This is a genomic window from Magnetospirillum sp. WYHS-4, from assembly GCA_039908345.1.
GTDB lineage: Bacteria > Pseudomonadota > Alphaproteobacteria > Rhodospirillales > GLO-3 > JAMOBD01.
This window is the reverse complement of sequence record JAMOBD010000012.1, coordinates 1-52,995: the sequence shown is the minus strand read 5'-3', so window position 1 is coordinate 52,995 and position 52,995 is coordinate 1. Positions and strand designations below refer to the sequence as shown.

General features: G+C 66.9%; 53 protein-coding genes, 1 other RNA gene and 1 pseudogene. 27 read left to right on the top strand and 28 right to left on the bottom strand.

Annotation, left to right across the window (positions count from 1 at the left end; genetic code table 11):
* From H7841_05900 to H7841_05885, 4 genes are all read right to left on the bottom strand, one after another.
* The coding region (locus H7841_05900; protein ID MEO5336409.1) for a TetR/AcrR family transcriptional regulator at positions 1-250 on the bottom strand (250 nt) is incomplete at its 3' end.
* Entirely contained in the window at positions 237-938 is a 702-nt protein-coding gene (locus H7841_05895) for an ABC transporter ATP-binding protein (GenBank protein ID MEO5336408.1), read from the bottom strand. The genes H7841_05895 and H7841_05900, both read right to left, overlap by 14 nt.
* A gap of 2 nt (positions 939-940) precedes the next feature.
* Entirely contained in the window at positions 941-2,071 is a 1,131-nt protein-coding gene (locus H7841_05890) for an ABC transporter permease (protein MEO5336407.1), read from the bottom strand.
* Complete coding sequence (locus H7841_05885) at positions 2,068-3,213, bottom strand: efflux RND transporter periplasmic adaptor subunit (protein ID MEO5336406.1); 1,146 nt, start codon at positions 3,211-3,213, stop codon at positions 2,068-2,070. The genes H7841_05890 and H7841_05885 overlap by 4 nt, the downstream gene beginning before the upstream one ends.
* A gap of 140 nt (positions 3,214-3,353) precedes the next feature.
* Here H7841_05885 and H7841_05880 point away from each other — a divergent pair, with 140 nt between their 5' ends.
* A complete protein-coding gene (locus H7841_05880) occupies positions 3,354-3,650 on the top strand; it encodes a hypothetical protein (protein ID MEO5336405.1) in 297 nt (98 codons plus the stop codon).
* Positions 3,640-3,894 (top strand): hypothetical protein, encoded by a 255-nt coding sequence (locus H7841_05875; GenBank protein MEO5336404.1) that lies wholly within the window; start codon positions 3,640-3,642, stop codon positions 3,892-3,894. Before H7841_05880 ends, H7841_05875 begins: the two co-directional genes overlap by 11 nt.
* 2 nt (positions 3,895-3,896) lie before the next feature.
* Here H7841_05875 and rlmH read toward each other — a convergent pair whose 3' ends face one another.
* The 4 genes from rlmH to H7841_05855 are packed head-to-tail and all read right to left on the bottom strand — an operon-like array spanning position 3,897 to position 6,650.
* A complete protein-coding gene (rlmH, locus tag H7841_05870; GenBank protein ID MEO5336403.1) occupies positions 3,897-4,355 on the bottom strand; it encodes a 23S rRNA (pseudouridine(1915)-N(3))-methyltransferase RlmH in 459 nt (152 codons plus the stop codon).
* A gap of 5 nt (positions 4,356-4,360) precedes the next feature.
* Positions 4,361-4,741 (bottom strand): ribosome silencing factor, encoded by a 381-nt coding sequence (gene rsfS, locus H7841_05865; GenBank protein ID MEO5336402.1) that lies wholly within the window; start codon positions 4,739-4,741, stop codon positions 4,361-4,363.
* A gap of 47 nt (positions 4,742-4,788) precedes the next feature.
* Positions 4,789-5,382 carry a nicotinate-nucleotide adenylyltransferase gene (locus H7841_05860; protein MEO5336401.1) on the bottom strand — a complete coding sequence of 198 codons (594 nt, stop codon included), beginning with the start codon at positions 5,380-5,382 and terminating at the stop codon, positions 4,789-4,791.
* Complete coding sequence (locus H7841_05855; protein MEO5336400.1) at positions 5,379-6,650, bottom strand: glutamate-5-semialdehyde dehydrogenase; 1,272 nt, start codon at positions 6,648-6,650, stop codon at positions 5,379-5,381. Before H7841_05855 ends, H7841_05860 begins: the two co-directional genes overlap by 4 nt.
* Positions 6,651-6,754: 104 nt before the next feature.
* On the opposite strand from H7841_05855, the gene hypE reads away from it, so the two are divergent.
* The 3 genes from hypE to cbiM all read left to right on the top strand — a co-directional run bounded on the left by hypE (position 6,755) and on the right by cbiM (position 9,272).
* Positions 6,755-7,795, top strand: coding sequence for a hydrogenase expression/formation protein HypE (hypE, locus tag H7841_05850; protein ID MEO5336399.1), 1,041 nt, complete (start codon positions 6,755-6,757; stop codon positions 7,793-7,795).
* 69 nt (positions 7,796-7,864) lie between these two features.
* Complete coding sequence (locus tag H7841_05845) at positions 7,865-8,629, top strand: DUF4198 domain-containing protein (GenBank protein ID MEO5336398.1); 765 nt, start codon at positions 7,865-7,867, stop codon at positions 8,627-8,629.
* A gap of 16 nt (positions 8,630-8,645) precedes the next feature.
* A complete protein-coding gene (gene cbiM, locus H7841_05840) occupies positions 8,646-9,272 on the top strand; it encodes a cobalt transporter CbiM (protein MEO5336397.1) in 627 nt (208 codons plus the stop codon).
* Here cbiM and H7841_05835 read toward each other — a convergent pair.
* Positions 9,238-10,305 (bottom strand): response regulator, encoded by a 1,068-nt coding sequence (locus tag H7841_05835; protein MEO5336396.1) that lies wholly within the window; start codon positions 10,303-10,305, stop codon positions 9,238-9,240. The genes cbiM and H7841_05835 overlap by 35 nt on opposite strands.
* 161 nt (positions 10,306-10,466) lie before the next feature.
* Here H7841_05835 and H7841_05830 point away from each other — a divergent pair, with 161 nt between their 5' ends.
* Positions 10,467-12,269, top strand: coding sequence for an ABC transporter ATP-binding protein/permease (locus H7841_05830; protein ID MEO5336395.1), 1,803 nt, complete (start codon positions 10,467-10,469; stop codon positions 12,267-12,269).
* 4 nt (positions 12,270-12,273) lie between these two features.
* Here the strand turns inward: H7841_05830 and H7841_05825 are convergent, their stop codons facing one another.
* Both H7841_05825 and H7841_05820 read right to left on the bottom strand, forming a co-directional pair.
* Positions 12,274-13,140 carry an alpha/beta hydrolase gene (locus tag H7841_05825; GenBank protein ID MEO5336394.1) on the bottom strand — a complete coding sequence of 289 codons (867 nt, stop codon included), beginning with the start codon at positions 13,138-13,140 and terminating at the stop codon, positions 12,274-12,276.
* A 25-nt stretch (positions 13,141-13,165) separates the two neighbouring features.
* Entirely contained in the window at positions 13,166-14,416 is a 1,251-nt protein-coding gene (locus H7841_05820) for an autotransporter outer membrane beta-barrel domain-containing protein (protein ID MEO5336393.1), read from the bottom strand.
* Between the two features lie 304 nt (positions 14,417-14,720).
* Here H7841_05820 and H7841_05815 point away from each other — a divergent pair, with 304 nt between their 5' ends.
* Complete coding sequence (locus H7841_05815) at positions 14,721-16,760, top strand: hypothetical protein (GenBank protein MEO5336392.1); 2,040 nt, start codon at positions 14,721-14,723, stop codon at positions 16,758-16,760.
* A complete protein-coding gene (locus tag H7841_05810; protein ID MEO5336391.1) occupies positions 16,757-17,872 on the top strand; it encodes a glycosyltransferase family 4 protein in 1,116 nt (371 codons plus the stop codon). The genes H7841_05815 and H7841_05810 overlap by 4 nt, the downstream gene beginning before the upstream one ends.
* Before the next feature lie 170 nt (positions 17,873-18,042).
* On the opposite strand, the gene H7841_05805 is transcribed toward H7841_05810, so the two are convergent.
* The 3 genes from H7841_05805 to H7841_05795 form a co-directional block, all read right to left on the bottom strand.
* Positions 18,043-20,145, bottom strand: a complete 2,103-nt coding sequence (locus tag H7841_05805; GenBank protein MEO5336390.1) for a flagellar hook-basal body complex protein — start codon at positions 20,143-20,145, stop codon at positions 18,043-18,045.
* 70 nt (positions 20,146-20,215) lie between these two features.
* Positions 20,216-20,905, bottom strand: a complete 690-nt coding sequence (locus H7841_05800; protein ID MEO5336389.1) for a flagellar hook assembly protein FlgD — start codon at positions 20,903-20,905, stop codon at positions 20,216-20,218.
* Between the two features lie 12 nt (positions 20,906-20,917).
* Positions 20,918-22,720, bottom strand: a complete 1,803-nt coding sequence (locus tag H7841_05795) for a flagellar hook-length control protein FliK (GenBank protein MEO5336388.1) — start codon at positions 22,718-22,720, stop codon at positions 20,918-20,920.
* A gap of 212 nt (positions 22,721-22,932) precedes the next feature.
* Here H7841_05795 and H7841_05790 point away from each other — a divergent pair, with 212 nt between their 5' ends.
* Genes H7841_05790 through H7841_05775 form a run of 4 tightly spaced genes read left to right on the top strand, consistent with a single transcriptional unit; the run spans position 22,933 to position 27,408 of the window.
* Positions 22,933-23,922: a Gfo/Idh/MocA family oxidoreductase gene (locus tag H7841_05790; GenBank protein MEO5336387.1), complete on the top strand. Its 990-nt coding sequence runs from the start codon at positions 22,933-22,935 to the stop codon at positions 23,920-23,922.
* Entirely contained in the window at positions 23,919-24,623 is a 705-nt protein-coding gene (locus tag H7841_05785; GenBank protein ID MEO5336386.1) for an acylneuraminate cytidylyltransferase family protein, read from the top strand. The genes H7841_05790 and H7841_05785 overlap by 4 nt, the downstream gene beginning before the upstream one ends.
* Complete coding sequence (locus H7841_05780; GenBank protein ID MEO5336385.1) at positions 24,620-25,414, top strand: SDR family oxidoreductase; 795 nt, start codon at positions 24,620-24,622, stop codon at positions 25,412-25,414. Before H7841_05785 ends, H7841_05780 begins: the two co-directional genes overlap by 4 nt.
* Positions 25,411-27,408, top strand: a complete 1,998-nt coding sequence (locus H7841_05775; protein ID MEO5336384.1) for a tetratricopeptide repeat protein — start codon at positions 25,411-25,413, stop codon at positions 27,406-27,408. Before H7841_05780 ends, H7841_05775 begins: the two co-directional genes overlap by 4 nt.
* On the opposite strand, the gene H7841_05770 is transcribed toward H7841_05775, so the two are convergent.
* Positions 27,392-28,363 carry a hypothetical protein gene (locus H7841_05770; GenBank protein MEO5336383.1) on the bottom strand — a complete coding sequence of 324 codons (972 nt, stop codon included), beginning with the start codon at positions 28,361-28,363 and terminating at the stop codon, positions 27,392-27,394. The genes H7841_05775 and H7841_05770 overlap by 17 nt on opposite strands.
* Positions 28,364-28,474: 111 nt before the next feature.
* Between H7841_05770 and H7841_05765 the strand changes: the two are divergent.
* Both H7841_05765 and H7841_05760 read left to right on the top strand, forming a co-directional pair.
* Positions 28,475-28,677, top strand: a pseudogene (locus tag H7841_05765) (transposase).
* A gap of 208 nt (positions 28,678-28,885) precedes the next feature.
* Positions 28,886-29,497, top strand: coding sequence for a hypothetical protein (locus tag H7841_05760; protein MEO5336382.1), 612 nt, complete (start codon positions 28,886-28,888; stop codon positions 29,495-29,497).
* A gap of 29 nt (positions 29,498-29,526) precedes the next feature.
* On the opposite strand, the gene H7841_05755 is transcribed toward H7841_05760, so the two are convergent.
* From H7841_05755 to gap, 3 genes are all read right to left on the bottom strand, one after another.
* A complete protein-coding gene (locus H7841_05755) occupies positions 29,527-30,366 on the bottom strand; it encodes a hypothetical protein (protein ID MEO5336381.1) in 840 nt (279 codons plus the stop codon).
* A 97-nt stretch (positions 30,367-30,463) separates the two neighbouring features.
* Positions 30,464-31,942 carry a cell division protein FtsZ gene (gene ftsZ, locus H7841_05750; protein MEO5336380.1) on the bottom strand — a complete coding sequence of 493 codons (1,479 nt, stop codon included), beginning with the start codon at positions 31,940-31,942 and terminating at the stop codon, positions 30,464-30,466.
* A 194-nt stretch (positions 31,943-32,136) separates the two neighbouring features.
* Positions 32,137-33,138: a type I glyceraldehyde-3-phosphate dehydrogenase gene (gap, locus tag H7841_05745; GenBank protein MEO5336379.1), complete on the bottom strand. Its 1,002-nt coding sequence runs from the start codon at positions 33,136-33,138 to the stop codon at positions 32,137-32,139.
* Positions 33,139-33,463: 325 nt separating this feature from the next.
* On the opposite strand from gap, the gene H7841_05740 reads away from it, so the two are divergent.
* From H7841_05740 to H7841_05720, 5 genes are all read left to right on the top strand, one after another.
* Positions 33,464-33,709 carry a hypothetical protein gene (locus H7841_05740; protein ID MEO5336378.1) on the top strand — a complete coding sequence of 82 codons (246 nt, stop codon included), beginning with the start codon at positions 33,464-33,466 and terminating at the stop codon, positions 33,707-33,709.
* Between the two features lie 12 nt (positions 33,710-33,721).
* A complete protein-coding gene (locus H7841_05735; protein ID MEO5336377.1) occupies positions 33,722-34,057 on the top strand; it encodes a cell division protein ZapA in 336 nt (111 codons plus the stop codon).
* Between the two features lie 13 nt (positions 34,058-34,070).
* A non-coding RNA gene (ssrS, locus tag H7841_05730) (6S RNA) lies at positions 34,071-34,229 on the top strand.
* Positions 34,230-34,259: 30 nt separating this feature from the next.
* A complete protein-coding gene (locus tag H7841_05725) occupies positions 34,260-34,835 on the top strand; it encodes a 5-formyltetrahydrofolate cyclo-ligase (protein ID MEO5336376.1) in 576 nt (191 codons plus the stop codon).
* Complete coding sequence (locus H7841_05720) at positions 34,832-35,644, top strand: YmdB family metallophosphoesterase (protein ID MEO5336375.1); 813 nt, start codon at positions 34,832-34,834, stop codon at positions 35,642-35,644. The genes H7841_05725 and H7841_05720 overlap by 4 nt, the downstream gene beginning before the upstream one ends.
* Here H7841_05720 and H7841_05715 read toward each other — a convergent pair.
* On the bottom strand, positions 35,641-36,432 hold the full coding sequence (locus H7841_05715; GenBank protein MEO5336374.1) for a sigma-70 family RNA polymerase sigma factor: 792 nt from the start codon (positions 36,430-36,432) through the stop codon (positions 35,641-35,643). The genes H7841_05720 and H7841_05715 overlap by 4 nt on opposite strands.
* Before the next feature lie 102 nt (positions 36,433-36,534).
* Between H7841_05715 and H7841_05710 the strand changes: the two genes are divergently transcribed.
* From H7841_05710 to H7841_05685, 6 genes are all read left to right on the top strand, one after another.
* The gene (locus H7841_05710; protein MEO5336373.1) at positions 36,535-37,146 is read left to right on the top strand and encodes a TetR family transcriptional regulator; all 612 of its coding nucleotides are present in this window, start codon (positions 36,535-36,537) and stop codon (positions 37,144-37,146) included.
* 117 nt (positions 37,147-37,263) lie between these two features.
* The gene (locus tag H7841_05705; GenBank protein ID MEO5336372.1) at positions 37,264-37,749 is read left to right on the top strand and encodes a phasin family protein; all 486 of its coding nucleotides are present in this window, start codon (positions 37,264-37,266) and stop codon (positions 37,747-37,749) included.
* A gap of 116 nt (positions 37,750-37,865) precedes the next feature.
* Positions 37,866-39,518 carry a hypothetical protein gene (locus H7841_05700; GenBank protein MEO5336371.1) on the top strand — a complete coding sequence of 551 codons (1,653 nt, stop codon included), beginning with the start codon at positions 37,866-37,868 and terminating at the stop codon, positions 39,516-39,518.
* 47 nt (positions 39,519-39,565) lie between these two features.
* Complete coding sequence (fliN, locus tag H7841_05695) at positions 39,566-39,844, top strand: flagellar motor switch protein FliN (GenBank protein MEO5336370.1); 279 nt, start codon at positions 39,566-39,568, stop codon at positions 39,842-39,844.
* Between the two features lie 104 nt (positions 39,845-39,948).
* The gene (locus tag H7841_05690) at positions 39,949-40,293 is read left to right on the top strand and encodes a PilZ domain-containing protein (protein ID MEO5336369.1); all 345 of its coding nucleotides are present in this window, start codon (positions 39,949-39,951) and stop codon (positions 40,291-40,293) included.
* A gap of 75 nt (positions 40,294-40,368) precedes the next feature.
* Positions 40,369-40,584, top strand: a complete 216-nt coding sequence (locus H7841_05685) for a hypothetical protein (GenBank protein MEO5336368.1) — start codon at positions 40,369-40,371, stop codon at positions 40,582-40,584.
* Positions 40,585-40,587: 3 nt separating this feature from the next.
* Here the strand turns inward: H7841_05685 and H7841_05680 are convergent, their stop codons facing one another.
* Positions 40,588-40,833, bottom strand: a complete 246-nt coding sequence (locus tag H7841_05680) for a hypothetical protein (protein ID MEO5336367.1) — start codon at positions 40,831-40,833, stop codon at positions 40,588-40,590.
* A gap of 498 nt (positions 40,834-41,331) precedes the next feature.
* On the opposite strand from H7841_05680, the gene H7841_05675 reads away from it, so the two are divergent.
* Together H7841_05675 and H7841_05670 are read left to right on the top strand one after the other, a co-directional pair.
* Positions 41,332-41,727, top strand: coding sequence for a hypothetical protein (locus H7841_05675; protein MEO5336366.1), 396 nt, complete (start codon positions 41,332-41,334; stop codon positions 41,725-41,727).
* A complete protein-coding gene (locus tag H7841_05670) occupies positions 41,727-42,374 on the top strand; it encodes a CREG family protein (GenBank protein MEO5336365.1) in 648 nt (215 codons plus the stop codon). Before H7841_05675 ends, H7841_05670 begins: the two co-directional genes overlap by 1 nt.
* On the opposite strand, the gene H7841_05665 is transcribed toward H7841_05670, so the two are convergent.
* From H7841_05665 to H7841_05630, 8 genes are all read right to left on the bottom strand, one after another.
* Positions 42,358-43,956, bottom strand: coding sequence for a glycosyltransferase family 39 protein (locus tag H7841_05665; GenBank protein ID MEO5336364.1), 1,599 nt, complete (start codon positions 43,954-43,956; stop codon positions 42,358-42,360). The two genes, H7841_05670 and H7841_05665, sit on opposite strands and share 17 nt — an antisense overlap.
* Positions 43,953-44,648 carry a VTT domain-containing protein gene (locus H7841_05660; protein MEO5336363.1) on the bottom strand — a complete coding sequence of 232 codons (696 nt, stop codon included), beginning with the start codon at positions 44,646-44,648 and terminating at the stop codon, positions 43,953-43,955. The genes H7841_05665 and H7841_05660 overlap by 4 nt, the downstream gene beginning before the upstream one ends.
* Complete coding sequence (locus H7841_05655) at positions 44,645-45,385, bottom strand: glycosyltransferase family 2 protein (protein MEO5336362.1); 741 nt, start codon at positions 45,383-45,385, stop codon at positions 44,645-44,647. Before H7841_05655 ends, H7841_05660 begins: the two co-directional genes overlap by 4 nt.
* Before the next feature lie 50 nt (positions 45,386-45,435).
* Entirely contained in the window at positions 45,436-47,088 is a 1,653-nt protein-coding gene (locus tag H7841_05650) for a hypothetical protein (protein ID MEO5336361.1), read from the bottom strand.
* 81 nt (positions 47,089-47,169) lie between these two features.
* Positions 47,170-48,633 (bottom strand): NADH-quinone oxidoreductase subunit M, encoded by a 1,464-nt coding sequence (locus H7841_05645; GenBank protein ID MEO5336360.1) that lies wholly within the window; start codon positions 48,631-48,633, stop codon positions 47,170-47,172.
* Positions 48,630-50,159, bottom strand: a complete 1,530-nt coding sequence (locus H7841_05640) for an NADH-quinone oxidoreductase subunit M (protein ID MEO5336359.1) — start codon at positions 50,157-50,159, stop codon at positions 48,630-48,632. Before H7841_05640 ends, H7841_05645 begins: the two co-directional genes overlap by 4 nt.
* Before the next feature lie 7 nt (positions 50,160-50,166).
* Positions 50,167-51,723, bottom strand: a complete 1,557-nt coding sequence (locus H7841_05635; GenBank protein ID MEO5336358.1) for a hypothetical protein — start codon at positions 51,721-51,723, stop codon at positions 50,167-50,169.
* Positions 51,720-52,995 (bottom strand): DUF2309 domain-containing protein (locus tag H7841_05630; protein MEO5336357.1); only part of this gene is annotated, 1,276 nt, incomplete at its 5' end. The genes H7841_05635 and H7841_05630, both read right to left, overlap by 4 nt.

Genomic DNA, 52,995 nt, shown 5'->3' with positions numbered 1-52,995 from the left:
CCGGCGGCGACGCGGGGCCGGCCGCCGCTTCGCGCCAGCGACAGGGCGCCGTCTCCGCCAGCCACGCCGCGACCGCCACCCATATCCCCGACTTGGAGGAGAAGTGGCGAAAGACGGCCGCCTGGGTAATTCCGACGGCGCGGGCGATGGCTTCGGTGGTGACCCGCTCGGGGCTCTCCTCGGAAGCCAGGCGAAGGGTGGCGGCGACGATCTCGTCCCGGCGCTCTTCCGCGCTCTTACGCCGGCGCATGGCCAGTCTCCAGGACACCTTCGCGCAGCGCGTGAATGGCGTCGAAGCGCCCGAATATCTTCTCGTCGTGAGTGACCACCACCACGGCCGCGTCCTGCTCCACCGCCACCCGGCGGAACAAGTCCATGGCGATGCCTGCCCGGACCGAATCCAACGCCGCCGTCGGCTCGTCGGCCAGGATGACCCGTGGTCGGTTGGCCAAGGCGCGGGCGATGGCGACCCGTTGCGCCTGGCCGCCGGAAAGCTGGGAGGGGTAGCTGTGGCCGCGTTCCCCGATCTCCAGGTAATCCAGCAGTTCCTGGGCACGGCGACGCGCCGCCGGCTTGTCCCATCCTGCCAGGTCCAATACCACCAGCACGTTCTCCAGCGCCGTCAGAAAGGGAATGAGATTATGGAACTGGAAGATGAAACCGATCTTTTCCAGACGCAGGCGGCGCAAATCCTTGCGCAGCCACCGTCCGTCGTAGACCGGATCGCCGTCCAGACGAATGCTTCCGGCGCTGGGTTCCACGATGGCGCCGATGACGTTGAGCAGGGTGCTCTTGCCCGACCCGCTGGGCCCCAACAATCCCACCACCGTGCCGGCGTGGATATCGAGGTCCAGGTCGCGCAACGCATCGACGCGGGTCGAGCCTTCGCCGTAATGCTTGGCGATCCCGCGCAGTTCGATCAGGGGACAGCCGGACATGGTCACCCTCCCAGCGCCTGGGCCGGGTCGATGCGCAACGCGTAGCGCACCCCGGCCAGACTGGCCAGCACGCAGACCGCCAGCACGATCCCGGCCAGGATCAAATCGTCGCCAACCAGCAGCACGATGCGGCGGGGGAAGTGTTCGTGTACCGAATAGACCAGAGCGGCCCCGGTGGAAAAGCCGATGACCCCCATGGCGAGCGCCTGCTGCAGGATCAGGCCGACGATGGCGCGGTCGGGGGCGCCGATCAGCTTCAGGGTGGCGATCTCGCGGGTCTTGTCCAGGGTCATGGTATAGACGATGAGGGCGATCACCACCGCCGAGACGATCAGCAGCAGGATGGTGAACAGGCCGATCTGCTTGCGCGCCTTGTCGACCAGGGAGGACAGCAGAAGTTCCTCCTGTTCCGCCTGGGTCAGCGCCGTCAGGTGCTTCCAGCGCGACACGCCCGCCGCCACTTCCCTGGGCGAAACGCCGGGCTTGACGCGGGCGATCACCGCATTGACCTGATTGGAATTGGCGGTCTCGCCCCGCGCCGCCTGGTTGCGCGCCGCCGCCCCGTCCAAGGTGAATTGCAGGGTCTGGGCATCCTTGAGGGTGAGATAGGCGACCGGATTGCCCACGGAATCCACCTGTCCGGCCGTATGGCCGACCACGGTGAAGACGTCCTTGCCCAGCTTGATCTCGGCCCCCAGGGGAATGCCGGCGCGGCGGTCGATGACCATCTCGAAGTGGCTACGCCCGATCGGCCGCCCGGCGATCACCGCCAACGGGCCGCCCGGATGGCCCGGTTCGTAGCCGATGACGAACATCCGCACCTTGCGGGCGTCGACCGGCGCCTCGACCACCTGATAGGTGATGACCCCGGCCTCGGCCACCCCGGCCAGGCGAGCGACCGTGTCGCGGGCATCGCGGGGAATGCGCGATGTCTCGGCGAAGGGCCCGCGCCGGCCCGGCTCCACCACCCAGAGATCTGTGCCCGCCGCCCGCGCCAGGGTCAGCGCGTCGCTCTCCAGGCCGCGGAAGATGCCGACCATGGACATCACCACGCCCAGCAGCAGGGCAAGGCCCAGGCACGTCAGCAGGAAGCGGCCGCGATGGTGGCGGATATCGCGGAGCGCCAAGTTCACGACGTCTTCTCCCGCGCCTTCCGGCCCTCGGCGAAGCCTGGCTGCGGGCGGGCGACGACGGCATCCCGGATGGCCAAGCCCTCGACCTCGAGACGTCCGTCGCTCAGGCGTTTGAGGACGCGGACCGGCCGGCGGCGCAGCATGCCGTCCTGAATCAACCAGACGGCGCCCTCGGCAACCGCGACGGCTGGAATCACCGTTCCCTCGGCAGCGCGACCGACGGCGACCAGTACCTCGGCCTGCTCTCCCAGATGGAAGCGGGCGGGAATGGTGTCGAAAGCCGCATGGACGCGTCGTTCCTCGGCGATACGATCGCTCTCGATGTCGATGCGGGCGACGCGGCCGGCGAAAACCTGGCCGGGCAGCGAACGCAGGCGGATTTCCGCCCCCTGCCCTTCCGCCAGGCTGCCGGCGAGCGCTTCGTCCACATAAGCCCGTGCCCAAACCGTGGCCGGATCGATGACGGTGAAGACCGAGGTCCCCGGCGCCACCGCCGCGCCCAACTCCTTGGACCGTTCGACCACCAGGCCGTCGTAGGGCGCCGCCAGGATGTACTTGGCGAGCAGAGCCTCCTCGCGCTGCATTTGCGCGCGGGCGGCCTCCAGGGCACCTCGCGCCACTTCCAGGTCGGCGGCGGAGACCGCTACGTCGGCCACCGCCACATCGGCCGCCGAATTGGCGTCCTCGGCCGCTTCCTTGGAAACGGCGCCGTCGCGCACCAAGCTCTGACGCCGCTGGTTGACGTTGCGCTTCTGGCCCAGGGTGGCGCGCGCCCGGTCTAGCCGCGCCTGGGCCTGGGCGAGGCCGGCCTGGCCCTGGCGGAACTGTGCCTCCGCCTGGGCCAGCTTGGCCCGCTGTTCACGGTCGTCGAGCCGGGCGAGTAACTGCCCGGCCTTGACGCTCTGGCCGTGGTCGGCAGCCAGTTCGATAAGGGTCCCTGTCACCTCGAAGCCCAACTTGGACAGGATGCGCGCCTCGACGGTGCCCAGGCCATAGACGGTCACCGGCGCGTCGGTGGCGGGATGGAGGATTTCGACTTCGAGCGGCTGCCCCGTCCTGAACCAGACTCCGCCCCCGCCGACGGCCAGCACGGCCACAACGACGAGAAAACCCCGCGACCGGAAAACCCTGGAAATCGCCATCGCACCCTGCCGTTAATCTTTAGTGAGCATTGACTAACATGGCATGACGAACACGAGGGATCAAGAGGCGCCTTGCATTGGCACCGGCTTCAAGGCACCTTTAACCCTGGAAGTCGGCCTGGGCATTATTCGGATACTCCATGGAAAGGCTCATCGGAATCACAGCCGATCAACTCAGGGAGGCCATGGATAAAGGGCCTTTGAAAGACCTGCGGTGCCTCGTATGCAAAGGCGAGGACATGCAGGCCTTCGTAAGGCCGGCCTACGATCCTCGCGACGCGACGGACATGGCTGCCCAGGGGACATTGTGCTTCCCGGCAGATCTAAGTCAGCGCAACGTCGGACCTTGGCTGGTGCCGATCACCTGCCTGCGTTGCGGTTACGTCATGATGTTCGACAGCGCCATCCTGGCAAGGCAAGAGCCTCATGAGCCTTAACTTGGTCCATAGCAGCCCGCCGCCCGATGGGGGCGGTGGCGGCGGGGATATCGTCGCCCGCGTCGGCGCCTTGGAAGCCGAGGTGAAGCTTGTGCGCGGCGATTTGGCGGGCATCAAGGAAAGACTGGCCAATATCGAGGGCCGGCTCGCCAACCTGCCGACGACATTCCAGATGCTGACATGGTTCGTCGGCGTCGCCATGGGCCTCACCGGCTTGGTCTTCGCCATCGCACGGACCGTCTGATCTCAATCCCGGTGATAGGGATGCCCCGCCAGGATACACTGGGCGCGGAATATCTGTTCCGCCAGCAGGCCGCGCACCAGCATGTGCGGCCAAGTCTGGGGGCCGAAGGACAGCACCAGGTCGCCTTGGCGGCGGACCGTCTCGTCCAGGCCTTCGGCGCCGCCGATCAGGAAAGCGACGTCGCGCCGGCCTTCGTCCCGCCAGACGCGCAACCGGTCGGCGAAGCCGTCGCTCGACAGCGGCTTGCCGCGGGAATCCAGCACCACCAGGGCCGCGCCTTCGGGTACCGCGCCCAGCAGCAGGTCAGCCTCGCGCTTTTTGAGTTCGGGGGCGGGAAGGCGGCGCTTTTCCTCCACCTCGCGGAGCGTGAGCGGGAACGCGACGCGCCCGGCATAATGCTCGTAGAGCGCCTTCTCCGGGCCGGACTTGGCCCGTCCCACGGCGGCGATCAGCAGGCGCAAGGGCGTCAGGCCGTCGCGCCCGGGGCTTCCTCGGCGGCCCCGGCCTTGGGCTTGCGGACCGTCTTGCGGACGGGCTTTTCCTTGGCGTCGGGCAAGGTCGCCCACATCTTCTCCAGGCCGTAGAACTCGCGCACCTCGGCGCGGAACAGATGGACGATCACGTCGCCCGCATCCAACAGAGCCCAATCGCCCTGGGGCACGCCTTCCAGCGACGGGTTCCTCACCCCGGCTTCCTTGATCTTTTCCTGGAGACGTTCGGCCATGGCGCAGACGTGGCGCTGCGAGGTACCGGTCACGATGACCAGATAGTCGGCAAGGGACGACTTGCCTGCGAGATCGATGACGACCATGTCCTGGGCCTTGTCGTCATCCAGGGATTTCTGCACCAGCTTCAGCAGGGTCGCCGGAGCCGATGCCTTGCGCGTTCGAGGTGTTATCGTCTTTTCCTTTCTTTTCCAGCGGTCCCGGCCGCCCGGATACGCGTCGAGGACTCGGGATGCGGGGGAATCCCCAGGAACGCCCAGGCGGGCGGTATGCGATCCGCCAGGGCGCCCCTTCCCGGCCCGTCGATGCGGAATCCGGCGAAATGCCGCGCCGCCGTTCCCGACAGCGCTCTTAGAGAATAGGATGGCCGGGCGAAGACCGCAACCGGCACGGTATGGAAGATCGCCATCCAGCGCCGCCAGCGGGGCATCTGCACCAGATTGTCTGCCCCCATCAGCCAGATGAAGCGTAGGCCGGGAAAGCGGTTCCGCAGGGCCTTCAGGGTATCGGCCGTGTAGCGGGTGCCCAGTTCGGTCTCGATGGCGGTGGGACGGATGCGGGGGTGGGCGGCGATGCGCGCCGCTTCCGCCAGCCGCTCGCCGAGGGGCGCCATGCCGTCCGCCGGCTTCAGGGGATTCTGCGGCGAGACCAGCCACCAGACTTCGTCCAGGCGCAGGCGCCGCAGGGCATGCAGGCTGACGTGGCGGTGCCCGGCATGGGCCGGGTTGAACGAACCGCCCAGAAGGCCGACGCGCCGCGTCATCCCGGCCGGCACTGGCCCGAGCCGCGCACCTTGTACTTGAAGGTGGTGAGCTGTTCCACGCCCACGGGACCCCGGGCATGCATGCGGCCGGTGGAGATGCCGATTTCCGCCCCCATGCCGAACTCGCCGCCGTCGGCGAACTGGGTGGAGGCGTTGACCATGACGATGGCGCTGTCCACTTCGGCCAGGAACTTCTCGGCCGCTTCCTCGTCTTCCGTCAGGATGGATTCGGTATGCTGGGACCCGTGGGCGGCGATATGGGAGATAGCCTCGTCCAGGCCGCCCACCACCTTCACCGACAAGATGGCGTCCAGGTATTCGGTGTCCCAGTCCTCGGGTGTCGCCGCCTTGGCCCGGGCCTCGATGGCGCAGGTTTCGGCGTCGCCCCGGATCTCGCAACCCTTGGCGATCAGGTCGTCCAGGATGGGCGGCAACAGGCGGGCTGCCACGGCGCGGTCGACCAGCAAGGTCTCGGTGGCGCCGCAGATGCCGGTGCGGCGCATCTTGGCGTTCAGCACCACCTTGCGGGCCAGTTCAGGATCGGCCTTTTCGTGCAGATAGGTATGGCAGATGCCTTCCAGGTGCATGAACAAGGGAATGCGGCTTTCCGTCATCACCCGTTCCACCAGCGACTTGCCGCCGCGCGGCACGATGACGTCGATGACCCCCACCATTTTCAGCATCTCGCCCACCGCCGCCCGGTCGCGAGTGGGAACCAGTTGGATCGCCGCCTCGGGCAGGCCCGCGGACCGCAGGCCCGCTTCCAGGCATTCGACGATGGCGACCGAGGAATGGAAGCTTTCCGACCCGCCGCGCAGAATCGCCGCGTTGCCCGCCTTCAGGCAAAGCCCGCCGGCATCGGCCGTCACGTTGGGCCGGGATTCGTAGATCACCCCGATGACGCCCAGCGGCACCCGCACGCGGGCGATGTCGAGCCCGTTGGGCCGGGTCCAGCGGGCCATTTCCTGGCCCACCGGGTCGGGCAGGGCGGCGATGTCCTCCAGTCCTTTGGCCATCGCCTCGATGCGCGCCTCGTTGAGCATCAGGCGATCCAGCAAGGCCTTCGTAAGGCCCTTGGCCTCGCCGTCCGCCAAGTCCTTGGCGTTTGCTGCCAAGATGGCGTCCCGGCGCGCACGCATGCCGTCCGCCATGGCGCGGAGGGCCGCATCCTTCCGGGCGGAGGAGGCAAGCCCCAGTTGGCGGGCGGCGGTCCGGGCGGCCTCCCCCAGGCCCCGCATGATGGCGGGAATGTCGTCGGTGGCGGTCATCGGCGAATCCTTTCGGTCACGAGCGCCCATCATAGCAACCCCCAGTCCGTCGCCAAGGGGGAAGGACGCATGACAGGTCCCGGCGATCCGGCTAGGATGTCGGCATGCGCAAGGCTCATGTCACGCCCCTCGATTTCAAGAACGGCCGCATCGACCTGTCCCACGGGGCGGGCGGGCGGGCCATGGCCCAGTTGATCGCCGAGATTTTCGCCGCCGCGCTGGACAACGAGTTCCTGCGCCAGCAGAACGACCAAGCCCTTTTCCCGGTGCCCGGCGGCCGCATGGCCATGACCACCGACGGCTACGTCATCTCGCCCTTGTTCTTCCCCGGCGGCGACATCGGCTCGCTGGCCGTGCACGGCACGGTCAACGACCTGGCCATGGGCGGGGCGCGGCCGCTCTACCTGTCGGCCGGCTTCGTCATCGAGGAAGGTTTCCCGCTAGGCGACCTGAAGCGCATCGCCGAATCCATGGCCCGCGCCGCCCGCGAGGCCGGCGTGCAGGTAGTCACCGGCGACACCAAGGTGGTGCAAAGGGGCAAGGGCGACGGGGTTTTCATCACCACCACCGGCATCGGCCTGGTGCCCGACGGCGTCCAGATTTCCGGTGATCGCGCCCGGCCGGGCGATGCGGTGCTTGTTTCGGGAACCATCGGCGACCACGGGGTCGCCATCATGTCCAAGCGCGAGAACCTGACCTTCGAGACCGAGATCCTCTCCGATTCCGCGGCCCTGCATGGCCTGGTGGCCGACATGCTGGCGGCGGCGCCCGGCATCCATGTGCTGCGCGATCCTACCCGTGGGGGGCTTGCGGCCACCCTGAATGAGATCGCCCACCAGTCGGGAGTCGGCATGCGCCTGAAGGAAGCCGCGATCCCGATCCTTCCGGCGGTGCAGGGCGCCTGCGAGCTGCTGGGGCTCGATCCCCTCAACGTCGCCAACGAGGGCAAGCTGATCTGCATCTGCCCGGCCGTCGACGCCCCCGCCGTCCTGGCCGCCATGCGGGCCCATCCCTTGGGGCGCGAGGCCGCCGTCATCGGCCAGGCGGTGGCTGACGACCACCGCTTCGTGGAAATGGAAACCTGCTTCGGCGGCACCCGCATCGTCGATTGGCTGGCCGGCGAGCAACTACCACGCATCTGCTGACGCGGGACTTGCCAGCATCGCCGCCATGCTGTATGAACGAAAAATATTTCGTCATACTGGAGGCAGTCCATGCGGATCGCGACGGTGATGGGATCGGTGATCGTGTTGGCGGCCGGTACCGCCCAGGCCCATTTCCAGGAGTTGATTCCCGATCGCGACATCGTCGCGGCCGAGGATGGCAAGGCGGTCCGCCTCGGCCTGGCCTTCACCCATCCCATGGCCAACAGACCGGCGATGGAAATGGCGTTTCCCAAGCGTTTCGGCGTGGTGGCCAGCGGCAAGACGCAGGACCTGTCGGCCAGCCTGAAGCCACGCAAACTCCAGGGCAAGTCGGCCTACGAGGCCAGCTACGGCTTGGCCGCGCCCGGCGATCACTTGTTTTTCGTCGAGCCCGCGCCCTATTGGGAAAAGGGCGAAGGCAAATGGATCGTCCATTACACCAAGGTGGTGGTGAACGCCTTCGGCACCGAGGAAGGCTGGGACGCCCTGGTCGGGCTGCCGGTGGAGATCGAGCCCTTGGCCCGGCCCTACGGCCTGTGGACCGGCAACTTGTTTCGGGGCGTGGTCAGGCGCGACGGCAAGCCGGTGCCGGGGGCGACGGTCGAGGTGGAATACCGCAGCGAGGGGAAAGTGAAGGCGCCGGCCGATCCCTTCGTCACCCAGGTGGTCAAGGCCGACGCCAACGGCGTTTTCGCCTATGCCCTGCCGCGGGCCGGCTGGTGGGGATTCGCTGTCCTGGTGGATGGCGACGCGAAAATTCCCGGTCCCGACGGCAAGCCTGCCGACGTCGAACTGGGGGGGCTTATCTGGGTCCGCGCCACGGACATGAAGTAGGGCAAGGGAAACTGCCATGGCCCATCTCGTGGACGGCATCCTGACCGCTCCGGTAATCGTCGGCGCGACCCTGCTGACGGCGGGCGGCGTGGCGATGGGGCTGCGGCGGCTGGAGGCCGACCACCTTCCGAAGGCCGCCCTGCTCGGATCGGCCTTTTTCGTCGCCTCGCTCGTTCATGTGCCCATCGGGCCGTCCAGCGCCCATCTGTTGCTCAACGGGACCATCGGGCTTTTGCTCGGCTGGCGGGCTTTTCCGGTGATCCTGGTGGGGATTTTGCTGCAAGCCGTGCTGTTCGGGTATGGCGGCCTGACCGTGGCCGGGGTCAACACCCTGGTCATGGCCGGACCGGCGGTCGCCGTGCATCTTCTGCTCTGTCCCTGGGTGCGCCGTGCGCCGCCTCCCTCCTACGCGCTGCTCGGCGGGCTCGCCGGAGCGGGCGGCATCGCGCTGACGGCAGCCTCGGTGGGGCTGGCCTTGGCACTGAGTGGACGAGAGTTCCTGCCGGCCGCCGGCGCGGTCTTCCTTGCCCATCTGCCGATCATGGTAGTCGAAGCCCTGCTGGCGGGCGCCGTGCTGCAACTGTTGGGAACCGTGCGGCCCGACTTGATCATTCCCCGTCCGGGAATTGCTCGCGGAGCCTGAAGACATCCTCGGCGATCCGCTCGAACAGGTCGACCAGCAACGGGTCGAAGTGAATCCCCGCATTCTCCTTCAGGAACAGGACGGCCTGTTCGAGGGGCCAAGGCTGCTTGTAGGGCCGGGCCGAAGTCAGGGCGTCGAAAACGTCGCAAACCGCGCCAATGCGCCCTTCGAAGGGGATGTCCTCGCCCTTAAGTCCATTGGGATAGCCGCTGCCGTCCCATTTCTCGTGGTGGGTGAGAGCGATGGACCGGGCCATGCGCATCAGTTCGGAATCGTGCCCTTCCAGGATATCGGCACCGATGGTGACATGACGTTCCATGATCCGGCGCTCTTCGGGATCGAGGCGTCCGGGCTTCAGCAGCACCGCGTCGGGAATGCCGATCTTGCCGACGTCGTGCATCGGACTGGCATAGAGGATGGTCTCCGCCTGGGCTTCGGTCCAGCCGGCGGCCAGCGCCAGCATCTGGGAGGCGCGACTCATGCGGATGACGTGGGCCCCGGTCTCGTTGTCGCGGAATTCCCCGGCGCGGCCCAGGCGGCGCACGATCTCCAACTGGGTTTGGCGGACTTCCTGGGTCCGTTCCCGCACGACCGCCTCCAACTCCTCCGCCCGCAGGCGTTGATTGCTGTAATAAATGCGAGCTTCCAGCATGTTGCGGATGCGCAGCAGGACTTCCCACTGCTCGAAGGGCTTGGTCAGGAAGTCCTTGGCGCCCATGTCGAGGGCGCGGCGGCGGGTTTCCTGGTCGGTTTGGGCGGTGAGCACCAGAACCGGCAGATAGTCGTCGCCCAGGTCGCGTTTGAGGATTTCCATCACTTGGATGCCGTCCAGATACGGCATGCGGATATCGAGCAGGATCAGGTCGTGGTGGCGTTCCCTGAACAATCCCTCCACCTTGCGGGGATCGGAGGTTGCATCCACGCGGACGTAGCCGGCGTTCTCCAGGATCGCGCACAACAGCGCCACGTTCACCGGATTGTCGTCGACAACCAGGATCTTCGCTTTCAGGATGCGGTCCTCGAGTCCGTTCACGTCAGATCCTTGCCACGGGAAAATGCCCAGGCTGCCAAGCCGCCCTCGCCAGGGTATGAAAAAGGGCGCGGTCGCGCAACCGATTGCGTCAGCTTGCTTCAATGGCCAGACTGGCAGAACCGAGGAAGGACCCAAGCCGCTTGGAACGCACCACCCGCCGCATGCCGCCGCCCGCCGATCCGTCCGGGCCGCGCGACGATCTTTGGACGCTGAAGGCGCTGCTTCCTTATCTGTGGCCGCCGGGGGAGGTCGAACTGCGCGTCCGTGTCGTCGCCGCACTCGTGCTGCTGGTGGCGGCAAAGGTTGGTACCGTGGGAGTGCCGCTGCTGCTCAAGCAGGCCGTCGACGCCTTGGCGACGCGGGGCGTCGGGGCGATGGTGGCTGTGCCTCTTGGCCTGATCCTCGCCTACGGGGCCGTTCGCGCCGGCGCGCAGTTGTTTCGCGAACTCCAGGACGCCTTGTTCGCCAAGGTATCTCAACGGGCCATGCGGGCCTCGGCCTTGGCGACCTTTCGGCACCTGCACCGGCTCAGTCTGCGGTTCCACCTGGAACGGCAGACCGGCGGCCTCAGTCGGGCCATCGAACGCGGCACCCGGGGAATCGAGATCGTTCTGCGGTTGATGCTGTTCAGCATCGGGCCGGTGATCCTGGAAATCGGTCTGGTGGCGGCCGTGCTTTGGTCGTTGTTCGACGCCCGCTTCGCCCTTGCGACCCTGGGTACGGTGGCGCTCTATGGCGCCTGGACCCTGACGCTGACCGAATGGCGCAACCGCATCCGGCGGCGGATGAACGAAAGCGACAGTCTGGCTCATTCCAAGGCCATCGATTCCCTGCTCAACTACGAGACGGTCAAGTATTTCGGCAACGAGGAGCACGAGGCCCGGCGGTTCGATCAGTCCCTCGCGGCCTACGAATCCGCGGCGGTCCGTACCCGGACATCGCTGGCTTTGTTGAATTCCGGGCAGGGCCTTATCATCGCGGCCGGCGTGACGCTGGTGATGGCCATGGCCGCCGACGGCGTGGCGGACGGGCGCATGACCGTGGGCGACTTCGTGCTGGTCAATACCTACCTGCTTCAGCTCTACCTGCCGCTGAACTTCCTTGGAACCGTCTACAGGGAGATCAAGCACGCCCTGGTGGACATGGAATCCATGTTCCGCCTGTTGACGCGTGAGGTGGAGGTGCCGGACCGGCCGGAGGCGCCGGCCCTTGTCCTGGACGGCGCGGAAATCGTTTTCGACGACGTGGGCTTCCACTACGATTCCCGGCGGCCGATCCTGGCGGGACTGTCCTTCACCGTCCCGGCGGGTAAGACCGTGGCATTGGTGGGCCCCAGCGGCGGCGGCAAGTCGACCGTCGCCAAGCTGCTTTTCCGCTTCTACGACGTCACCGGCGGCCGGATTCTCGTCGACGGCCAGGATCTCCGGGAGGTGACCCAGGCATCGCTGCGGGCCGCCATCGGCATCGTGCCCCAGGACACGGTGCTGTTCAACGACAGCATCCGCTACAATATCGGCTACGGCGACCCGGCGGCGGCCCAGGACGATATCGAAGCGGCCGCCCGCCTCGCCCATATCGACGGTTTCGTGGGCTCGCTGCCCGACGGCTATGCCACGGTGGTCGGTGAACGGGGCCTGAAGCTGTCGGGGGGCGAGAAGCAGCGGGTCGCCATCGCCCGCACCATCCTGAAGCGACCCCGCATCCTGGTCTTCGACGAAGCCACCTCCGCCCTCGATTCCCGCACCGAACGGGAGATTCAGGGAAACCTGGAGGAAGTCGCGGCCGGGCATACCACCCTGGTCATTGCCCACCGCTTGTCGACCGTCGTGGGGGCGCACGAGATTCTGGTGCTGGAGGAAGGTCGGATCGCCGAACGGGGAACCCACCTGGAATTGTTGCTGGCCGGCGGCCGCTACGCCGAGATGTGGGCGCGCCAGCAAGCGGCGGCGCCGGAGGCCGGCTGACCGGTCAGGACTGGGGGCGGGGAGACGGGAGTTGGCGCAGTAAGGCCGGCCAGACCTTGGCCCAGCAGCACTCGTGTTCCTGGTCAGGAACCACCACCAGCCGCGCGGCATGATCGGCGCCCAGGGAGCGCATATAGGAATCGGCCACCAGACGCGGCATGATTCGGTCGTCGGCACCGACGAAGTGCACCTGGGGCAGGCCTTTGATCCGGGTCGCGGCGCCGGCCGGATTCTTGGAACCCTGCATGGGCTGGACGCCGTGGTGGCGGGTCCAAATTTCGTGATCCAGCGTTCCCGCCACGGTCGCCAGGACCGCCACGTCGTCGCGGCGAGCCGCCACCAGCGCGGCCAGGGCGCCGCCCCCGGAAAAGCCGATCAGGACGACTTGATCGGCGCCGCTCTTCTTCTTCAGGTGGCCGATGGCCCGGTCGGTCCCGGCGATCGCCTCCTCGGAGAACCGATGGCTGGTCCACATCCGGACATCGCAGCCCTTGCCCCACCGTTCCATCGTGTATTGGCAGGGACGGCCGAGATAGGCCACGGCGGGAGAGGAATCGGCCAGGGCAAGATCGAGGGCGATGGGGCGCAGCGGAGTCGGGTCCCCGGTCGGCAGCCCGCGGGGCGAGAAGGCGTTGCCGTCCCCCTCGATATAGACCCGGAGTTCGCGGGCCGGGGAAGACGAGGCCTTCTGAAAGGACGTGAGGACGAAGGGCCCGACATCGATCGGGCTTTCCTTCCAGCCACTGGCCTTGACCTGGTCCAGCACGACGCCGGTGGGATCGAAGTACTCCCGGCAACCGCCGGCCGCCAGTAGGCAGAAGAAAGACAGGCAGAGAGCCCGGCTGTTAAGCCGGGCTCTCCACTTAGCCATCTTGGGGACGCAGTCGCGAATGGTCTTAGAAGTCCACCCGGAGCTTGGCAAGGCCCTTGTACTCGGTGTAGTCCTCGCGGAGCAGAACCGTCTCACCCTGCAGCTGGGCCGTCACGTAGCCACCCAGGGCCAGGTTGAAGCCGAGGCCGGTGCGCAGACCGAAGTCGTCGTCTTCAGGCTTGGTCTGGCCGGCGGCGACCACGATCGCATCCTTGGAGAAGTCCCACTCGCCCTGGATCAGAACATAGGGGGTGAACTTGCCGCCGAAGAAGCCGTAGCCGACGCGGGCGCCGAGGATGCCCTGACCCAGGGTGGTATCCTGCTCGGCGATCCGAACCTTAGGCGACAGAGCGTTGGTGCTCTTCTCGAGGAAGGAGTCCTTGGTCTCTTCGGTGTAGAGGACACCGGCGTGAGCATGGAGCTTCCAGGCCTTGATGGTGTGGTCGGCGTTGATGGTGCCGGCCGCGAACCAACGGGTCGCATCGGTCTCGCCCGTCCAGGTCTCGTTCGTGGTCAGGTATTCCTTGCGGCTCAGGTCGTAGTTCAGCCAGGCATAGCCGCCGGTGGCGTCGATGCTGAACATGTTGGTCAGCTTGAGGGACGCGTAGGGGGCGACCATCCAGCCGGAGCCGTCGATGCTGCCGCGGTTGAAGGTGGTGTCGATGTTGGAGGATTCGTAACCGGCGCTGAGGCCAATCAGGAAGCGATCCTTGATCAGGTAGTCGACACCCACCAAGCCGGTGAGAATGTTGCCGTCGAAGGCCGTGGCGACGTTGTCGTTGTCGACGGAGGTGTAGGCGCCCTGCACCCACACGCCGATGCCCTTCTTGGCGTTACCGCCGGCGATACCGATCTGGCCGGAATTCTCGTCCATCGAGTAGGTCACCGGATTGCCGGGATCCTTCACGGCGGCCATGCGCTGCGAAATGCGGTTGCTGATCAGCGACATGGTCTGCACCGTCGCGGCCCGCAGCGTCTCGGTCGAGGTCACGACCGACGAAGCCGAGTTCGACGTGTGGTTCGCCACGCAGGAGCTGGAATAGGTCGAGCGACCGCCGCCATAGGTGCTGGAGGCCGACTTGGTGGTCAGGTAGGTGCTGTTGGTGCCGTAGGTCGAGTCTTGGCACGAGTAGGTCGCGCTGAAGACAGCGAGCGACTTAAAATTCAAGGTTTCGTCGGCGGATCCCGCCATGACGTCACGGCCACCGAGGCCCGCCACGGCGGCAATGCCCACCACAGCGACCAGTGCCCGGCGCATCGAGAAATACTGCTTCATTTTCTCTGTCCCCTTTCAGGCTTGTGTCTCTTCCCCCCTCCGCAAGCGACTACTGGCGCACGGCGGGAGCCGTTGATCTTCAGTATTTGGGCCACAGATCGAGTGTGGGTTTCAAGCGAATTGTGGTCGTTAACCGTCTTCAGCCTCCAATCGCCTCCTCCCCCGTGACATTTTTACCACAACCCTTGGGGTCGTTCAGGATCGCGGAGAGGATCAGGCGGCTGGAGCGCCAGGGGTTTTGCCTTGCCGGGCCCCCGGCCGCCTCCTAGTATCGCATCGGAGCGGCGGATGCAAGGAGCGGGCGATGGCGAACGAGAAGGGGCTCCTGGCGGCCGCGGACAAGGGCGGACTCGCCTTGGTCGCGATCGGCGGCTTGGCGGCGTTGCTCGCGGTTCTCCTGCCGATCCCGGTCTTCTTGCCGATCGGCATTTGGTACCAGTCCGAATCCATGTCGGCCTTTCTTGCGGTCGCCGCGGGCGTCGCGGCCCTGGGGATCGCGCTCATGGGCCTGACCCGGGCCTGGGTCCGGTTGGTGCTGGTCCACCCCGCGCCTCTTCTCGCGTTCGGATTGGCCGCCTGGTCCGTCGTCGCCGGGGCTTTCCAGTCGCTGCCCTGGGCGGGATGGTACGGCAGCCCCGAGATCGGCGAGGGCGTCTATTGGTACCTGGAACTGGGAATCTTCGTCGCCAGCGGCATGATTCTGGCCCGGACGCGGTGGCTTCGCCTCGCGCTGGCCCTCGGCGCCACCGCGGTCATCGGCTTAGTCACGGCGGCGACCTGGTATAACGCCAAGGACGGCTCGTTCCAGCTGATCCCCTTCTTTTTTCCCGATTACCTCGCCTTCATGGGGATCGCCCTGATCGCTCTCCTGGCAGGCCTTCTCCAGGTTGGAGACCGGTCCCGTTGGCTGTGGCCGATCCTGGCGATGGGAGGGGGCGTCGTTTGGGTGTCGACCAACTATGCGACCATCGGACTGTTTCTGGTGATGGCCCCCGCCTCGGTATTGCTGGCGCCGCGGGTCCTCGCCACGGTGGCGGGGGCGCGGCGAGGGTTCGCCATCTTTGCGATTCTCGTGCCGTTGGCTGTATCGGTCACGGTGTCCCTTCCCTTTCTCGAGCCCCTATCCACCCAACAGAACTTCGTTGGGCGGCTGGCCAATTCGGCCTTGTCCCGCCATTATCTATCCAATGTGGTCGTCACGGCCTCCCAGGCCGACCCTGCCATGGCGCTCCACGGGTTCGGCTGGGGCCGATATTCCGATCTACTGGCCATTCATCTTCCGGTCGAATGGGCCGTCTTGAACGACACCCTCGAAAACAGATATGAATGGCGTCACAAGTTATGGGATGCGGTCCATCGGGTGGACTTCCATAGCCACAACTATCTTCTGGACGCCTTCATCGGCGGAGGCCTGCCGGCGGTGATTCTCGCCCTTCTCCTGACGGCGTCGATACCGTTCTGGGCGCGGCGGAAACATCTTCATCTGGCGGGATTTTTCGCCGTGGTCCTTGGCGGCACGGCCGCCTATTGGTTCCAGCTTGCAGGGACCATGCCCTATGTCGCTCTGGCCATGGCCGCCATCGCGTCTCCGCGCCCTCGCCTGATCCCGTTCCGAATGCGGATTCCGGTGGTCCCGGCAGCCCTCCTTCTGGCCTTGGGTCTGTTCCTGGGCTTCACCGGAGCGCGGAACATCCTCTTCGCGGGACATGCCTTTTCCTTCATGCCCACGATGTCCCTCCCCTTGTCCGCCGGATCTTCCGGCGCGGCCTGCCCGGATGTGTTCGACGACGGGGGACGCGGCGGGCTTCACCTGATGCATCGGCTGCGCACCGTTGCATCGGCCGCGGTAGGAGCGGTGAAGAAGGGTCAGAACCTTTCCGAGGACGTCGTGCAAGGCCTGCGGGGTCTGGCCTGCGCCGCCGAGGCGCATGTGGAGCGCGGAACCTCTTTCCGCCTTCTGGTGGCGACCCTGCTGGCGCGGGCCGACTTGGCTTTCGCCCCGCCGCATCCGCTGCTCGATCGCCTGACCGCGGAATATCTGGTCAACTGGGAGACACGACTCACGCAAGCCCTGCGAATCGCCCCCCGACGACACGATCTGGCCGCGCCGTATCTGCTTTGGCTGCTGAAGGAGAATCGGGCCGGCGAGTTCGCCGCCTGGGCGAACCTGCTGTTCGAACGAAATCCCAACGACAAGGTCGCCATCTGGTTCGCCGGCATCGCCCTTCTGGAAGACCCCGCACGGGCGGAAGAAGGCCTGCGGCGCATGCGCCAAGCCATGGAAATGGGCATCGAACGGGTCATCCCCGTCGACCCGAGCATCAAGGAAGAATTGCTTCGGTGAGCCCCGCCCCCCTCGTCCTGCTGATCGACGGCCTGCACGCCAAGAGCGGCGGCGGCATTACCTATCTGCGTGCCATGGTGCCCCGCCTCGCGGCCCAACCCGGCGTTTCCGTCCACCTGTGCCTGCACGAAAGCCAGCGGCCCCTGTTCCCGGAAGGCAGCCTGGGCCCCGTCGTCCACCACTGGCTGGACTATCCCATGAGTTTCTGGGGGCAGCATTGGCACGAGCAGATCCAGGTGCCCCGGCTGGCCCGCCGGATTCGGGCCGGCGTCACCTTCGCACCGGCCAACTACGGGCCCTTGCTGGTGCGCCGGAGCGTGGTCCTGCTGCGCAACGCGCTTACGGTCGCCAACGTCGATAAGCGGCCGGCCAAGCTGCTCTACTGGCTGCTGGTCTATCTGGCGACGGCGGCCTCGCTGCTGGCCTGCCGACGGGCCATCGCCGTTTCCGGCTATGCCCGCCGGGCCGCCGCCGGGCCCTTCATGGACCATCTGGTGGGGGGCAAGATTTCCATCGTTCCCCACGGCGTCGATCCGCTGTTCGCCCCGCCGCCGCCGGACCAGGCCCGAGATTCCTTCCTGCTGGCGGTTTCCGACCTCTATATACAGAAGAATCTCCACACTCTGCTGGAGGCCTTCGCCCGCATCGCCCCCGCCCATCCCGAGATCGGCCTGTTCATCGCCGGAAAGCCTTTGGATGCGCAATACTTCGCCCGGCTGCAAGGCCGGATCGCCGCTTTGGGCCTGGAGTCGCGGGTCGAGTTCCTGGGCCACCAGCCGGCGGAAAGGCTGGTCGACCTGTACCGGCGCTGCCGGGCCTTCGTCTTTCCCTCGACGGTGGAAAGCTTCGGCAATCCCTTGGCCGAGGCCCTGGCCTGCGGCGCCCCCGTCGCCTGTTCGAACACGGCTGCCATGCCCGAGGTGGCGGGCGAGGCCGCCCTTTATTTCGATCCCCACGACGCCGCCGCCATGGCCGAGGTCCTGAACCGGATTCTGGGATCGGAATCCCTGCGCGCCGAACTGTCCGCCAAGTCCCTGGCCCAGGCCGTCCGCTATTCCTGGGACCGCACGGCCGATGCCACCCTGGCGGTGCTGCGCCAAGCGGCCGTTTGATACCGGCCAACACTCGAACGGATCGGCTGGGCGGTTGCGCGCGCCCGGCGAGGGCAAAGATGAAGATACCAACCGGGCATTGGCCGATCGGTATGAAACGGGACGGGCCCCCGCCGCCGAAGCGGAACGGGGGCCCTGGCTTGGAACGCGGGTTGCTTGTCGGTTCACCTCTAGCGTTTCACCTGCATCAATTCGGAAAGCATCTCGTCGGCGGTGGAGATGATCTTGGCCGAGGCCGAATAGGCACGCTGGACCACGATCATGTTGGTGAATTCTTCGCCGATATCCACCGTGGAGGCTTCCAGGGCGCCCTGGATCACCTGTCCGGCGGGGCCGTTGTCGGCGACGCGCAGCGTGTAGTCGCCCGAATCCTGGGTGGCGTTCCAGACGTTGCCGGACCGGCCTTCCAGGCTGTTGGGATTGACGAAGGTGGCGATGGGCAACTGGTAGATGTTGCGGATTTCGCCGTTGTCGAACAGGGCGGTCACCAAGCCGTTGGTATCGACGGTCACCCCGGCGAAGGTGCCGAAGCGCGATCCGTTCTGGGTGATGAAGCTGGGCGTGAATTCCTCGCCGAACTGGGTCATCCCGTTGGCTTCGCCTTCCTGGCCGAAGTCGACGGTGATCTGGTTGGCGTGCGCCGCGTCGTCGTCCATGTCGGCCGCGCCCGACGCGAAGCCCAGGATTTCGATTTCCGCCACGTTGAAACCGCCCGGTTCCAACGGCAGGCCGTCGCTGTCGAAGACGATGGCCTGGGTCTTGTTGACAGCCACCGTGTCGCCCGCCGCATAGGTCGCGGTGCCGTCCGGTTCGGTCGGCACGCCGGCACCCATGGTGGCGCCGAAGACGACATCGTAGGTACCCTTGTTGAGAGAGGCGAGCACCAGCGTGTTGTTGGAGCCCACGTCGTTATTTTCGCGAACGCGGACGCGGGTACCGGCGAAGTCCGGGTCCAGGGCCTCGATGGAAGCTTCGAGATCGGCCAGCATGTTGGCCACGGAGTCGATGCGGATCGTCGCATCGTTGTCGCTGGCCACTTCCGCCGCCGAGAAGGTGTAGACGATGCCGTTGATCGTCATGGTCGAGGCGTTGGCCGGCACCGCGGCGAAGGTGAACTGCTGGAAGTCGCGGTAGCAGGGATCGCCGTCGTCCGCCGAATAGGTCTTGCGGACGGTGAAGGACGACGTCTGGTTGGTCACCGGATCGCCGCTGGTGTCCAGCAAGGCCGCCGGGTTCACGGTGATGGCGCGGGTGCCGTCTTCGGTAAAGACCACGGTGGTCGAAGACCCGCTGCTCACGGCGATGCGGGTATTGGTGTAGCCGCCGTAGTCGGCGAAGTCGGAGTCGTTGGCCTTGACCGCGGCGACCAGGGCGGCGACATCCTGCGCGACCGTGGTGGTGGCGGAAATGTCGACCTGGACGTTGCCGGCGGTGGTGGCGGCGTCGCTGTCGAATTCGTAGGTCTGGCCCTCGATCACCACCGTGGCGCCATCGGCGGGACGGGCGGTGAATTCGAGCTGGCCGACGCTCTGGTAGGCGTTGCCGTCCTCGTCCTCGATGGTCAGGGCGGCGGTGCGTTGCGGCGGCTGGACCGACATATCCCACTGATTCTCGCGCCCCGAACGGGTATAGACGAAGCTCATGGAATTCGCGTTGCCCAGGGTATCGAAGAACTGCACGTCGGTCTTGTGGGTGGTGTTCTCGGTATCGGTGGCCGGGAGGTTGGCGCCGATGGCGATGGTACTGGTCGCCGCCGCCGTGCCGCCCACCCGGTTGAGGTTGACCGTCTCCAGGTAGTCGGTGGAGATGATGTTCTGGTTGGCGATGGTCAGCGAATCGTTGGCCGGAACCACCGTGCCGGCGGCGTTGGTCGGCCAGCCCTGCAGGTAGTATCCCGAGGTGTTGCGCAGGTACCCTTCGTTGTCCATCTTGAACGATCCGGACCGGGTGTACATATACTGGTTGCTGATGCCCGGTTCGCCCACCTCGTTGACCACGAAGAAGCCCTGGCCGGAGATCGAGATGTCGGTCTGCGAGGTGGAGGCCTGCAGCAGCCCCTGCACGTCCGTGGCTTGGCGCGGCTTGGACTGCACACCGCCCGCGGAATAGAAGGTCGACGACGTCTGCTTGGTGACCAGGGTCTGGAAGTTGACCCTGGTGTTCTTGTAGCCGATCGTCGAGACGTTCGTGATATTGTCCGAGATGGCGCCCATGGCGCTGGACTGCGCCGTTAGGCCGGATACGCCAGAGAACAATGCACCGTACAAGCTCATCTTCGGTCTCCTTCGTCTCTTCCGGCCTCTCATGGGCCGGGTGGGGTTCTGTCTCGCCGCCGGGCGCGGCTCAGTTCACCGTCTTTTCGGTCTCGCGGACCGAAAGCACCGTGTCCTGCTTGACGGATATGTCGCCGACGATCAGGTAGGGACTGTCGTCGACCGTGCTGACGCCGGTCACCCGGCCGAAGGCCGTCTGGGTCACCTCGACCAGTTCGCCCGTCCCGTCGAAGCCGGTTACCCAGACTTCATAGACACCGGCGGGAACCTGGTTGTTCTGGCTGTCCTTGCCGTCCCATTCGAAGGTATGGAGGTCGGTATCGGTCTCGGCGCCCTGGGTGAAGACGGTGTCGCCGTTCTCGTCCTTGATGGTGATGTAGGCGTTCTTGGCGTTGCTGCCGAGCTGGTACTTGATCTTGGCGCCGCCGCCGTCCTCGATATTCACGTCCTTGCCCTCATACTCGATGGTCGTGTTCATATAGTTGACCAGCGAGGCCACCTGGTTCGACTGCTGCAGGGTGTAGAGCTTCTCCAGGTTGGAGTTCTGGTAGATCTGCTGTTCCACACTGGCGAACTGCACGAGCTGGGTGGTGAACTCGTTGGCGTCCATGGGGCTCAGGGGGTCCTGATTCTTCAACTGGGTGACCAGGAGGTTGAGGAACTGGTTCAGGTCCTCGTCCAGCTTCTGCTTGCTGGCCGCCGCCGTACCCGAGGAGTCGGAGGTCGATGCGGCTGCTGCGGTCGAACCGATAAGCGACATGACTGCGTTTCCTTACGCCCGGATATCGACGCGGCCATCGGCGGTCATGCCGCCCTGGCCGAGCGCGATGGTGGGGGGAGCCGGGACATCCGGCTCCTCGTCGCGGGCGCCGGTGCCATAGGGATTGCGGAGGTTCCCCTCCCCCTCGGCCTGGCGCTGGTTCTGTTCCCGGAGATTGAAGCTCAGGCTTCCCGAATCCAGGTGCAGGCCGGCGTCCTCCAGGGCTTGCTGGAGATTGCGCGCGTCGCGCTGCAAGAGGTCCAGGGTGTCCTTGTTGTCGGCGGTCACCACTGCGGTCAGGCGGCCGTCCTGGGCCAGTTCCATGCTGACCTCGATGCGTCCCAGGCTGGCGGGCTTGAGCGAGATGGAAATCCTGTCGTTACCGTCCTGCAGGGCCTTGGTGATCTGCACCGACACCTGATCGGCGACGCCCTGGCCGGGCAGGGTGAAGCGGGGCTGGCGCACCGCCTGGGTCTGGGCGGTCTGCTGGCTCTGCTGGGTCTGGTTGGCCTGGCCGGGCAGAGGGGCCGATTCGCCGGAAGCCGGCATGTTCGGGGCGGGCATGCCCGCCTGGGCCGTGCCCTGGGCCGCGCCCTTGCCCTCGACGCCGCCGGCGGCCAGCACCTGGTTGGCCGCCTGGGCGGCCGCCTGCTGCGGCTGTACCGGACCGGAGGCCGCCTGCTGGGCGAGAAGCTGCGGATTGGGATTGCCGAGAACCTGCGGGGTCTGCTGGCCCGGCAGGCGGGCTTGTTCGGAAGGCTCGGGGTTGAGCAGGGCGCCGCCCATGCCGGAAGCGGGCTTGGAGAACAGCACCGCCGCCTCGTCCTCGACCTGGACCTGGACCTGCACGTCGTCGCCGGCGCCGATGGCCTGGGACAACTGGGCCGCCTGCTGGGCCGCCTTGTCGGCGCCCTTGGCCGCATGGGCCTCGGCCGCCCGGGCCTGGGCCTGAAGCGCGGCGTTGGCTTGGTTATGTAATTGGCTCTGCTGGCCGTTGGCCGCATCCTGGGCATCGCCTGCGGCCTTTGCCGCTGCCTGCCACTGCTCGCCCAGATGCCCTGGCCGGCCGGCCTGCGGGTCGACGGAGACATCACCGTCCTCGACAGTCGCGGCCGGAGTCGCCGGACCGGCCGACTGATTCTGCTGGCGGGCCTGAGCCTGCTGAGCCGCAGCCAGGGCCGCCAGAACGGTGTCCTGGCCTTGGCGAGCGACCGCGCCGGTCACGACGGCAGGACCGGCATCGACCACCGCCTGCCGTTCGGCGACGGCGTCGACCTGGGCCTGCCGATTCTGCTGGTCGGCGGGGATCTGTCCATCGGCCTGGACGGCATGTTCGACCGCCGGACTGTCGTCGGCAGTGCGATCACGGCGATCATCGCGGGCCTGGCGGCCAGCATCGGCGCTGTCGGTGCGCGCCACCGGGTCGTCGGCCTGCCCATCGGCGGCCTGGTCCGGACGCTCGGCGGCCTGTTCCACCAGTTCCTCGCGGGGCTCGGCACGTGGCGCCTCGGGCTTGTCGGAACGATCAGCCGCACGGACCGTCTTGTCCTTCGCTGGGCGGGCCGGCTCGTTCCGTTCGGCCTGCTGAGCCGGGCGTTCGGCGCGAATCTCGGTTTTGCCGGGCAGGCGCCCCACGCTGGCCGAGGCGGTCATCAGGTTGGCGCCGTTTTCCGCATCGGCCTGCGCCTGGGAGAGGATTTCCAGGAAGGCCGCGCCGGAACCGCCGGTGGCCTTGCCGTCGCCGACCGTCTGGCCGATGGCGGAGGACTCCGTCACTCCGAGTGCGCGCAGGCCGTATTGGTTTTCCGTGTACATGGATCGCTCCTAGGCATTGGATTGTGCCGGCCTTTCCTCAGCAAGCCACGGGCCAAGTCGACATGGCATTGATTTTCAACGCTTCCTCTGCGATAACCGGGCCGTCCAGCCGGGCAAACGGCGACCGGCGCGGAAAAAAATTCCCACCCTGTCCGGAAGTTCGTGCCGAGGGGATTTGACTTGCGCGGCAGCTTGGTGAAGGCTGGAGTCTCATGGTGGAACGGCTTCTCATCGTCGGCCTGGGCAGTATCGGACGGAGGCACTTGGCCTGCCTGCAACGGCTGGCGCCGGACATCGCGGTCACGGTGCTGCGTCGCCCGGGCGGTACGGCGGAAGCGGGGGTAGCTACCGTCCATAACATGTCCGAAGCCCTGGCGACCTGCCCTCAGGCCGCCATCGTGTCCAATCCAGCCCCCTTCCACGTGGAAGCCGCCTTGGCCCTGGCCCGCGCCGGGGTCCATCTTCTGGTCGAGAAGCCCCTATCGGACCGCCTGGACGGTGTTGCGGAACTGATCGAGGAGTGCCGCAAGCGCCGCTTGGTGCTGCAGGTCGGTTATTGCCTGCGCTTCGACCCGTCCCTTGCCGCCCTCAAGCAGGCCCTGGCGGCCGGCACCATCGGCCGCCTCCAGCACCTCAAGGCCGAAGTCGGGCAGTACCTGCCCGACTGGCGACCGGACACCGACTACCGCCAGGGGGTGAGCGCAAGGGCCGACCTGGGGGGCGGCGCCTTGCTGGAGCTGTCCCACGAAATCGACACCCTTTGCTGGCTGGCCGGGCCGGCAGCAGGCGTGATCGCCCGGCTGACCGCGGTCGGCGACCTGGAAATCGACGTCGAGGATTCGGCCGATCTGCTGCTCGACTTCCCCGGCAATGTCTCGGGCACTCTCCATATGGACATGCTGCAGCGGACCCCGGTGCGGACTTGCAAGGCGGTCGGCACCGCGGGCACCTTGTTGTGGGACGGTATGACCCGCGAAACCCGCACCTACCGGGTCAGGGATGGCAAGGGCGCGTGGGAGGTTCTCTATTCGGGCAAGGATTCCTCGCCCGATACCCGCTATCTGGAGCAATTGAAACACTTCCTGGCCTGCATCGGGTCGGGGGGACGGCCGCTGGTGTCCGGCGAGGACGGTCTCCGGGTCCTGGAGATCGTCATGGCGGCCCGGCGGTCGGCCAAGGAAGGAACAAAGGTGAGTCCGTGAACGGCCAAGTCGTCGCTTTCATCTTCGCGCGGGGCGGATCGAAGGGCCTGCCCGGCAAGCATCACCGCCTGGTCGCCGGCAAGCCGCTGATCCAGCACGCCGTCGAGCAGGCCAAGGCTGCCCGCCTGGTGGAACGGGTCATGGTGTCCAGCGACGATCCCTCCATCGCCGAGGCGGCCAAGGCTTACGGCGCCGAGATGCCCTTCCTGCGCCCCGCCCATCTGGCCCGCGACGAAACCCCGGAATGGCTGGCCTGGCGCCACGCCATCGAGACGCTGGGCGAGACGGTGGGGCTGTTCGTCAGCGTCCCCGCCACCGCGCCGCTACGCCGGCCGGCCGACATCGACGCCTGCATCGAACGCTTCCGCATGGGTGACGTGGATGTGGTCTGCGCCGTGGCCCCGGCCCATCGGAGCCCCTACTTCAACATGGTGAAGCTGGACGCGGCCGGCCATGCCGGGCTGGTCATCCCGCCCGCCACCGGCACCTTGCACCGGCGCCAGGACGCGCCGCCGGTCTTCGACATGACCACCATCTGCTACGTGGCCGATCCCGCCTTCGTGCTGAAGGCGGGTGGGCTGTTCGACGGCCGGGTCGGTACCGTCGAGGTGCCGCCCGAACGGGCGGTGGACATCGATACCGAATACGACCTGCGGGTCGCCGATGCCCTCTATCCCCTGGTCGCAAAGGACGCCCCATGAGGGGAGCGGGACAGCCACTCAAGACGATGATGGACCTGACCGGAAGGGTCGCCCTGGTGACCGGCGGAGCTGGCCACATCGGGTTCCAGGCGGCGGCGGCGCTGGCCGAACTGGGGGCGCGGGTGGTTCTCGTCGACCTCAAGGACGCCGAGGCGGCGGCGGCCGAACTGCCGGACGCCCTGGGCTTCGCCTGCGACTTGGCCGACGAGGCCGCCGTTCGGGCCCTGCCCGGACAGACGGTCGCGTCTCTCGGGCGGCTGGATATCCTGGTTGCGGCGGCCGGATTCGTCGGCACCTCGGGCCTCGAGGGTTGGGTGACGCCCTTCGAGGAGCAGACGGCCGACACGTGGCGCCAGGCGATGGAAGTCAACCTGACCTCGGTCTTCGTCCTTGCCCAGGCCGCCCTTCCCCATCTGAAATCGGGGGGCAAGGGAGCCATCGTCGCTGTCTCCTCGATCTACGGCATGGTCGGCCCCGACATGCGGCTCTATGACGACACCCCCATGGGCAATCCGGCCGCCTATGCCGCCGGCAAAGGTGGTCTGCTGCAACTGGTGCGCTGGCTGTCCACCGTGGTGGCGCCCGAGGTACGGGTCAACGCCGTCACCCCCGGCGGAATCCGGCGTGGCCAGCCCGAAGCCTTCGTCCGCCGCTACGAGGAGCGCACACCCTTGCGACGCCTCGGGCGCGAAGAGGAATTGAAGGGCGCGGTAGCCTACCTGGCCAGCGATCTGTCTTCCTACGTTACCGGCCAGAATCTGGTGGTGGACGGAGGCTGGACGGCGTGGTGAGCGAGGACCGCCCCGCCGTTTCCGCCGGGGTGCTGGCGGAACTTCTGATGCGGGGGGAAGGCTTCCGGACGGCGGGACGCTATCATGAGGCCATCGCGCTGTTCGAACGTGCGCTTCATCTGCAACCTCTTTTGGCGCCTGCCCACAACTCCCTCGGGCTGGCGCTACGCGGCCTGAACCGGATCGCCGAGGCCGAGGCCGCGCTCAGGCGGGCCGTCGAAATACGCCCCGCCCATGCCGAGGCCTGGGCCAACCTGGGAATCGTGCTTTGCGAGCAGGGCCGCTTCCCCGAGGGCACCGAGGCCTGTGTCCAGGCGGTGGCCCTGGACGCGGACTCGCCGGTACAGCACCGCAACCTGGCGACCGCCTTGCGATTGGCGGGCCGCTACGACGAGGCCTGGACCGCCTTGAACCGAGCCGTGGAGCTGGATCCCAAATTCCTGGGAGCCTGGATCGACCTGGGCGTTCTTTGCCGCGACCGGCGCCGTACCGACGATGCCGTGGCCGCCTGCGAACGAGCCATCTCCCTCGATCCGGACAATCTCGTGCCCTATCAGGTGATGGGCCATGCCCTCTACCAGGGCGGGCGCTGGCGGGAAGCGGAAGCCGTCTACGACCGTGCCCTCGATCTTGCCCCGGACAATGCCGGCCTCGCCATCCGCCGTGCCTTGCTGCTTCCCCTGGTGCCCCGGGACCGGGCCGAGATCGCCGCGGCCCGCCGCCAGATGACGGAGCGGCTGGACGATCTCCTGGAACGGCCGGGCCTCGTCCTCACCGATCCCCACACCGAAGTGGGCACCACCGACTTCTACCTGGCCTACCAGGGGGAAGACGATCGCCCGATCCGCCAGAAGCTGGCCGCGCTCTACCTCAAGTCCTGCCCTGCCCTGGGATGGGAAGCCCCCCATTGCACCGCCGGTCCTCGCCGGGCGGAGCGGATCAAGGTCGGATTCCTTTCGTCGCATCTGATCGCCGGTCATACCATCGGCAAACTGACGGCCGGCCTGATCGAGCGCCTGCCCCGCGACCGCTTCGAAACCGTGCTGCTGCGCCCCCACGGCACCCGCGGCCTGGAAGAAGCGGTGGAACGGACGGTGGGCTATTCCCTCGACCTCACGGCGGCGCGCCGCCGGGTGGCGGCCGAGGAACTGGATGTGCTGATCTATCCCGACATCGGCATGGACTCCTTCACCTACTTCCTTGCCTTCTCCCGATTGGCGCCGGTGCAGTGCGTCACCTGGGGCCACCCGGTGACCACCGGCATTCCCAACATGGACTGGTTCCTGAGCACGGCGGACCTGGACCCGCCCGGATCGGAAGCGGCCTACAGCGAAACCCTGGCCCGGCTGCCGGCCTTCCCCGCCTTCGTCGCACCGCCATCCGTCGCCAACCTTCCCGACCGGGCCGCCCTGAACCTGCCCGAGGATCGCCGGCTCTACGTCTGTACGCAGACCCTCTTCAAGGTCCATCCCGACTTCGATGGCGTCCTCGCGGAAATCCTGCGGGGCGACCCGGACGGCGATCTGGTCTTCATCGAAGGAGGCCTGACCGGAATCGCAACGCTCTTGCGGCAACGCCTCGCCGCGGTTCTGCCGGACGGCTTGGCGAGGGTCCGCTTCCTGCCTGGCCTGGAGCCGCCACGCTTCCTGGGGCTTTGCCGATGGGCCGACGTGCTGCTCGATACCTTTCCATTCTGTGGCGGCAACACCAGTCTGGAGGCCTTCGCCACGGGCACCCCGGTGGTGACGCTGCCCACCGGCCTGATGCGCGGCCGGGTCACCGCGGCCTTCTATCGCCGCATGGGGATCGGAGATCTGGTGGCCAGAAGCCCGGCTCACTATGTGGATCTGGCCTTGCGCGCGGCGAGGGATCGGGAATGGCGGAACACGCTCTCGGCCCGCATCCGGGACCGAGCCGCCCTTCTGTTCGAAGATGACGCGGCCGTGGCGGGCCTCGCCGATTTCCTGGAAAGGGCGGTCAGCGCCAGAAACTGACTAAAGGCTCCGCATCGGCTACCAGCGGAAAGGTGACCGACTTTCTGGCCGGGCTCGGAGTCTCCTTGGCCGCCGGCCTCCATCCGTCACAACCGGCCGTCCGCTCCAGAAGATGGTCGGCCACCGCGGAAAGGACGGTAGGGTTCTCCAGGATCGCGTCATCCCGATTCCAGACCGTCCATCCCAGGCTGTCCGCCCCCAGGGCGGCCACCGGAGTAAGGAAGGCCGAAGCCAGACCCGTATAGCCGCCCACGCCACCGATCAGATAACGGGCGAAACGCACGGCCGCCGCCTGGACCTCGATTCCGGCCCCGGAAAGATCGAGGCCGCCCGCCTGCCCGGCAGCTTCCCCAACCCGAACCGCTTGGCCGCCCTGACGCTCCACCGCTTGGCGGGCCAAGTCGACGAAGGTATCGTCGCCTTCCACGCAGGCGAACCATCGATCTCCCGCCACCCCCCGTTCCGCCAGTTCCTTGGCCAAGGCGGCCTTCCGGTCGGCGGGCAGGCGGAAAACCGGAGGGGCAGCGGCCAAGCCGGGGAACCGGGCCGCGTCCTGGCCGAGCATGCCGGGCAGCAAGACCAGATCCGCTTCATGCAGCTTGCGCTCGTACCAGGAAGGCTCCGGGCATCGGACCGGCGCCGAAAGCCCCATGTCGAACCAGTCGACCGGAATGGTGATCGGCGATTCCGGATCGGTACGCATGGCCGAATCGATATGCGGGTTGCTTTCGACGACGAATTGCCGCCAGGCAGGCGCGGCCTTGAAGACGGCCGCGGCATAAGCTCCGGGAACGCTTTTCAGGATGGCGGCGGCAACCACGTTTTGCCGAACGAATTCCGCAAGATCGTCGGCGGCCAGAAAAACCACGATGCGCTCGGGCACCGGACGGTCCTGCTGCTGGCGAACCCAGTGCCGCAGCATGTCAACGATGTCGCTCCGGTCGGGCTCGTTCATTGGCGTCCTCCTGCCTGGCATCCTAATCATGCCGGCCGGTCTAAGCCAGGGCCAAGCGCCCGCCCTGTCGATAGCAAATTGAAATGATGGCGTTTCGAGATCGTGCGTGGGGTTGACGGGAAGGGCGGCGGCGGATTGGGGCGGGACGATGTCTTCGTCGAACGCCTGTGGCGCACGATAAAGTACAAGGATGTCTACCTGCGCGTCCGCGACAGTGTCGGCGAAGCGCGGCCAAGAGACCGCATTCGAGCCTTGACCGGCAGACGCCGGATCGGGCCTACTTCGACACTCGTCCCCAGGCGACGGCAGCATGATTTCGCCGCCTGAAACTGTCCAAACGATTCCGGCCGGATCTGACCTCGGATTTTCTCGTCGCATCGTCTTCGACAACAGGCTCCGAATATGAATAACAAGGCCCAAACTGCCGAGCGCGGCGTAGACTTCCTCCCGATCCTCGACACCCGGAATCAGGTCGTCAATACGCTCTATTGCAGGCCATGGAAAAGAAGGCCCGAGGGGAACTTGCTGTCGGACGACGCGGTTCTCGGCGATGGCTTGAATGGGGATCGGGTAAACTCGGCCCTTCTGCTCTCCGACATGTCCTGGACCACGTATCACGGCATCAAGAAAGCGGAGGAGTTGCTGAATCAGGGAAGCGATATCAAGGTCATCGTGCCCATAAACGGCGTCGCCCTGACCTACAAACCGATCGCGTCCGAGTTCGTCCGGCTTTGCAAGTCCGTGCCGGAACGGGTCTGGTCGAGCACCATCTTCGAGGTCACCAATGTGAACAACGTGGAACGCATGTCGTTCCTCGACGATATCGCCGTTATTCTCTATTCATTCTGCTTGACCTTCGGAGCCCGCATTCTTCCCACTTGCCGGGACCTTAAGATCTACTCCACATGCAATTACTCCGGCGTGGCGCTCACCATGGGCAATCGGCCCATGGACGTCGAAAAGATCCGCCCGTTCCTCAGGGATTTCGCGGAACGCACGGAAAGATGCCGGCTCAAGGCCTACCTGCACGATATCGCCACCCCCGAAATCGTCGATCTCGCCCGGGAAACCGGAATTCGGTTCGTCGACGGCAACGTCGTGAAAAGTCCGGAAAGCCTTCCCGGTTCCGACTGATAGGGGCCGACCGGGCCTGTCGGGATGGCTCACTCTTCCGGGGCTTTCGGAGATCCATCGCGGTCGAAGTGGACATCAAGCGACTTGTGCAACTTCCAAAGCTCTCCTTCTTCGAAAACAATCCGGATAAGATTGTTTTGTTCGCACCCCGCGACAAGAGACATGATTTCCTCGACTTCCCGGAGAATTTTCGACAGGTCGCGCCGAACCTCGGGCGAACCGCGGGCAACCGTTACCAGGGTGTCAGGATATTCGGCGAGATGCTTCGCGAAGCTGCGGAAGAAGGCATTCTTGTCGCCGACCGAGTAGGCTTCCACCAAGCCAGCCATGAATTCCTGAATCTTGTCCTTGTCTCCGTGAACCGCATTCAGCAATTGGACCAGGACCTGGGTAACCGTCATACTCAGGTCGTTAAGCGCCACGTTGATGATTTCGACCAGGGCACGCATCTGCTCAAGGCTGCCCGACGTCGAAGGAACGGGTACGGGGGGCGGAGCGGATCGCATTTCGGCGATCACCGCGAGTTCGCGGACCATATTCGCCGACAGAAGCTGCTGCGCCTTCATATCGGCCAGAGCGGCATCGCGGCTTTCGCGCGCAATTTCAACCATGGTGTTGAGGTTCCGGGCGACGAGATCGATCTGCCGGGCGTGCGCCCCGACCTGGGACGAAATGGCCTCCACACTTCGCGCAACCCTGGAGAACCACAGAAAGAAGGCCGAAACCGGTATGGGAACAAGGAGTGCCACGAACACCATGAGGGCCTCGTGCGGTAGGAGGGAAAACAGATTGCCCCACCCGATGAAGACCCAGATATAGATAACGCACAGGCTTAGCCAGGCTGCGGACAAGACGATCAGGCGCTTCATGTCGGGATTCCTCTCCATGCACTCTCTGGCGCCAAGGGGACCATGGCGAAACGATCAACGCCGATCTCCGGCTCCATCTGCTCTTCCTGCCATTTTCCTAGCCGCGGGTAAACAGGTGCGATATGCGGACCAGCTTGATGAGCCGATCGAACAAAGGGGCATCGCCCCCTGATTCTCGTCCGGGGACGGCCCCGCGGCCACATCCGGCCATCACCGCGGCCAGGAAAGGATCGCCGTCCCCAGGATGGGCCCGGGCGGGCGCACCGCCGGGTCGTGCCTTTCGAGCCCCGACGCCGCCCCCTTTTTCATCATGAGAATCGGAAGGTGGCGCGAAGACGGCGGGCGGCCGCTTCTCGGGAGGGGCCGGTACCGATAGAGCCTGGGGAGCCACCACGGCGGGGCGGGATGAGTCGAGCGGGGCGGCGATCTCTGGAAACAACGACGCCTGGGCGGCATGCGTCGGCCGAGCCGCCCCAACGGCGAGCGGCGATGGCGACGAGACCTTGGCGACGTCCGTTTCCGGAGAAGGCGCATTCTCCGGCGCCGGAACGTCCGCTTCGGGGGCCGCTTCTGACGGCGCTTCCCGTGCCATGGCGGTCATCACGAAGGGGACGGCCCGGTTGATCCCCGTCGCCACCACGGAAACACGCAGCCTGCCCTCGAGTTCTTCGTCAAGCACGCTGCCGAAGATCGTGAAGCAGTCGTCGCCCGCCTCGGCGCGGATGAGGCTGGCCACTTGATCCAATTCGGACAAGGTCATATCCCGGCCACCGGTGACGTTGATCAAGAGCTTGGTCGCCCCCCGGATCGACGGGCTGTCGAGCAGGGGATTGGCGATCGCCTTCCGGGCCGCCAACGTCGCCCGGTCGGGCCCCTCGACTTCCCCCGTGCCCATCATGGCCTTTCCCGCGCCGAGCATGACTGTACGAATATCGGAGAAATCGAGGTTGATCAGGCCGGGCAGGGTCACCAGGTCGGTCACCCCGCGAACCGCCGAATAGAGAACGTCGTCGGCCAGGATGAAGGCATCGACGAATGACGTATCCTTCTTGGCGATCTGAAACAGATTCTGGTTGGGAATGACAATCAGGGTATCGACAACCTTGGCCATCTCCTTCACGCCGGCTTCGGCCACACGCATGCGCTGGGCTCCCTCGAAGCCGAAGGGCATGGTCACGACTCCCACCGTGAGCGCGCCGATTTCCCGGGCGGCCTGGGCGATGACCGGTGCTCCGCCCGTTCCCGTACCGCCGCCCATCCCGGCGGCAACGAAAACCATGTCGCAGCCGGACAGTAATTCCCGAATGGTCTCGATGGCTTCCTCGGCGGCGGCACGCCCGATCTCGACCCGAGACCCGGAGCCCAGGCCCCGGGTGCTCTTCTGGCCGAGCACGATCCGATTTCCCGCCAACGACCGGCTCAGGGATTGAGCATCGGTGTTGGCGGCGATGAACTCCACGCCTTCAAGGCCGGAACGCACCATGTTGTCGACAGCATTGCAGCCCGCGCCGCCGACTCCGATCACCAAGATCCGCGGCTTGGGAACGGCCGGAACATCGTGAGGCCTGCTGTCCAGGTTCGAAGGCAAGGTTTCGTCCACCCATCGTCCGTCCACCTTGGCCGGACTTCCGGAGAGATACCATGTTTCCTCGGGAAGCGGAAAGCCCGACGGGAGAGGCTCCCTTCCCGCCTGCTCCCGGGAGCCTTCTTCCAAACGAAAGGGGCGGGCCCCGCGGGACCCGCCCCCTTTAACCCATCGGTGGAGTCGGCTTAGCTGGCCGCGACGTGCTTGACGAAGCGCAGCATGTTGCAGGTATAGCCGTACTCGTTGTCGTACCAGGACACGACCTTGACGAAGGTCGGGTCGAGGGCGATGCCGGCCTCGGCGTCGAAAATGGACGAGGCGCTGCAGCCGCGGAAGTCGGTGGAGACCACCTTCTCGTCGGTATAGGCCAGGGTGCCCTTCATCGGACCTTCCGAAGCCGCCTTCATGGCCTTGCAGACGTCGGCGTAGGAAGCGGGCTTCTCCAGTTCGACGGTCAGGTCGACCACCGAGACGTCGGAGGTCGGCACGCGGAAGGCCATGCCGGTCAGCTTGCCGTTGAGGGCGGGCAGCACCACGCCGACGGCCTTGGCGGCGCCGGTGGACGACGGGATGATGTTTTCCAGGATGCCGCGGCCGCCGCGCCAGTCCTTCTTGGACGGGCCGTCGACGGTCTTCTGGGTGGCGGTGGCGGCGTGCACGGTGGTCATCAGGCCACGCTTCAGGCCCCAGTTGTCATGCAGCACCTTGGCGATCGGAGCCAGGCAGTTGGTGGTGCAGGAAGCGGCGGAGACGATCTTCTGGCCGGCGTAGGTCTCGTGGTTCACGCCGTAGACGAACATCGGGGTCTTGTCCTTGGAGGGCGCGCTCTGCACGACCTTCTTGGCGCCGGCATTCAGGTGGGCCTGGCAGGAAGCCTCGTCGAGGAAGAAGCCAGTGCACTCGATCACGATGTCGGCGCCGATCTCGTTCCACTTCAGGTTCGCCGGGTCCTTCTCGGCGGTCAGGCGGATCTTCTTGCCGTTGACGACCAGGTTGTTGCCGTCGAGCGAGATGTCGCCGTTGAAGCGGCCATGTACCGAGTCGTAGCGCAGCATGTAAGCCAGGTAGTCGGGGTCAAGCAGGTCGTTGATGCCGACCACCTCGATCTCCGGGAAATCCTTGGCGACGGCGCGGAAGACCATGCGGCCAATTCGCCCGAAACCGTTGATGCCTACACGAATGGCCATAACATCCTCCCTATCTGTCCTACAGTCTGGCGTGACGAAGCCCCGAACCGGGGCGGTTGATTCCTTGGACGCATCCCATATCACACCACCCCGGCGCCGGTTAACACTCCTCCAGGCGGGAACCCCGTACTCAACGGGGTAGGATGACGCTTTTCGGGCTGTTCGATGTCGCGGGCGGCAGCATCGGACCTACCCGCCGCCTCGTCAATATCAATTTACGGTGGGTGTTTTTCACGATGCTTTAAGAGTCTCGGGCTAAGTATCGGGAGTTGACGGATTCGCGGGCGCCGCCTAATCTGTGGACAATGTCGGGGTGGATACTGGGATGAACGCACAACTGCAAAGGCCGACCCGCGTGACCCGGGCCTGGGAACGGCTGGACCGGGCGGTGAATCGCTTGGACGCCGCCCTGGCCGCGCAACTCAAGCGCGCCGAAAGCACGGAATCCGGAATGCGCCAGGCTCTCGACGGGGCCAGGACGGAGAATTTGGCCCTGCGCGACGCGGCGGGAACCATCTCGCGTCGCCTGGACATGGTCATGACGCGTCTGCGCGACGCCATCGCCGAGTAGGAGCAGCGTCCCATGGCCCAGGTCATCGTCACCGTCAACGGCCGCCGTTACGAGATTGCCTGCGACGATGGCCAGGAAGCCCACCTGATGCGCCTGGGCGCCTACGTGGACAAGCGGGTCAGCGAACTGATCGCCGCCGTGGGCCAGGTGGGCGACGCCCGGCTCCTGGTCATGGTCAGCCTGCTGCTGGCCGACGAATTGGCCGACATCTATTCCGAAATGGAAAAGCTGAAGGTCACCAACAAGGGCGCCGCCGCCCGCATGGACGCGGAAGACGCCCTGGGCGACGGCCTGGAAGCCCTGGCTTCGCGCATCGAAGGTATTGCGGCGCGCCTCGAACAAGCCTAGACTCTCGTTTGGACGGTGGCTGCGGGTCACGTCAGGCTGCGTCAATCCCTGGGGCCATAGTTGAACTCCTCGGGAGCTGTCCCTGCCGAGCCCGTGGGCTCGGTATATGGCGCCCACCTGCTCATGCAGGCCACGGAGGATTCGCAGGGCCAACGGCCTCCGCGGCGCCGTCCATTTCTTTCCTGCCCGGTCGGCTTTTTCCATGGACATCGACGACGAGAAGCGGCGGCTGAGGGCGCGGTTCCGTTCCTTGCGCCGCGACCTGACGGCCGACGGCGGACCGGCATTGGCCGGCTATCTTGTCGCCGGACTGACGCTTCTGGAACTGGAACCGGGCCGCGATGCCGCGGCCGGCTATTGGCCGATGGACGGCGAGGCCGACATCCGCCCCGCCATGGAGCTTCTGGCCGCAAAGGGCTTCGCCACCGCCCTGCCGGTGGTGGCGAAGCCAGGCAGCCCCCTGCTCTTTCGCGCCTGGCGGCCAAGCGAGGCCTTGCGGCGCGGCCCCCACGGGGCGTCCGAGCCCCTGGAGGACGCCCCGGAGGTCGAGCCGACCCTGATCCTCCTGCCCCTGGTGGCCTTCGACGGCCTGGGCTTCCGCCTGGGCATGGGCGGGGGCTATTACGACCGCACCCTGGCTGCCCTCAGGGCCCGCCGGAGGGTGGTCGCGGTGGGGGTTGGTCACGGACGGCAAAGAGTGGACAGGCTGCCTTGCGACAGGCACGATCAGCCCCTCGATTGGGTCCTGACCGAGGAAGGGCTGGAAAAGACGCCATGAAGATCCTGTTCTGCGGCGACGTGATGGGCAAGACCGGACGCAAGGCGGTCCTGGAGCGGGTGCCCGAACTGCGCCGCAAGCTCGACCTCGACTTCGTGGCGGTGAACGCCGAGAACGCGGCGCACGGCTTCGGCATCACCCCCGACATGGTGACCGTCCTTCTGGCCGCCGACGTGGACGTGCTGACCACCGGCAACCACGTCTGGGACAAGCGCGAGGTCATGAACTACATCGACGGCGAGCCCCGCCTGCTGCGCCCCATCAACTACCCACCCGGCACCCCCGGCAAAGGTTTCGGTGTCTTTCCGTCCCGCGACGGGGGACGGGTTCTGGTCATCAATCCCATGGGCCGGCTGTTCATGGACGCCATCGACGACCCCTTCGCGGCGGTCGAAAGGGTACTGGCCGAACATTCCCTGAAGCGGGGCGTCGATGCCATTCTCGTCGACATGCATGCGGAAGCCACCAGCGAGAAGATGTCCATGGGCCACGTACTGGATGGCCGCGTCTCTTTGGTGGCGGGCACCCATAGCCACGTGCCCACCGCGGACGCCCACGTGATGGCGCGGGGAACCGCCTATATCACCGACCTGGGCATGTGCGGCGACTACGATTCCGTGATCGGCATGCAGAAGAAGACCGCCACCGCCCGCTTCACGAAGAAGCTGCCCACGGAGCGCCTGGAACCGGCGGAAGGCGAGGCGACCTTCTGCGCCGTCTATGTCGAGACCGACGACGCCACCGGCCTGGCCCGCCGCATCGCCCCCGTCCGCTTAGGCGGTCGCCTGGCGGAGGCTTGGCCGATCTAGGCGACCACCGGCCCCAACGTCGCGCGGAGGGTGGCCAGGGCCTTGGCTTCCAGTTGCCGGGCGCGGTCCTTGGACAGGCCCAGTTCGCGGCCGATGGCCTCGAAGGTGGCCTTGGCCTCGTCCAGGTAGCGTCGCTCGATGACCAGGCGCTCGCGCGGCGAAAGCAGGGCCAGCCCCTTCTCGATCAGGCGCTTGATCTGGCCGCGCTCCGCCATCTCCTCGGGCCCCGGATCGGGGGCCGCGACCGCCGCCAGTTCGACCTCGGAGGCCCGGTCGGCACGCGCCACCCGCCTCGCCAGGGCGCGCACCTCGGCGACGGTGGTGTCGAAGCGACGGGCCAAGGCGGCGGCGATTTCGTCGCTCAGTTCCCCCGCCCCGCCGGCCAGACGGCGAAGATGCAGGAACAGCGCCCGCTGCGCGTTGGTGGTGCCGATGCGCACCAGGGACCAAGACTCGATGGCATGGTCCTGGATCGCCGAGCGCACCCACCATGCGGCATAGGTCGAGAAGCGGGTCCCCTGGGCGGGATCGTAGCGCCGCGCCGCCTTCAACAGCCCGCCCACCCCTTCCTGGACCAAGTCGGCCAGGGGTAGACCGGCATTGCGGTAGCGCCGGGCGATGCGGATGACGAAGCGCAGATGCGACAGCACAAGCCGCCGTTCCGCCTCCCGATCGCCGGCTCCGGCCCGGATCAGCAGCCGGCGTTCCTCGGCGGCTCCCAGCAAGGGATGGAATCGCGCGGCCCGAAGCAGATCGGCGATGGCGGCGGCAGGCGAGGTCGGCGGCATGGCGTGCCTGTGCGAAAGGACTTTAACCTGACGCGGTCTAGCCTAGATATAGGGTAGGGGCAACAGGGTTGCCCGAAGTCTCCGACCCGGAAGGATACCGCCATGCCCCGCAAGGCCACGCCCGCCGACCACATCATCGCCGCAACCCTCGATCTGGCCGCCCAGCAAGGCTGGAAGTCCCTGGGGCTCGCCACCGTGGCCGCCAAGGCCGAGACCAGCCTAGCCGAGATCCACAGCCTGTTCGGCGACCGGGCCGGCATCCTGAAGGCCTTCCTGGATCGCATCGATCGTCAGGTCCTGGCCACCGTCCCCGACGCCGCCGACAGCCCGCGCGACCGCCTGTTCGACGTGGTGATGCGCCGCTTCGACGCCCTCGCCCCTTACAAGAAGGCCCTGGGCGCCATCCTGCGCGACGCCCCCTTCGATCCCGTGGTCGCCCTGCTGCTGTTGCCCCGTTTCGGGCTTTCCCTGGCCTGGATGCTGGAAGCGGCCGGCCTGTCGGCGGGAGGGCTTTGCGGACTGGCACGGGTCCATGGACTGGCTGTCATCTACGCTACGGCCTTTGCCGCCTGGATGCGCGACGACAGCCCCGACCTGAACGGCACCATGGCCGTCCTCGACCGGGCGCTCCGGCGGGGCGAGGCCTTGGCGGGCCTTTGCGGCAATCTTGGCGGGCGCCCTCGCACCCCTGCGTCGGGCCCGGTTTCCGGTTGAATTTTTCCGGTCATTGTGCAGTGCAGCATTTTTCATTGACTCGGGGCCCCATCTGGAGGATATTGGACCTATGCTGCATTGCAGCAACATGCATTGTGCTTTCGGGAGGATCGAAACATGGCCAAGGCTAGCAACCCCTTCTTCGGAATCGACATGACCAAGTTCGCGGCCGAGTTCGATCCCGCCAAGATGACCGAGGAATTCACCAAGATGGCGGGGCAATACCAGGTGCCCGGCGTCGACATGAATGCCGTGATCGACAGCCAGCGAAAGAATCTGGAGGCCGTCACCCAAGCCAACCGCGTGGCTCTGGAGGGCATGCAGGCCTTCGCCAAGCGCCAAGCCGAAATCCTCCAGCAGACCCTGGGCGAGACGGTCGCCGCCGTCGAATCCCTGACCGGTTCCGGCACCCCCCAGGAAGCCACCGCCAAGCAGGCCGACCTGGTCAAGACCGCCTACGAGAAGGCGCTCGCGAACATGAAGGAACTGGCGGAGCTGGTCGCCAAGTCCAATGCCGAGGCCGGCGAGACGATCAACAAGCGCATCGCCGAAAGCCTGGACGAGATCAAGAAGGCCGCGCTCGACATCAAGAAGAAGAAGTAACCCGTTCCCGAACGGGGGAAGATGGCAAGGGCCGCCGGTTTCCGGCGGCCTTTCCATTTGCGGGCGGACGGTAAAGGTGATACTTCGCCGGTCAGGTCGCTCCGGAGGGTAGAACCATGGGCAGTCGTCCCGCACCCCGCCTCGCCGCTTTCGTCGTCGCGTTTGCCTGCATGGCTGCCGCCTCTTTCGCCTTCTGGGGCTGGATGGGCCGTCCGGTACCCCTGCCCGACGTGCCAGGGGCCCGCCTGCAATGCATGTCCTACACCCCCTTCGAAGGCGGGCTATCGCCGCTCGACAAGGACTACGACGTCTCGCCGGCCACGGTGGATCGCGACCTCAGGGTGTTGAAGGATCATACGGACTGCGTGCGCACCTATTCGTCCATGCGTACCCAGGGCTACGTTCCGGCTGCCGCCGCCAAACTGGGCATGAAGGTTCTGGCCGGCATCTGGATCAGCGGCACCAAGGAATCCGACGACAAGGAAATCGCCGCCGCCGTCGCCGCCGCCAAGGCCAACCCCGAGGCCATCCGCGCCATCGTGGTCGGCAACGAAGTGATGCTGCGCCGGGAAATGAGCGGCGACCGCCTGGCCGGCATCATCCGCTCGGTCAAGGCGCAGACCAATCTGCCGGTGACCTACGCCGACATCTTCGAGTTCTGGCGCCGCAATCCTCAACTGGCGGACGCCGTCGACTTCGTCACCATCCACATCCTGCCCCATTGGGACGATCCGGAGCCGGTGAGCATCGACGAGGTGCAGTCCCACGTGCGGGGCATCGTCGACAAGGCGCGGGCCCTGTTCCCCCACAAGCGCCTGACCATTGGCGAGATCGGCTGGCCCAGCGCCGGTCGCACCCGCGGCGCCGCCGCACCCACCCTGGTCAACGAGGCCCGCTTCATCCGCGAATTCGTGCGCCAAGCCGATTCCATCGGCGTCGGCTACAACATCATCGAGGCCATCGACCAGCCCTGGAAGAAGTGGCCGGAAGGCACGGTGGGCGGCTACTGGGGCCTGCTGGACAAGGATCTGAAGCCCAAGTTCCCCCTGGCTGGCCCGGTGACCGAGTGGCCCCAGTGGCGCGCCGCCTTCGGTTTCTCGACTGCCGCCTCTCTGCTCCTGCTCGGATTCGGACTGGTAGGCGGCTGGATCTTGTCCTGGGGCCGCTGGCTGGTCCTGGCCGCGCTGGGCCAAGCCGCGGGCGGCGGGCTTGCCATCGCCGCCGATCACATCCGGGTCACGGCGCTGGGCCTTTGGGACTGGGCGCTGGGCATCGGCGGCCTAGGCCTGATCGTCGCCGCCGCCCTGCTGGCCCTGCCTTTGATCCGCGCGAGCGGCAGCCCCTGGACCCGGGCCGTTCCGGCTCCGCTGTCGGAGGTCGTCGCCTGCCTGCGCCGGCCCAGCCGCCTGGCCTGCACCCCGGCCATGGCCATGGGCATTCTGACCTCGCTCATGCTGGTGGCGGGGGCCGCCATCGCTCTCATCATCGCCGTCGACGGCCGCCATCGCGACTTTCCCATTCCGATCTTCTGGCTGCCCGCATTGGTGCTGGCGGCGCGCCACTGGCTGGGGCCCGAGGAAGGGCCGGGCGCCGACCACCGCGAGGAAGGCTGGATGGCCATCGTCCTGGTGGTTGCCGGATTCGGCGGCCTGGACGGGTTGCGCAACGTCGAGGCAATGGCTTGGTGCGCCACCTGCCTGGTCCTCGCCGCCCCCTGGCTAAGCGCCGCCCGCCACGAACTGGCCCGGCTGAAGGCGGCCCTGCTGTAGACATGCCGGCCGGGCGCGACTACCCTGGAGGCTTCAAGGAGTCACACATGGCGGACGACGGCAAGAGCAAGGGCAAGAAGGGGATGGAAGCCATCTACGACGTCCCCGTCGAGGTGCATACCGTGCTCGGCAAGTGCTCGATCCAGGTCAACCAGCTGCTGCGCCTGGGGCGCGGCGCGGTGGTGGAACTGGACAAGAAGGTGGGCGAGCCGGTGGAAATATACGCCAACAAGCGCTTGGTAGCGCGGGGGGAACTGGTGGTGGTCGACGGCCGCCTGGGCGTCACCATGACCGAAATCATCCGCACCGAAGTCAAGAAGAGCTAGCGGAATTCCCGCCAGGCCTTGCGGCCATGGCACTTCCTGTTGCTGGAAGACCATCCGCGGAGGTATGGTCGGACCAGAGAAAAGCGACTGGGGAGGGCCTGCGGATGACCAAGCGCAAAGTTACCGTCGTCACCACCGGCAACGCCAGCGACAAGCGCCAGCATCCGCGCTACGAGCTGCCGGTCATCCGGGTCCTGGTCAAGGACAAGGAATACGATCTGGTCGACGTTTCCTCGGAAGGCGTGTTCGTGGCCGGCGTCGAGGGCACCTGGCCCGACGGCGCCCCCATCGAGATGACACTGAAGGTACCCTTGATGAACAAGGTCTCGCCCATGGTCATCGAAGGCGTGGTGATCCGCCAGTCGGCACGCGGCTTGGCCATCCACTACGGCACCCCCAACCGCACCTGGCCGCAGGTCCTGCGGGTGCTGGACATCAAGACCAAATAGGGCCGTTTACGGTTCCTTGACGAATTCTTTCTACCCTGGGCTCACCAACGCCGGCACCCAGAAAGGGAGTTCGTCATGGCCGACATGAGTCTCGCAGTTTTCCTGTTCACCGCGATCATGGGCATTCTCTATCTGGTCGGCGACCTGAAGACGATGGCCGCCAAGAACGCCGCCCAGGCTGCCCGGGACGCCGCCCAGCGCCGCAGCACCGTAGTCCGGCTGGCCCGCGCCCCGCGCACCGACTACAGTCGCAACGACTTCATTCCCTACGAATTCCGCGAAGCCGCCTGAACCTTATTTACCGCCCCGCGTCAGGCCCTTGACCATCTGTGCGGCCAGTTCCGGATTGTCTCGCAGCAGCTTCAGCATCTGGCGCGCCACCGAATTTTCCATCCCGGCCTCAATGCGGTCCATGTCCAGGTGGCGGTTGCCCAGCCGGCTGGCTGCCTGTTCGCGCTTCCGTTCACGGCGCAGCACCTCGTCCGGGTCGTCGGCGAGGACATAGGCGGACGGGACGGGAGGACCCTTGCGATCGTTCATCCGTCAATTATAGCCCTGAGTCCTTGACGAGTGGTGAAGAACCCAATTTCAGGGATATTGGGTGAAAAGCGCAAAGGGAAATGAACCTACCCGTCCGCCCCGTAGGCGCTCCCAAGCTTTGGCAGGATGCTTGCCGGCAGCGGTCGGCACCCATGGCCTTCGGCGAGCAGGCAGGCGGCGGTGTCGTAGGGATTTCCGAACCGGCTCATGCTGGGGAGGATGCCCCGGCGTTGCAGCACGGCGGTATAGTCGCCGCAGGCGTACTGGACGCCTCGGTCGGAATGGTGGACCAGGGTTGCCGGGCCGCGGATCGCGGGCCGTTATGGCCATTTCCAGGGCTGCGATGGCAAGGCTGGCCTGCAGGTGGGTTGCCAGCGCCCAGCCCACCACCCGGCGGGTGAAGGCGTCGATCACCACAGCAAGATAAGCGAACTCGTCGGCTAAACCGTGCGATTTTCCGGGTTGACGGCGGGGCCCTTCCGGGGAAATTCTAGGGCCATGGTCCGTATCGCCTTGTTCGCCGCCCTGCTGATGCTCGCCACCATCCTTCGGGCGGAGGCCAAGTGCTTTCCCGTCTACGGCAACTGGTGCGGCGTCAACCATCCCCATCCGGCCACCAACCCGCCTCCCGTCGATGCCTTCGACAATGCCTGCCGCAATCACGACATCTGCTGGGCGATGACCGGCGGCGGCACCGGCTGCGACATCGCCTTCGTCCAGGAACTGCGGGGGGTGGCGTGGCAATACGGGTACCTGCCCCGTCCCCTCCAGTGGGCGGAAAGCCTGCTGCGCATGCGTTCGGGCGGCATGCCCATGCCCTGGGACATGCCCTTCCCGGCGCCCGGCGACATGTTCGGGGTCATGGACATGATGACCGCCGACTGCGGCTACTGATGGATTTGCCCAAGGACAACCGCTTAGCGCTGCGGCGCGTGGCACGGGCCTGCCGCAAAGGAGCCCTGGCGAGCCTGATGGCGGAAGGCGGTGCACCTTATGCCTCCCTCGTGACCGTCGCCTTCGACCACGACCTGTCGCCCATCCTGCTGCTTTCGGGGCTGTCGGACCACACCCGCAACCTGAAGGCGGATGGGCGCGCCTCCCTGCTGCTCGACGGCACCGAGGGTCTGGCCAATCCCCAGGCCGGCCCGCGGGTTACCCTGTCGGGCGTCGCCGTGCCGACGGCCGACGAGCGGCTGCGGCGCCGGTTTCTCGCCTGCCACCCCGGGGCGGCGCTCTATGCCGGATTCGGCGATTTCGGCTTCTGGAAGATGCATCCGGAAAAGGCCCACTTCGTCGGCGGCTTCGGCCGGGCAGTCTGGTTTCCGGCACCTTTCGGCCTCAATCGGGCGGCGGCTTTCGCGGCGGCGGAGGAGGAAATTCTCACCTGTTTCCCCGAGGGCGCCTGGAAGCCGGTGGCCGTCGATCCCGATGGTTGCCACCTGGCCCGCGGCGAGACGATCCGCCGGCTGGCCTTCGACCCGCCCGCCGACACTCCCGAGACGGCGCTCGCCCTGCTGTCGAAGATCAGCTTAGACGCTTGATGCGGTTCGGATCGCGGCGCACTTCCTCAATGTCCCAGACGGCGATCCAGGATCGGCGGAACTGGCGCACCAAGTCGGGGTTGCCTTCGGTCGGCCGCACCCGGTGATAGGTGACGACCTTGCCCTTGGATGTCGCGGCCAGCCAGTCGGCGATCTCGCCATCGCCGACCGCAGCCATCGGCTTTTCCAGCCGGCCCAGGAAATGGAATTGTCCGTGGTACTTGCCGTAATGGGCCAGGACGTACCCTTCCTTCTCCCATTGGGCCAAGCGGCGGGCCAGGGGTTCCAGGTCGAAGGTCTCGCGCAGCTCGGGCATGGCTGCCAGATGGGCGGAAGCAACCAGCAGCACCGACAGGGCCGCGGGTCCCGCCGCCCGGGCCAGCGGGCTGGCCATCGGTCGCAGGATCAGCGCCAGCCCGGCCGCCACGGGCAGCAGTCCCCAGCCGGCGTCCATGCCTTCCAGCCAGTCGGGAACCCTGACGAACCTCTCCGCCACGGGCTCCAGCAGCATGGCGACGCCCACCAGGATACCGAAGCCGCCCACCGCGATCCGGTCCAGCCGCCGGCTGTCCTGGCCATCGATCAGGCGAGCCGCCAGAAGGGCGATGGCGGGGAATTCCGGCAGCAGGTAATGAAGCTGCTTGCCGCTAATTAGGGAAAAGACCACAAGCGCCGACAAGAACCAGACCAGGCAAAAGCGTACCGCGCCGTCGGACAGCAGGTCCGGCCAGCGCCTTTGCGCCCGCCAAAGCGGCGGCCACAGCGTCCAGGGCAGCAAAAGGCCCGGCAGGACCGCCAGGTACCACCACCAGCCGCGCTTGTGGGCGAAGGAATCCACCACCCTGCCCGCCGATTGGCCCCAGAAGATGGCGCGGCGGTAATCCTCGCCGCCCGCGATGCCGGCCGGAACGGCCCAGGCCAGGCCGATGGCGGCCCCGGCCAGGACCGCCAGCCCCAGGCCCTGGTACCAGGCCTTCCAGGGCCGGCCGGGCCCGGCCAAGCGGGGCGCCCACCAGGGCGCGGCCAGGGCGACGGGCAGAATGTGCAGGAGAATGGCCGGGCCCTTGGCGAGGATGCCGAGCCCGATGCCCAGCGCCACCAGACCGAAGCCCTTCCACCCCCCTTCCCGCCAGGCCATCAGCAACCCCAGCAGCCCCACCAGGGCGCAGAAGCCCAGCATCAGGTCGAAGAAGGTCAGGGTGCCGAACAGGGTGAAGAACAAGGCGCCGCAAAGGACGAAGGCGGCCGCCTGGCCCCGTTCCGGAGCCTGGGGCCAGAGACGGCCACCGATGGCGGCGGTAAGGAACAGGTTGGCCAGCCCCATCAGGGGCACCACCAGGCGGGCCCAGGTCTCGTTCACGCCGAAGGCGGCCCAGCCGAGATCGATCAGCCAGAACATCAGCGGCGGCTTGTGGCTGTAGGTTTCGCCGTTCAGATGCGGTACCAGGAAATCGCCGCCCTGCATCATCTCCCAGGCTACCGACAGGTAGCGGGTCTCGTCCATGGGCAGCAGCGGGCGCGTCGCCAGCACGACGGCCACCAAGCCCAGCCACAGAAGGGTCCAGAGGACGGACGGCCTCACGGCAAAGTCTCCTCGCCGATCTGGCGGTCGATGTCGGCGTCCAGGCTCTTGCCGTGGCGGTAGCGGTGATAAAGATAGACCCCCAGCAGCCCCGACAGCACGAACAGCACCACGCCCACGGCGATGCGTCCTTGGGAATCCACCGTGACGCCGCTGCCGCTCAAGGCGAAAACCAAGTTCTGCGGCATGTAGCCGACCAGCGAGCCGGCCAGGAAGGGCAAAGGCCGCACGCGGCTCACCCCGGCCAGCAGGTTGGTCGCCACGTTGCTGCCCACCGGCAGAAGGCGGATCAGCAACGTCATCGAGAACGGATTGTCGTGCAGAAAGTCGTCGATCCGCTTGACCTTGCCGGGAAAGCGGCTGGCGACCAGCCGGCGTCCCAGGAAGCGGGCGTAGAAGAAGGACCCCACGCAGCCGAGGCCCGTCGCCGCCAGGGACCAGGCCGTTCCTTCGACTACGCCGAAGGCGTAGCCGCCCAGGAAGGCCACCGCTTGGCGGGGAAAGCCGACGCCGGTCAAAAGCGCGCCGGCGCCCAGGTAGAGCATCTCGCCTTCCAGGCCCCTGCCCTTGACGTCGGCGTCGATCCAGGCGGTATCGAAGACCGCGTCCAGGTGCAGGGCCTTGGCGAGGAACCCCAGGGCCACCAGCGAGACGATGAAGGCCAAGCCGCGCAGGAAGACGCGAAAGTTCATTCTTCGACCTGGGGCTTGCTGCCCCGCCTTTGCAGCCACATGACGCCTAGCAGGTCGACGAGGCCCACCATCAGGCGGTCGAGCATGCCGTACTTGGAAACCCCGCGGGCGCGCGGGCGGTGATTGACCGGCACCGACTGCACCCGGCCGCCCCGGCGAAGCATCAGGGCGGGCAGGTAGCGGTGCATGTGGTCGAAACGCGGCATGTCCAGGAAGGCGGTACGGGTGAAGACCTTCAGCCCGCAGCCGGTATCCGGCGTCGCGTCGCCCAGAAGGCCGCCGCGCACGCGGTTCGCGACGCGCGACTGCAGGCGTTTGTACGGCGTGTCCTTGCGTTGCGTCCGATGGCCGGCGACCAGAAGCAGGTCCGGATCGGGAGCCAGGCGCAGCACCTCCAGGAGGCGGGGAATGTCCGCGGGATCGTTTTGGCCATCGCCGTCCAGGGTGGCCACGATCGGAGCGCTTGCGGCCTTGACGCCGGTGGCCACGGCAGCGCTCTGGCCGCAGCAGGCGCGATGGCGAAGGCAGCGCAGTTCGGGGATCTGGGCCTTGAGGGTCCGCAGCCGCTCCCAGGTGGCGTCGGAACTGCCGTCGTCCACATAGACGATCTCGAACGGTCCGACGTCCGCCAGGGCTGCGCGGATCTCGGCGATCAAGGGGGCCAGGTTGTCGGCTTCGTCGTGGACCGGCACCACGACGGCAAGCTGCGGCGGAATCCGGTCGGAAGCGGCGGTCATTCGCTGAATCCTAGCTGGGCGCCCGCTTATCGCAGATGCTTACGCCGGCTTCAACATTTTCCGGGCGCGATGCCGCGGAAAGCGCGGCCGGGCTTGGCGAAGGGGCAGATCGAACCTTCCCGGCGGGCCGCCATGGCGCGGCAGAAGTCGGCCTGCGAAGCCTCGCCCAACACGATTCCCGCCACCCGGTCGGCATCGTCGAAGGCCAAGTCAAGATGCCAGAGTCCGGCGTCCTGGTCCAGTTCGACCAGGACGGTACGCCGGGCCGACGCCTTGTCGGCCCCCGGCGCGGCGCAGCCCAATTGCGCCACCGGCAGGGAGGAGAGAATCTCCATGGCCTCGGCAGGCGCCACGGCCGGAACGATGGTGGACGAGGCTGACGGAACGGCGCGCGAGGACGCCTGGGTCAGCCAGAACCCTGCTTGGTCGAATAGCGCCACACCGGGAGCGAAGCGGGAAGCGAGGCTTTCCCTGAGGGCGGGCGGAACCTTGGGGTTGAGGGCCGTGGTCACTTGGCTGGCCACGGCGTCCATCCGCCGGGTGCGGCTCGCATTCACCGGAGTGGGCTTGTCGGTCGGCGGGAAACCGCCCTTCTCGATCATCGCCAGCCCTTCCGGCCCCAGGCAGGACCCAAGGTCCCCGCCGGTCGCGAAAAGCGAACGGACCTGGAAGACGGTTCGCAAGACCGCCGCGCTATCCTGAAGACTGAGACCGGCTGCGTTGCCAAGCCTCGTCCGCAGGGCTCCGCAGGCTTCGGCCAGTTCGGCCGGACCGGCGGTCAACGCGGCCCCCATGGCCTGACCGGCGCGCGCCGCCAGGTAATCGCCTACCGTCCGGCCGCCGTCCGCCGGCAGAGCCGAGAGTGTGGCCAGGGAAAGCTGGGGCACGGCGCCCACGGGAAAAAGAGGTGCATGAGACCCCAGGCGGAAGGACAGGCGCATCAGCGCATGGCCGTTGGTGTCCACGAGTTCCACGATCCGGCCACGCGAATCCGCACCATCCTTGAGCAGGATGTCGAAGGACAGCAAGCCATCGACGGTCTTGGCTCCCAGGCCATTCAAACGGTCGGCGAAGGCCTGGGCGCGCAACTGCACGCCGCCCGGACTGGTCCAGAGGGGCGCCGGCTCGGCCGACAGGAAGGAATACAGGCTTTCCGCCTCGCCCGCCAAGCCGCCCACCAGGGCGGCGTCGGCCCCGGGAACGTAGGAAACGGCCAACGACACGATGGCCTTGGCGGCGCCGTTGGCGGCGAACAGTGGTGTCATCCGCACCCCGCCATCGCCCAGCAAAAAGGCGGCCCGGAATTCAGGCGACGACGCCAGGACCGCAACCGGAACCGGCGGCAGTCGCCGACCGTCGTCCAGCGCCGTAGAGGCGCTCAGAACCGCAACTCCCACTTGGCCGGAGAAGCTGGCGAACAACTCCCGAAAGAAAGGCGCGGCATCGACGCCGGCCTGCGCCCCGCCCACGAGAAACGCGTAGCCTTCGGGCGCCAAGGCGGGACGGACTTCGTCGTCGGCGAGAATGCGGCCCCGTTCGGCGAACAAGCGGCGGGCCGCCTCGGGAGACAGTTCGGGCGGCGGCGGGGACGTCTCGGCCGGCTGCGTCCGCAAGGCCGGGGACAAGGCGTAGTAAAGACTGAATCCAGCGAGCGCAACGGCTCCCAGCACGACCAGCGCGACGAAAAGTCCGCGTTTGCTCACAGCCACCCCCTTCCCGCCTCCCTGGCGAGGGGAAAGAGGCTACCAGCATGGAGGCCGTCGGGCAACCCGCTAACGGCCCGTCTAACGGCCTAGGCCGCTCATCCAGCCTTCCGCCGCGCCGCGAGTGAAGTCCAACACCGCCGCCGGATAAAGCCCCACTGCCAGGACCAGAAGTCCCAGCACCACGGCAATAACCAGTTCGCGCGGCTGCAAATCCAGGCAGTCGTCCACGGCCACGTTGCGCACCGGCCCAAGGAAGGCCTGGCGGTAGAATCCCAGGAAATAGGCGGCTCCGAGGATCGCCCCGCCCAGAGCGGCCAGGGCCGCCCCCTTGTGGGAGGCCAGTGTCCCCAGAAGAATCAGATGTTCGGCGGCGAAGCCCGAGGTCAGCGGCACGCCCATCCCCGCCAGGCCCAACAGAAGGAAGAAGGTGGCCGCCATGGGCATGCGGCTTGCCACGCCGCCCAGATGCGCCAGGTCGGTGGAGCCGATGCGGTGATGCACGAAGCCCGCGATCAGGAAGGCGCCGCCGGCAGCGATGGTGAAGTTGAGAAGCTGGAACACCGCCCCCTGCAGACCTTGGATGGTGAAGGTCGACAGGCCCAGCAGCACCATGCCCACATGGCTGATGCTGGAAAAGGCCAGCAGCCGGCGCAGGTTCGTCTGGGCCAGGGCGGCCAGGGCGCCGTAGAGGATGCCCACCACCCCCATGCCGGCCAGCAGCCAGTGCAAGTCCTGCGCCGCCTGGGGCGCGAGCGGGATGGCGAAACGGATCATGCCGTAGGCTCCCAGCTTCAGCCCGGTCATCACGGCCGCGACGGCGGCAGGGCCTTCCATGGCGATGGTCGGCAACCAGGTATGCAGAGGGAAAACCGGCGTCTTGACCGCGAATCCGACCAGCAGCAGCAGGAACACCGCCAGTTGCGCCTCGGCCGGCAGCGGCTGGGCGAGCAGGGTCGGCAGGTCGAAGACCGGCTCGGCATGGCGGAAGGCGGCTAGCAGGAAGCCGAACAGCAGCGGCACGCCACCGCCCAGCATCATCAAGGTGTACTTGACCGCCGCATAGCGCCGATGGGGCCCCACGCCCCACAGGCTGACCAGGAAGTAAACTGGCACCAAGGTCAGTTCCCAGAACAGGAAGAACAGCAGGGTGTCGAGGGCGCAGAAGATGCCCATCGTCACCCCTTCGAGCAGCAAAAGCAGGGCGAAATAGAGCCGGGGCATGGTCCGCACCCCGGTCCACGAAGCAAGAGTCGTCGCCACGAAGAGCAACGCCGTGAGCGGCAGGAACAGGGCCGACAGGCCATCGATGCCCAGGTGGTAATGGGCGTTGAGACTGGGAATCCAGACCATCTTCTCGACCAACTGGAAACCGGCGGCATGGGAGTCGACGCCACCCGCCACCGCCAGAGCCAAGCCGAGTTCGGCAATGGCCAAGCCCAGGGCCGCCCCGCGCGCATGGCGGTCGGCCGGCAGCAGGACCAGCAGCAGCGCCCCCAGGAGAGGCAGGCCGATCAGAGCGGACAGCAAGGGAAGGCCGTTCATCGCCGAGCCTCCTTGGCCGCGTAGGGCGCCGCGAGGGAATGGCTGGTGGTCTCCACCAGCTTTAGCCAGGGTTCCGAGAAGAATCCCGCCGCCAACTGGACCACGATCACGGTGGCGGCCAGGGCCAGTTCGATGGGACTGGCGCGACGCACGGCCTTGGCGCCCGCCGCGTCGCTCGCCGGTGGAGCCAGGAAGGCGCGTTGGAAGGCCCAAAGCAGGAAGGCGGCAGCCGTCACGTTGCCCAGCGCCGCCGCGATGGTGACCAGGGCGCCGAAGCGGTCGATGGCCGCTTCCAGCATCAGGTGGGCGGCATCGAAACCGGGCGTGCCCGGCATGCCGACGATGGCGAGACCCGCCACCAGGAAGGCGATGCCGATCAACGGCAGGCGATCGAACAGGCCCCCTAGGCGGGACAGCAGCATGGTCTGGGTGCGCCGGTAGACCAACCCGGCCATGAACAGCAGGCCGGATACCGCCAGGCCGAAGTTCACGGCCAGGAGGACGCTGCCCTGGAAGGCCTGGGGATGAAGGCTGAACAGGCCGATGACCAGGACGCTGGTGTGGCTGACCACCGCATAGGCCAGGAGACGCCGGAGGTTCTGCTGCATGAGCGCCAGCAGGGCGGCGTAGAAGATGCCGGCGGTGGCGAAGGCGACCACGTAGGGATGCCATTGCAGCACCGCCTCTGGCAGCAGCGGGAAGAGAAAGCGCAGCAGGCCGTAAACCCCGGTCTTGAGGCCCAGCAGGAAGACCAGGCCGGGAGCCACGGTCCCGTGCTCGGCGGCCAAGGGCAGCCATCCGTGCAGAGGAAACAGCGGGATGCGGATCGCCAGCCCGTAGAACAGCAGGTAGAAGATCACCGAACGCAGCGGCCCCGGAACCGGCGTGCCCGACAAGGCCAGAAGGTCGAAGCTCCACCGGCCGCCGGCCGTGTCGGCATGGTTCCAGCCCAGCATCAGGGCGGCAGCCAGCAGGAGCAGTAGACCGAAACCCATGAACTCGTAAAAGCGGGCCAGCGCCGTGCCTTCCTCGGACGAGGTCGCCCAGGCCTTCAGCAGGTAGCCCGCCGCCGCCACCTGGACGATCGAAAGCAAGGTGAACCACAGCAAATCCACCGTCGCGAACTGGCTCATCAGGGCCGCCTCGCCGATGAAGACCACGGCCAGGAAGCGCGACTGCGGCGAGAAGGGCCGCACCTTGCCATAAAGGGCAACCATCAGCGTCAGGAAGGCGGTCAGCAGCACGAACAGCACCGTGATGCCGTCGGCCGCCGCATGGTAGGCCAGGGGTCCCAGGATGGATAGACGCTCGGCGAACTGCAGGGCTGGATTGGCTTCGTCGAAACGCAGATACAAATAGACCGCCAATCCCAGTTCCAGGGCGCCCAGCGCCAAGCCGAAGACGAAGGCGGCGTTCTCGCGCCGTATGCCGGACAGCACCAACGCCCCGGCCAAGGGGACCAGTTGCAGCAGTCCGAGGATCGGAAGGGTCGCTTGCGCCGTCCAGGGAATTTCGGTGAGCGTCATGGGCGGCCTACAGGATCACGATGAAGGTGATGACGATCAGCAAGAGCAGATAGCGCGGCTGGGCGAGCAACCGGTCGGCCAGCATCAGATAGGCCCCCAGGTAGCGGAGCGCCCGCGTCATGCCTTCGCCGCCGCTGCTGAGCACCAGGCGGTCCTCGAACCAGTGCAGGGCTCCGGCGATGCGTTCGAGCAGCCGCCCCAGCATGCCGCGCCCGTGGGCAACCTCGTCCAGGTCGCCGCCTCCAAGGCCGGCTTGGCGCGCCTCCCATTCGGCCAAAGAGGAGACCATGCCGGCGGTGTCCGGGCGGCCGACGATACGGTTGACCATCTGTTCGTCGAAGGTCTGCACATCCCGGCCCAGGGCCTGGGTCGGCCGGGCTAGAAGCGCCTCGGCCAGCGGATCGAGCCAGAAGCGCCCCAGCGCCGCGGCGAACAGGCCGCGCCGCCGCGCCAGCCAGGCGGGCACCGGCCGGGCCGGCTTGCCGGTCAGGTGCATGTAGGCCGGCGCGCCCAGGAACTGGTAGGCCCGCCAGGCGGCATGGGCCGCCATGTGCCATGCCGCCAGGTCGAACAGGCCCAGGCCGCATTCGGCGAACATCAACCCCACCTGCGCCTGGGTGGAAAAGATCAGGGCGCTTTTCACATCGGTCTGCACCAGCCCCACCAACAAGCCGTAAACCGCGGTCAGAAGACCCAGCACCACCAGCGCCAGCATCAGGGCGGGCGAGCGCGAGACCAAAGGTTCCAGCCGGATCAGCAGGAAGACCCCGGCATGGACCATGAGGGAGCCGTAGAACACGGCGCTGGACGGCGTCGGCCCTTCCAGGGCGCGGGCGATCCAGGCGGCAAAGGGCATCTGGGCCGACTTGGCGAGCGCCGCCAGGGCGAATCCGCCGGCCGCCACCCCGGCGGTCAGGGTCCCCAGGTTGGGCGCGCCACGGAACAGAGCCGGCCATTCCGGCCCCTGCACCCAGTAGTATGACAAGGCGATGGACACCACGAAGCCGGCGTCGCCGAAACGGTTGGCGATGAAGGCGCGGGCCGCGTTGGCGGTGGCGTTGGGACGGTCGAAGGCATAGCCGATCAGCAGGTAGGAGGCGATGCCCGCCACCTCCCAGCCGACGAAGGCCAGCACGGCGTTGCCGGCCAGCACGATCATTAGCATGGCGCCCTCGAACAGGCAGAGGATGGCGAAGAAGCGCTGGAACCCGGCTTCCCGGTGCATGTAGTTGACGGAAAACCGCAAGGTCAGGAAGGACACCAGCGCCACCATGCTGGCCATCGACAGGGCCAGGGGATCGACCAGGAAGCTGACCATCACCCGATAGGAACCGCTCTCCAGCCAGGGGAAAAGGGCCAGGTAGCCGGGCGCGCCGCGCAGCAGGGCCTGGCCGTCAAGGGCCAGCAGGATGAACAGCGAGAGCAGGGCCGCCCCCTGGGCGGCCCAGGCGGTGGGGCGTTCGCCGGGTTCTCCCCGGTTGCCGCCGCCCATGTAGCCGAGCCCGATCCAGGCGGCGGCCAGCCAGGGCAGCAGGGGAACCGACAGAACCAAGGCCTTGGTCATCGCGCGTCCTCTCCCGGCTGGCGGATCAGGGCCGGCGGCAGGGGGCCCTCGTGGCCGGCGTACCAGTCGGCCGAACGGCCGACCAGGGGCGGCGCCTTCAGGTTCGGGGCCCAGGCCTCCCAACCGACGTTCGGCCGGAAGACGTGCAGGGCCCCGCTACCGGGTTCGATGGCCGCCAGATGGATCCAGGCCCCCCCCACCAGTTCGCGGATCGCCGGCTGGCGTTCGTAGATGGCGGTCAGGATTTCCGGTTTCTGCTCGACGATCACCAGCAGCCGCATGGCCTCGTGGATCTCGATCATCTGGCGTGGCAGGCCGGTGCGCAGGTCGGACGCCGTGCCTTCCATCACCCCCAGGAAGCCGGTGACGTTGTGCACCACCTTGGTGCCGCAGCCGAAGCGGTCGTTGTTCACCGTCGAGAAGTAGTACTCCAGGCTGATGCCCGCCCCCACCGGCCCGGCGGCCAGCAGGATGCCTTCGACGATGCGCCCTTCCGCATCCTGGGTGGGGTCGTAAGAAATCAGGAACATGCGGCGGTCGAAGAAGACGCCCTGCGCCACCGAGCGCCGGCCGATCAGGGCGCAGGCGTTGGTGGCGTGCCCCAGTTCGGGCCGCGCCTGGCTGAAGTCGCGGGCGCGGCCTTCCATATGGGCGAGGGCCCGCTCCAGGCTGGGGCGGCGGGGCGCCGAGGCCAGGCGCCGACAGCGTTCATGGGCCGACTTTCGGCGCGCGTCCTCCAGATCGGCCTGGAAGGCGGCGAGGGCGGGGGCGAAAGCGGGGGGCATGCGGTCCAGGTCGTACCACTCCAGGCCCTCGTCGCCGGTATTGTGCTCGACGCCCAGAAACCAGGTATCGTCCGGAATGGCGATGCCCCGTTCCGCCAGCAGGCCCCTGACCTCCGGCCGGTTGGCCATGGTGGCGAAGATGCGGGCGTTGGGACCGCCGTGGCGACCGCTGCAGGCGCCGCAGTCGTAGGCCGCCAAGTGGGGATTGTTCTGGCTGAAGGAACCATGGCCGACCATGACCACCAGGGGCGCGAAGCCGTAGGTCAGGCCGACCATGCGCAGGAAGGCCTCCACCCGGCCGGCCTGCTCGCCGTCGGTGAAGCCCAGACGCGGTTCGGCGGGGGTGGGCGTGCGTCCGTCCTCGGGGGCGTCGAGGGCCAGATCGGTCGCCACTTCCAGGTCTGCCGCCGACTTCACGATTTCGACCAAGCGGCCGGTGGCACGGGGCGCCAGCAGCTTGCCGGCCAGCAGGGCCAGCGCCCCCGGC

Coding starts and splice junctions, on each gene's coding strand:
- H7841_05805 (MEO5336390.1), bottom strand. CDS start 20,145: ATGAGCTTGTACGGTGCATTGTTCTCTGGCGTATCCGGCCTAACGGCG.
- H7841_05655 (MEO5336362.1), bottom strand. CDS start 45,385: ATGACCGCCGCTTCCGACCGGATTCCGCCGCAGCTTGCCGTCGTGGTG.
- H7841_05700 (MEO5336371.1), top strand. CDS start 37,866: ATGGGCAGTCGTCCCGCACCCCGCCTCGCCGCTTTCGTCGTCGCGTTT.
- H7841_05675 (MEO5336366.1), top strand. CDS start 41,332: ATGGTCCGTATCGCCTTGTTCGCCGCCCTGCTGATGCTCGCCACCATC.
- H7841_05705 (MEO5336372.1), top strand. CDS start 37,264: ATGGCCAAGGCTAGCAACCCCTTCTTCGGAATCGACATGACCAAGTTC.
- H7841_05780 (MEO5336385.1), top strand. CDS start 24,620: ATGAGGGGAGCGGGACAGCCACTCAAGACGATGATGGACCTGACCGGA.
- hypE (MEO5336399.1), top strand. CDS start 6,755: ATGCGCAAGGCTCATGTCACGCCCCTCGATTTCAAGAACGGCCGCATC.
- H7841_05755 (MEO5336381.1), bottom strand. CDS start 30,366: ATGAAGCGCCTGATCGTCTTGTCCGCAGCCTGGCTAAGCCTGTGCGTT.
- H7841_05715 (MEO5336374.1), bottom strand. CDS start 36,432: ATGCCGCCGACCTCGCCTGCCGCCGCCATCGCCGATCTGCTTCGGGCC.
- H7841_05690 (MEO5336369.1), top strand. CDS start 39,949: ATGACCAAGCGCAAAGTTACCGTCGTCACCACCGGCAACGCCAGCGAC.
- H7841_05860 (MEO5336401.1), bottom strand. CDS start 5,382: ATGACGCGGCGCGTCGGCCTTCTGGGCGGTTCGTTCAACCCGGCCCAT.
- H7841_05710 (MEO5336373.1), top strand. CDS start 36,535: ATGCCCCGCAAGGCCACGCCCGCCGACCACATCATCGCCGCAACCCTC.
- H7841_05895 (MEO5336408.1), bottom strand. CDS start 938: ATGTCCGGCTGTCCCCTGATCGAACTGCGCGGGATCGCCAAGCATTAC.
- H7841_05740 (MEO5336378.1), top strand. CDS start 33,464: ATGAACGCACAACTGCAAAGGCCGACCCGCGTGACCCGGGCCTGGGAA.
- H7841_05770 (MEO5336383.1), bottom strand. CDS start 28,363: ATGAACGAGCCCGACCGGAGCGACATCGTTGACATGCTGCGGCACTGG.
- H7841_05720 (MEO5336375.1), top strand. CDS start 34,832: ATGAAGATCCTGTTCTGCGGCGACGTGATGGGCAAGACCGGACGCAAG.
- H7841_05660 (MEO5336363.1), bottom strand. CDS start 44,648: ATGAACTTTCGCGTCTTCCTGCGCGGCTTGGCCTTCATCGTCTCGCTG.
- H7841_05680 (MEO5336367.1), bottom strand. CDS start 40,833: ATGAACGATCGCAAGGGTCCTCCCGTCCCGTCCGCCTATGTCCTCGCC.
- fliN (MEO5336370.1), top strand. CDS start 39,566: ATGGCGGACGACGGCAAGAGCAAGGGCAAGAAGGGGATGGAAGCCATC.
- cbiM (MEO5336397.1), top strand. CDS start 8,646: ATGGCCCATCTCGTGGACGGCATCCTGACCGCTCCGGTAATCGTCGGC.
- H7841_05815 (MEO5336392.1), top strand. CDS start 14,721: ATGGCGAACGAGAAGGGGCTCCTGGCGGCCGCGGACAAGGGCGGACTC.
- H7841_05685 (MEO5336368.1), top strand. CDS start 40,369: ATGGCCGACATGAGTCTCGCAGTTTTCCTGTTCACCGCGATCATGGGC.
- H7841_05875 (MEO5336404.1), top strand. CDS start 3,640: ATGAGCCTTAACTTGGTCCATAGCAGCCCGCCGCCCGATGGGGGCGGT.
- H7841_05670 (MEO5336365.1), top strand. CDS start 41,727: ATGGATTTGCCCAAGGACAACCGCTTAGCGCTGCGGCGCGTGGCACGG.
- H7841_05640 (MEO5336359.1), bottom strand. CDS start 50,159: ATGACGCTCACCGAAATTCCCTGGACGGCGCAAGCGACCCTTCCGATC.
- H7841_05635 (MEO5336358.1), bottom strand. CDS start 51,723: ATGACCAAGGCCTTGGTTCTGTCGGTTCCCCTGCTGCCCTGGCTGGCC.
- H7841_05790 (MEO5336387.1), top strand. CDS start 22,933: ATGGTGGAACGGCTTCTCATCGTCGGCCTGGGCAGTATCGGACGGAGG.
- H7841_05885 (MEO5336406.1), bottom strand. CDS start 3,213: ATGGCGATTTCCAGGGTTTTCCGGTCGCGGGGTTTTCTCGTCGTTGTG.
- gap (MEO5336379.1), bottom strand. CDS start 33,138: ATGGCCATTCGTGTAGGCATCAACGGTTTCGGGCGAATTGGCCGCATG.
- H7841_05735 (MEO5336377.1), top strand. CDS start 33,722: ATGGCCCAGGTCATCGTCACCGTCAACGGCCGCCGTTACGAGATTGCC.
- H7841_05855 (MEO5336400.1), bottom strand. CDS start 6,650: ATGACCGCCACCGACGACATTCCCGCCATCATGCGGGGCCTGGGGGAG.
- H7841_05825 (MEO5336394.1), bottom strand. CDS start 13,140: ATGGCTAAGTGGAGAGCCCGGCTTAACAGCCGGGCTCTCTGCCTGTCT.
- H7841_05800 (MEO5336389.1), bottom strand. CDS start 20,905: ATGTCGCTTATCGGTTCGACCGCAGCAGCCGCATCGACCTCCGACTCC.
- H7841_05725 (MEO5336376.1), top strand. CDS start 34,260: ATGGACATCGACGACGAGAAGCGGCGGCTGAGGGCGCGGTTCCGTTCC.
- H7841_05880 (MEO5336405.1), top strand. CDS start 3,354: ATGGAAAGGCTCATCGGAATCACAGCCGATCAACTCAGGGAGGCCATG.
- H7841_05795 (MEO5336388.1), bottom strand. CDS start 22,720: ATGTACACGGAAAACCAATACGGCCTGCGCGCACTCGGAGTGACGGAG.
- H7841_05820 (MEO5336393.1), bottom strand. CDS start 14,416: ATGAAGCAGTATTTCTCGATGCGCCGGGCACTGGTCGCTGTGGTGGGC.
- H7841_05845 (MEO5336398.1), top strand. CDS start 7,865: ATGCGGATCGCGACGGTGATGGGATCGGTGATCGTGTTGGCGGCCGGT.
- H7841_05830 (MEO5336395.1), top strand. CDS start 10,467: ATGCCGCCGCCCGCCGATCCGTCCGGGCCGCGCGACGATCTTTGGACG.
- H7841_05645 (MEO5336360.1), bottom strand. CDS start 48,633: ATGAACGGCCTTCCCTTGCTGTCCGCTCTGATCGGCCTGCCTCTCCTG.